The following is a 57158-nucleotide window of genomic DNA, read 5'->3' as shown; positions in this document are numbered from 1 at the left end:
CTTGTTCGATCCAGAGAGGATCAATGAGCTCAACAAAGCGCTCAAAAGAAACAGGATTGAGTTTGATGATCTCTTGAAAAGTGCTCTGAAGGGGCATGGGGCGGGCTCTGATCGACGGAGCCCGTTTTTTATTCTCGGTGGACGGACAAGTCAATTCCTTAACTGACTGGCATTAGGGCTTGCCCGCGATACATGAGACGGTGCTAGAAGACATTCCGCGTTATCGTTTATCGTCGGAATGCCGCCCAGAGCAAGCTCAGCTCCCACATGATCACTTGCCCCTGTTAATATTCACGGCTTGTTTGACCTATTTCGGGATTTTTCATGACCACCGTTCGTACCCGCATCGCGCCTTCGCCTACCGGCGACCCTCACGTTGGCACGGCCTACATAGCGCTTTTCAACTACTGCTTCGCCAAGCAGCATGGCGGTGAGTTCATCCTGCGCATCGAAGATACCGATCAACTGCGTTCGACCCGCGAGTCGGAGCAGCAGATTTTCGACGCGTTGCGCTGGTTGGGTATCGAGTGGAGCGAAGGTCCGGATGTCGGCGGTCCGCACGGTCCGTATCGGCAGAGCGAGCGGGGCGATATTTATCAGAAGTACGCTCAGCAACTGGTTGAACTGGGTCATGCTTTCCCGTGTTTCTGCACTGCAGAAGAACTGGATCAAATGCGTGCCGAGCAAACCGCTCGTGGCGAAACACCGCGCTATGACGGCCGTGCGTTGCTGCTCCCCAAGGAAGAAGTAGCGCGTCGTCTGGCGGCGGGCGAGCCTCACGTGATCCGCATGAAAGTGCCGACCGAGGGCGTTTGCGTCGTGCCGGACATGCTGCGCGGTGAAGTCGAAATCCCGTGGGACCGCATGGACATGCAAGTCCTGATGAAGACCGACGGTCTGCCGACTTACTTTCTGGCCAACGTCGTCGACGATCACCTGATGGGCATCACCCACGTACTGCGCGGCGAAGAGTGGCTGCCATCGGCGCCCAAGCTGATCCTGCTTTACGAATACTTCGGCTGGGACAAGCCCCAGCTGTGCTACATGCCGCTGCTCCGTAACCCGGACAAGAGCAAACTGTCCAAGCGCAAGAACCCGACCTCTGTCACGTTCTACGAGCGCATGGGTTTCATGCCTGAGGCGATGCTCAACTACCTGGGGCGCATGGGCTGGTCGATGCCTGACGAGCGCGAGAAGTTCTCTCTGGAAGAAATGGTTGAGCACTTTGATCTGTCGCGGGTTTCTCTGGGCGGTCCGATTTTCGATATCGAGAAGCTGTCATGGCTCAACGGCCAGTGGCTGCGTGAACTTCCGGTGGAAGAGTTCGCGTCGCGCCTGCAGCACTGGGCGCTGAACCCTGAATACATGATGAAGATCGCACCGCACGTGCAGGGCAGGGTGGAGACCTTCAGTCAGGTCGCACCACTTGCCAGTTTCTTCTTCGCCGGTGGCGTGACGCCGGACGCCAAACTGTTCGAGCACAAGAAACTGTCTGCAGATCAGGTGCGTCAGGTCATGCAGTTGATTCTGTGGAAACTGGAGTCCCTGCGTCAGTGGGAAAAAGACCGGATCATGGGCTGCATCCAGGCTGTCGTCGAGCATCTGGAGCTCAAGCTGCGTGATGCCATGCCGTTGATGTTTGCCGCGATCACCGGGCAGGCCAATTCCGTCTCGGTGACTGACGCGATGGAAATCCTGGGCCCGGATCTGACCCGCTTCCGCTTGCGTCAGGCGCTTGATCTGCTGGGTGGCGTCTCGAAGAAAGAAAACAAGGAATGGGAAAAGCTTCTGGGCGCTATTGCCTGAAGCAATGCCCGTGCCTGTCAGTCCCCCGGTTTTCCGGGGGCTGAATGGTAAGTGGTTGTATTACCGACAAAAAACTTTCGAAATTGTAAAAAATAAATTTGACAGCTCTGCGACTCACGCTTAACATGCGCCCCGTCCACTGATGTGGGGCTTTAGCTCAGCTGGGAGAGCGCCTGCATGGCATGCAGGAGGTCAGCGGTTCGATCCCGCTAAGCTCCACCAAATTTAGAGTTTCAAAGCTCGGCTACACTGCTTTGAAACGATGCAAAAATGACCGGATCCAGCGCCGATCATCAGCATCCAGAAGGTTTAGTCCCCTTCGTCTAGTGGCCTAGGACACCGCCCTTTCACGGCGGTAACAGGGGTTCGAGTCCCCTAGGGGACGCCATTTTAAAGTGCATCATTTGAAAGTGATGTGAGCCGCGAGGCGATAAATCCGGGGCTTTAGCTCAGCTGGGAGAGCGCCTGCATGGCATGCAGGAGGTCAGCGGTTCGATCCCGCTAAGCTCCACCAATTTTGCCAGGGTTTGCTAACAAGCGAATCTGCTCGAAGGTTTTGCGTCCCCTTCGTCTAGTGGCCTAGGACACCGCCCTTTCACGGCGGTAACAGGGGTTCGAGTCCCCTAGGGGACGCCACGATTTCTCGCTCTGCGAGACCAAGGGTCATTCGATTATTGAATGGCCCTTTTGTTTTTCTGGCGTTTGATAAAACGCATCCTCCCTCCTGATGCTTCCCCGTTCCCTCATTCCTCAGTATGAGCTCACGAGCACCGCGCTGTCGCGCAGCAAACGGGGCCCTGTAGGAGCGCGCTTGCCCGCGATAGCGTCAGTACAGACGCTTACCCGTCAACTGACAGATCGCTTCGCGGGCAAGCGCGCTTCTACAGGTAAAAAAGCATTCCAATCAGAGGGTTAAACGACGTCGGCCAGGCCGATACTCCGCTGTCACAGCCTCGGGGTGCTACGCGCCAGTAGCATTCGCCCACTCTCTTCGTCGCTTTGGTTACACTCACTCGCACCTACAACCAGCAACGCAGGAGCAAGCATGGTCTGGGATTTGACAACGCCTTTTGTGATCGACCTCAATGTGGCAGCAGACGATATAGACGGGCTGGGGCACGCCAATAACGCGGTGTACGTCACCTGGCTGGAGCGCTGCGCCTGGCGTCATTCGCAGCAGTTAGGGCTGGACCTGAGTGAGTATCGTCGTCTGGATCGGGCCATGGCGGTGGTTCGGCATGAGATCGATTACTTGGCCAGCGCCTATCAGGACGATGAACTGGAGTTGGCAACCTGGATTGTCGATTGGGACAAACGCTTGAAAATGACTCGACGTTTTCAGCTACGCCGCCCCCGTGATGGCATGACGTTGTTGCGCGCTCAGACCACTTTTGTCTGCATCGAACTGTCCAGCGGCAAGCCTAAACGCATGCCTTTAGAGTTTATCGAGGGGTATGGCGTCGCCATTGCAGATCCCCTGGTTTCCAATCCCGCCAGCGCGCCGTAAACTGCCGGACTTTTTTTCGAGTGTGACCCATGCAAATTGCTCTGGCGCCCATGGAGGGACTGGTTGACGACATCCTGCGCGATGCGCTGACAAAAGTCGGCGGGATCGACTGGTGCGTGACCGAATTCATCCGGGTGTCCGAGCGCTTGATGCCGGCTCATTACTTCTACAAGTACGCGTCCGAGTTTCACAAAGGCGCCAAGACCGACGCGGGTACGCCGCTGCGCTTGCAACTGCTCGGCTCTGATCCGGTTTGTCTGGCGGAGAACGCTGCGTTTGCCTGTGAGCTGGGCGCGCCGGTGCTGGACCTGAACTTCGGTTGCCCGGCAAAAACCGTCAATCGCTCCCGTGGCGGTGCGATTCTGCTCAAAGAGCCTGAGTTGCTGCATTCGATCCTGAGTCAGGTGCGCAGGGCGGTGCCGAAGCACATTCCGGTCACCGCCAAAATGCGCCTGGGTTACGAAAACACTGACGGCGCGCTGGATTGTGCCCGGGCGTTGGCGGACGGCGGGGCCGAGCAGATTGTGGTGCATGCCCGTACCAAGGTCGACGGCTACAAGCCGCCTGCCCACTGGGAGTGGATCGCGAGAATCCAGGAAGTGGTCAAGGTGCCAGTGGTCGCCAACGGAGAAATCTGGACCGTGGACGACTGGCGGCGCTGCCGTGAAATCTGCGGCGCTCGGGACATCATGATCGGTCGCGGGCTGGTAGCGCGGCCTGATCTGGCTCGACAGATTGCCGCCGCGCAGAAAGGCGAGGAAGTGGTGCCGATGACCTGGGCTGAACTGCAACCCATGCTGCGGACCTTCTGGTTGCAGTGTCTGGACAAAATGACCCTGATTCAAGCGCCTGGCCGACTCAAGCAGTGGCTGGTGCTATTGACCAAAAGCTACCCTGAAGCGACGCAGATGTTTGATGCATTACGCCGTGAAACCGACTGTCAGCGGATCAGTGTTTTGCTCGGTGTCAGTGCCGACGAACGGTCATAAAAAATCTGAAAATAAACTCTTGAAAAGCTTTTGGGCGACCCTAGTTTGGGGATTACGCGATGCCGAATTCGGGTCGCGGATTAAACCACTCGCTGTTTACAGGAGATTTATCATGACTACTGCATTTTCTCTGGCCCCTCTGTTCCGTAGCTCTGTGGGCTTTGATCGTTTCAATGACCTGTTCGAGGCTGCTGCCCGCAATGAGTCCGCTGGCGGCTATCCTCCTTACAACGTCGAGAAGCATGCGGATGACCAATATCGCATCGTGATCGCGGCCGCAGGTTTCGTTGAAGAAGACCTTGAGCTTCAGGTCGAGAAGGGCGTGCTGACTGTTTCGGGCGGCAAGCGTGAAAATACTGCTGAGGGCGTGACTTACCTGCATCAGGGTATTGCTCAGCGGGCTTTCAAATTGTCGTTCCGGCTGGCTGATCACATCGAAGTGCAGAACGCTGGTTTGTCCAACGGCTTGCTGAACATTGATTTGCTGCGTCTGGTGCCTGAAGAGGCCAAAGCCAAACGCATTCCGATCAACGCGCAGAAAGTCCTGAACAGCTGATTGTTCAGTTGCCAGCAAAAGAAGGCGCCTTTATGGCGCCTTCTTTCGTTTCTAAGGACTCAACTGACTTTCTTTAAATAACATCTCGGGCTGCTTCAAGCGTTTTTCGAATGCGCTCAAGGTCAGCGGTTCGCTGAACAGATAGCCCTGATATAAACGACATCCCAACTGCTCAAGAAACTCCAGTTGCAGGGGTTGCTCAACACCTTCGGCAATCACCGTCAGGTTCAGGCTCTGGGCCATTGCCACGATTGCTCGGATGATTTCCGCGTCATTGGGGTCAGTGGTCGCGTCGCGGATGAACGACTGGTCAATTTTCAGCGCATCCACGGGCAAGCGTTTGAGGTAGGTAAGGGATGAGTAGCCGGTGCCGAAATCATCCATGGCAAAGCTGACACCGAGCTTTTTCAGCTCATGCATCTTGGCAATGGTTTCGTCCAGATTCTGAATGACGATGCCTTCAGTGATCTCCAGCTTGAGCAAGTTGCTCGGCAGGCTGTTGATGCGAAGACAGCGTTTGACGCGATCAACGAAGTCGGTCTGCCGGAACTGGCGGGGGCTGATGTTGACGCACAGACTGAAGTGCCGGATGTCGACCAGTTTGTCACGCAGCAGTTTGCTTGCCGTCCGGCAGGCTTCCTCAAGAATCCAGGCGCCTACCTCCAGAATCATTCCGCTCTCTTCCAGTATCTGGATGAACTGGTTAGGAGGCAGGTTCCCGGTTTCGGGGTGCTCCCAGCGCAACAGGGCCTCCGCGCCAATGATGCGGTTGAGGCGAGTGTCCACTTGCGGTTGATAACACAGGCTGAACTCCCCGCGTGGCAACGCCATGCGCAGATCATTCTCCATGCGCAGGCGTTCACTGGCCGCTTTTTGCATCGAATCATGAAACAGCTGTGTGGCATTGCGGCCCGAATCCTTCGCCCGGTACAGCGCGATATCGGCGCGTTTGAGCAGGTCGGCGCTGGTCAGGCCATGGTCGGGGATCAGTGCGATACCGATACTTGGCGTGATTTGCAGGCGTTGATTGTCCAGAAACATCGGCTGGGCGAGCAGGGCGCGAAGCATGTCGGCCAGTTCCAGTACCTGGTCGGTCACATCGTCGCGACTACCTTCCAGTCCGCTGATCAGTACCACGAACTCATCGCCGCCCAGTCGCGCCACGGTGTCTTCCATGCGCACGCTCGCTTCAAGCCGGGCGGTTACAATCTTCAGCACGCTGTCACCCACTGGATGGCCCAGCGAGTCATTGATGTGCTTGAAGTGATCCAGGTCCATGAAAAGAAGAGCGCCACGCAGATTGTGGCGTTGCAGCAGGATTATTTGCTGGCTGAGACGATCCATGAGCAATGCCCGGTTGGGCAGGTTGGTCAGGGAGTCATGATAGGCCAGGTGCTGAACCTGCTCCTGGGCGCTCTTCAGCTCGCTGATATCCCGCGCATTCATGAGCAGGCATTCGACATCGTTGAGGGTAATGGTTTCGACCGACACTTCAGCGGTGACGTGGGAGCCGTTCTTGTGACAGCCGGTCATTTCCCGGTGATGAACCCGGCCATTTTCTTGCAGATCGCGAATCAACTGCTCACGTTGTTCAATGTGAGCCCAGATGCCCAGCTCGGCGACAGTACGGCCGAGCACTTCGTCAGGGGTAAACCCCATCAATCGGCAAAAGCCTCCGTTGACCTCCAGGTAACGGCCACTGAGGCGCTCGGTGATGGTGATTGCGTCAGGACTGGAGTGGAATGCTTTGGCGAACTTCTCTTCGCTGGCCTTCAAGGCGCGTTCGGCGCGCAGGTGCGCGCTGTTGTCCATGAAGGTGCTGAGCAAATAAAGCTGACGCTCCAGTTCGACTTTCAATGCGCTGAAGGTGCCTTCAATCAGTCGGCCGTCGCGTGCGCGCAATCGCACATCCAGCCTCACGGGCTCGTCCTGGGCCATGACTCGTCTGACCAGGCTGTTGCGGTGTTCGGAATCGTCCCATAATCCCAGGTCTACACCTGTCCGACCAATGCTTTCGGCTGCGGGCCAGCCGAGCATTGTTTCGAACTGGCGATTGACCTCGCAGATTACTCCGCTGTCGATGGCGGACAGGATCACCACGTTGGGGCTGAGATTGTAGAGCGTTGCAAAACGCTTTTCGGATTCGCTCAGCGCCGCGGCATGGCCGGAGGGCTGAAAGGTGTTGCTATCTGCAAGTTCTGGCATGGGATCACGCGCCTGTAAGTAATAAAGGCAGTAATACGATCTTTAGCATCAGGAGCTTTCAGCATTGGCCAGCCTGGGCATCTAGCAGCGCCATGAATGCCCGGGCCGCATTGGACAACGTACGCTCCGTGTGAAGTATGTAGCCTAGCTGACGACTGAGCTGTATGCCCGGTAATGGAATACGCGCCACCTGTTCATCGAGCATAGTCCGTGGCAGCACGCTCCATGCGAGGCCGATGGACACCATCATTTTGATGGTTTCCAGATAGTTGGTGCTCATGGCGATATCCGGCTTCAGCCCTTGTGCTTCGCACAGTCCGCTGACGATGTGATGGGTAAACGTGTTGTTGCCGGGAAATACCGCCGGATAGCCGACGACGTCCTGCAAACTCACCGGGCCGCTGTTGGCCAGTGGGTGTTCAGGAGCGGCAACGAAGTCCAGCGGGTCGTCCCAGACTGACACGGCCTTGATCAGCGTGTGAGGATCCGGGGCCAGAGTGATGACTGCCAGCTCGGCGCGGCCATGAAGGATTTCCTCATAGGCGACCTCTGAATCCAGGAACTGAATGTCCAGCGCGACTTCAGGATAACGTCGGGTGAACTCCCGGAGCAGCGGGGGCAGACGGTGCAGGCCGATGTGATGACTGGTTGCCAATGTCAGGCGGCCGGTCACTTCACCCGTCAGATTGGTCAGTGCACGCCGGGTATCGTCCAGCACATTCAGAATCTGATAAGCCCTGGGCAGCAAGGCTCTACCAGCCTCGGTCAGGCTGACTTCCCGGCCCAGCCGGTCAAACAGCCGCACGTTCAACTGCTGTTCCAGCCCCGCTATACGCTTGCTGATAGCGGGCTGGGTCAAGTGCAGGTGTTCACCTGCTCCAGAAAAGCTGCCGGTTTCGGCGATGGCGATAAAAGCATTGAGGTTAGCCAGATCCATCTCAGATTCCAGTTGGTTATCCAAAGTATAAAAATTATGAATTTGAGTTATTTAAGCATATTTCGTAGCATGTCCGTACAAGCCAAAGGGTCATCCGGTTGTTTAAGATCGCCCGGCAGGCGAGCGTGAAAACTGATTTCACGACGACCTGGAAGGCATAGAAATAACAAGCTGATGAGGATTCGCCTGATGGCCGGCAAAACGTTGTACGACAAGCTCTGGGATTCGCACGAAGTAAAAAAACGTGACGATGGCTCGTCGCTCATTTACATCGATCGTCACATCATCCATGAAGTGACTTCGCCACAGGCCTTTGAAGGTCTGCGTCTGGCGGGCCGCAAGCCATGGCGCATCGACGCCAACATTGCGACCCCGGACCACAACGTACCGACCACTCCGGAACGTAAAGGCGGTATCGAAGCCATTGCCGACCAGGTGTCGCGTCTTCAGGTGCAGACCCTCGACGACAACTGCGACGAGTACGGCATTACCGAATTCAAAATGAACGACGTGCGTCAGGGCATCGTTCACGTGATCAGCCCGGAGCAGGGCGCGACCTTGCCGGGCATGACGGTGGTGTGTGGTGACTCCCACACTTCTACTCACGGCGCATTTGGGGCGCTGGCTCACGGTATCGGCACTTCAGAGGTTGAGCATGTGCTCGCCACTCAGTGCCTGGTGGCCAAGAAAATGAAAAACATGCTGGTTTCCGTCGAGGGCAAATTGCCCGTCGGCGTGACAGCTAAAGACATTGTGCTGGCGGTGATCGGCAAGATCGGCACCGCAGGCGGCAACGGCCATGCGATGGAGTTTGCGGGCAGCGCGATCCGCGATCTGTCGGTTGAAGGCCGTATGACCATCTGCAACATGTCCATCGAGGCGGGCGCTCGCGTCGGTCTGGTGGCTACCGATGAAAAAACCATTGCCTACGTGAAGGGGCGTCCTTTCGCACCTAAAGGCGAGCAGTGGGAGTTGGCAGTAGAAGCCTGGAAAGACCTGGTTTCCGATGCCGACGCGCACTTTGATACCGTGGTCAAACTCGACGCCGCGCAGATCAAACCGCAAGTCAGCTGGGGTACTTCTCCTGAGATGGTGCTGGCCGTTGATCAGAACGTTCCGGATCCGGCTCACGAAACTGATCTGGTCAAGCGTGGTTCCATTGAGCGTGCATTGAAGTATATGGGCCTCAAAGCCAATCAGGCCATCACTGACATTCAGCTGGATCGCGTATTTATTGGTTCCTGCACCAACTCGCGTATCGAGGATTTGCGTGCTGCGGCTGAAATCGCCAAAGGTCGCAAGGTGGCTTCGACTATCAAGCAGGCGATCGTTGTGCCGGGCTCCGGGCTGGTCAAGGCGCAGGCGGAAAGCGAAGGTCTGGACAAGATCTTTCTCGAGGCCGGTTTCGAATGGCGTGAGCCAGGTTGCTCGATGTGTCTGGCGATGAACCCGGACCGGCTGGAAAGTGGCGAGCATTGCGCGTCCACCTCCAACCGCAACTTCGAAGGTCGTCAGGGTGCCGGTGGTCGTACTCACCTGGTCAGCCCGGCGATGGCTGCAGCCGCAGCGGTCAACGGTCGTTTCATTGATGTTCGCGAACTGATTCAGCACTAAGGAGCCCAGCATGAAAGCCTTTACTCAGCACACCGGCCTTGTCGCTCCTCTGGATCGTGCCAACGTCGATACCGACCAGATCATTCCCAAGCAGTTTCTCAAGTCGATCAAGCGCACCGGCTTCGGTCCAAACCTGTTCGACGAATGGCGTTACTTGGATGTCGGGCAACCGTATCAGGACAACTCCAAGCGGCCTTTGAACCCTGATTTCGTGCTCAACGATGCTCGCTATCAGGGTGCCAGCGTGTTGCTGGCCCGGGAAAACTTCGGCTGCGGCTCAAGCCGTGAGCACGCGCCGTGGGCACTGGACGAGTACGGTTTCTGCGCGATCATCGCCCCCAGTTATGCCGATATCTTCTTCAACAACAGCTTCAAGAACGGCTTGCTGCCGATCATTCTCGACGAGGCTGAAGTTGATGAGCTGTTCAAGCAGGTTGAAGCCAACGAAGGTTACCAGTTGACCGTCGACCTGGCGGCCCAGACGGTCACTCGTCCGGATGGCAAGGTATACAGCTTTGAAGTCGATGCGTTTCGCAAGCACTGCCTGCTTGAAGGCCTGGATGACATCGGTCTGACCCTGGTAGATGGCGAAGCGATTGCCAGTTTCGAAGCGAAGCACCGCGCCAGCCAGCCATGGTTGTTCCGCGGTTGAGATTGAAGGCTTGGAATGCATTCCCATGTGGGAGCTGGGCTTGCCCGCGATAAGGTCCATGCGATCTAAAGTGAACCGCGTCCAGCCTTATCGCGGGCAAGCCCGGCTCCCACAGGAGACCGCATTTTTCAGTTAGATTTTCATCAGGAAGAATCCCATGACCAACTCCGCCCACACTCAAGTCGTAAAACGTCAATTCGGTGAGCAGGCCTCCGCCTATCTGAGCAGTGCCGTGCACGCGCAAGGCACCGAATTTGCGCTGCTACAGGCCGAAGTGGCGGGGCGCAGCAGTGCGCGGGTACTGGATCTGGGGTGTGGCGCGGGGCATGTGAGCTTCAATGTCGCGTCGGCAGTCAGCGAAGTGGTGGCGTATGACCTTTCGCAGCAAATGCTCGATGTCGTGGCCGCTGCAGCGCAGGAACGTGGGCTGACGAATGTCAGTACTGTGTGCGGCGCTGCGGAAAGTCTGCCTTTTGAGGATGGCGAGTTCGATTTCGTGTTCAGTCGCTATTCGGCTCACCACTGGAGTGATCTGGCGCCAGCCCTGCGTGAAGTGCGCAGAGTACTGAAACCGGGAGGCGTTGCCGCTTTTATCGACGTTATGTCTCCAGGCAGCCCGTTACTGGATACCTACCTGCAAAGTGTGGAAGTGCTGCGTGACACCAGCCACGTGCGCGACTACTCCGCCGCCGAGTGGCTGCGGCAGGTCAGCGAGGCGGGCCTGTTCACCCGCAGTCACAGCCGTCAGCGTCTGCACCTCGAGTACAACTCCTGGGTAGAACGCATGCGCACTCCGCAAGCCTTTCGGGTCGCGATTCGTGAATTGCAGCAGGCTATGGGCGCAGAAGTGCGCGAATATTTCGAGATTACCGCTGACGGCTCGTTCAGCACCGATGTGCTGGTGTTATGGGCCGAACGCTAACTTTTTCCGTTCAGTAGACGAAGAGGCGCTGATCAACAGTGCCGTTACAAAAATTTGAGGATGTTATGAGCAAGCAGATTCTGATTCTCCCAGGCGACGGTATTGGTCCGGAAATCATGACCGAAGCGGTAAAGGTTCTTGAGCTGGCCAACGAAAAGTATCAACTGGGCTTCGAACTCAGCCACGATGTGATCGGCGGCGCGGCCATCGACAAGCATGGCGTGCCACTTGCCGACGAAACGCTCGAGCGTGCCCGCGCTGCTGACGCAGTATTGCTGGGGGCTGTGGGCGGCCCGAAATGGGACGCCATCGAGCGTGATATCCGCCCAGAGCGCGGCCTGCTGAAAATCCGTGCGCAACTGGGCCTGTTCGGCAACCTGCGTCCAGCCATCCTGTATCCGCAACTGGCTGATGCCTCCAGCCTCAAGCCTGAAATCGTTGCCGGTCTGGACATTCTCATCGTCCGCGAACTGACGGGCGGTATTTATTTTGGCGCGCCGCGTGGCAGCCAGACCCTGGAAAACGGCGAGCGTCAGGCCTACGACACGCTGCCGTATAGCGAGAGTGAGATTCGCCGCATTGCTCGCGTCGGTTTCGACATGGCACGTGTACGTGGCAAGAAGCTGTGCTCGGTAGACAAGGCTAACGTTCTGGCCTCCAGCCAACTGTGGCGTGAAGTGGTCGAGGAAGTCGCCAAGGACTATCCGGATGTCGAGCTGAGTCACATGTACGTCGACAACGCCGCCATGCAACTGGTGCGTGCGCCGAAGCAGTTTGATGTGATCGTCACCGATAATATGTTCGGCGACATTCTGTCCGACGAAGCGTCGATGCTCACCGGCTCCATCGGCATGCTGCCGTCGGCCTCGCTGGACGCCAATAACAAGGGCATGTATGAGCCTTGCCATGGCTCGGCACCTGACATCGCGGGCAAAGGCATTGCCAACCCGCTGGCGACCATCCTTTCGGTCTCGATGATGCTGCGTTACAGCTTCAATCTGACCGACGCTGCCGACGCCATTGAAAAGGCCGTAAGCCTGGTTCTGGATCAAGGCTTGCGCACTGGCGACATCTGGTCGGCGGGCAATGCGAAGGTCGGCACGCAGGAAATGGGCGACGCTGTAGTCGCCGCGCTGCGCAATCTGTAATATCTCGGGCCCGTCGCGAATTCGAACCCGAATGCGACGGCCCACTTTTTAAACAAGGTGTAGTTGCGATGAAACGTGTAGGTCTGATCGGTTGGCGTGGAATGGTCGGTTCCGTGCTCATGCAGCGGATGCTGGAAGAGCAGGATTTTGATCTGATCGAGCCGGTGTTTTTCACCACCTCCAACGTAGGCGGCCAAGGCCCCTCCGTCGGCAAGGACGTGGCTCCGCTCAAAGATGCTTACAGCATTGACGAGCTGAAAACCCTCGACGTGATTCTGACCTGCCAGGGCGGCGACTACACCAATGAGGTGTTTCCGAAGCTGCGCGAAGCCGGTTGGCAGGGTTACTGGATCGATGCCGCCTCCAGCCTGCGTATGCAGGATGATGCGGTCATCGTTCTGGATCCGGTTAACCGCAAGGTCATCGATCAGCAACTGGATGCGGGCACCAAGAACTACATTGGCGGTAATTGCACGGTCAGCTTGATGCTGATGGGCTTGGGCGGCCTGTTCGAAGCCGGTCTGGTTGAGTGGATGAATGCCATGACCTATCAGGCGGCTTCCGGTGCTGGCGCGCAGAACATGCGTGAGCTGATCAAGCAGATGGGCGCGACTCACGCGGCTGTTGCTGACGACCTGGCCAATCCTGCCAGCGCGATTCTGGACATCGACCGCAAGGTCGCTGAAGCCATGCGCAGCGATGCCTACCCGACCGAAAACTTCGGTGTGCCGTTGGCCGGCAGCCTGATCCCTTGGATCGACAAGGAACTGCCGAACGGTCAGAGCCGTGAAGAGTGGAAAGGGCAGGCCGAGACCAACAAGATTCTGGGTCGCTTCAAGAGCCCGATTCCTGTCGATGGTATCTGCGTGCGGATCGGCTCGATGCGTTGCCACAGCCAGGCATTGACTATCAAGCTCAATAAGGACGTGCCAATCGCCGACATCGAAGGTTTGATCAGCCAGCACAACCCTTGGGTGAAGCTGGTGCCAAACCATCGCGAAGCGAGCATTCAGGAGCTGAGCCCGACTTCCGTGACTGGCACCATGAGCATTCCGGTGGGCCGCCTGCGCAAGCTGAACATGGGCTCGCAGTATCTGGGCGCGTTCACCGTTGGCGATCAGTTGCTGTGGGGCGCGGCCGAACCGCTGCGTCGCATGCTGCGGATCCTGCTGGAGCGTTGATCGTCCGGTTGTAGCTGACATGAAAAACCGCCTTTCGGGGCGGTTTTTTTATGGACGAAGATTTTTGGTTGGAATGCATTCCCTTGTGGGAGCTGAGCTTGCTAGCGATAAGGACACCGCGCATTGCAGTTCGAGCTCGTCCAGGCTTATCGCGAGCAAGCTCCGCTCCCACAGGATTTCGCAGGAGTCAAAAAAATCCCATAATATGGGATTAAAATTTACATATTGAGATATTCGTCGTTTCAGGTTTATAGTCCTCCTCGCACTCACTGCTCAAAAAATAATAGGTGAAGCGATGCAAGCGCATTTGATCGCGCTCGATTGGGGGACAACCTCTCTTCGTGCTTATCGGCTCGGCGATCACGGCCGGGTTCTGGAACAGCGCTCACTGAGCGCAGGCATCATGCAATTACCGAGTACGCCGCGAATGATCGCTGGTGCACTCTGCAGCGACGGTTTCGAACTGGCCTTTGACGAGGCGTGTGGCGACTGGCTCGATGCCGAACCCAACCTGCCGGTCATTGCCTGTGGCATGGTTGGCAGCGCCCAAGGCTGGCGTGAAGCGGTTTATCGTGAAACCCCGGCCAGCGTGTCCGGCCTCAGCTCTGCCTTGCAAACCGTGCGCAGCCTGCGTGGCGTCGATGTCCACATCATCCCCGGTGTACTCCAGCGTTCGGTCCTGCCCAACGTCATGCGTGGCGAAGAAACCCAGGTGCTGGGTGTTTTGGCAGGACTTTCTGCAACCGAAGTGCTTAAACCCTTATTGATCGGTCTACCCGGCAGCCATTCCAAATGGGTTCAGGCCGCCGACGGCTGCATCCTGCATTTCGATACCTTCATGACCGGCGAAGTCTTTGCTGCGCTGAGCAACCACACGATTCTCGGCCGCACCATGCAGCGCAGCGATGTCTTCGATCAGGCGGCGTTTGATCTGGGGGTCGCGGTGGCGTTGTCGGCTGACGGCGCAGCAGGGCCGCTATCAACGATTTTCAGTTGCCGCACCTTGGGCCTGACCGGCCAACTCAGTGCTGATGCCCAACCTGATTACTTGTCCGGTCTGTTGATCGGGCATGAGCTGGCAACCCTCGCCACTCTGCAGCGTGCCCATCATTCCGAATTGCCTCCCGTCATTCTTCTGGGTGGCGAGCAGCTGTGTCTGCGTTACGGGCGAGCCTTGCACGCCTGCGGTTTTCTTCACGTGACGGTGGCAGAACAGGCCACTGAGCGCGGTCTTTGGCAAGTGGCACTCAAAGCCGGCTTGCTCGCCAACATTCCATTAGAGGTCTGACATGCTCAAGCAAGCACTGCTCGAAAACGGTTTGATCGCCATTCTGCGTGGTCTGCGTCCGGCAGAAGCGCCCGCCATTGGTGATGTGTTGTATGAGGCGGGTTTCCGGGTCATTGAAGTGCCCCTTAATTCGCCGCAGCCCTATGACAGCATTCGTCTGTTGCGCCAGAGTCTGCCTGCCGATTGCCTGATCGGTGCAGGCACCGTGATGACTCCTGAACAGGTCAACCTGGTCAAGGAGGCGGGCGGGCAGGTCATCGTCATGCCGCACAGTGATGCCAAGGTGTTGCGCGCCGCCAAAGAGGCGGGGTTGTTTCTGTCACCTGGAGTGGCGACACCGACAGAAGCCTTCGCTGCGTTGGCCGAAGGTGCTGATGTGCTGAAGCTTTTTCCCGCTGAGCAAATGAGCCCTGCCGTGGTGAAAGCCTGGCTTGCGGTGTTGCCGATAGGGACAGCACTGGTTCCGGTGGGGGGTATTACCCCGGACAACATGAAGGTCTTTCTGGAGGCAGGCGTCAAAGGTTTCGGTCTCGGCTCGGGTTTGTTCAAACCGGGCATGAGCGCAGCCGAAGTGGGCGAGCGCGCTCATGCCTATGTCGCGGCCTGGAAGCAATTGACCGAACGTTTTTGAGTCAACCAGAGCGCTTCAGGCGCCACTTCAAATAAGAGAATCGCACACATGAAAATTACCAAACTTACGACTTTTATCGTTCCGCCACGCTGGTGCTTCCTCAAGGTCGAAACCGACCAAGGCATTACGGGTTGGGGCGAACCGGTGGTTGAAGGCCGTGCTCACACGGTTGCAGCGGCTGTCGAAGAGTTGTCTGACTACCTGATCGGCAAAGACCCGCGCAATATCGAAGACATCTGGACCGTGCTCTATCGTGGCGGTTTTTATCGCGGCGGCGCGGTGCACATGAGCGCACTGGCCGGTATCGATCAGGCGTTGTGGGATATCAAGGGCAAGCATCTGGGGGTATCGGTCAGCGATTTGCTCGGCGGCCAGGTGCGCGACAAGATCCGTGTTTACTCGTGGATCGGCGGCGACCGCCCGGCTGATACCGCCCGTGCGGCCAAAGAAGCGGTGGAGCGGGGCTTCACTGCGGTGAAGATGAACGGCACCGAAGAGTTGCAGTTCCTCGATACCTTCGACAAGGTCGACCTCGCGCTGGCCAACGTTGCCGCAGTGCGTGACGCAGTCGGGCCAAACGTGGGCATCGGCGTCGATTTCCATGGCCGGGTGCACAAACCCATGGCCAAGGTACTGATGAAAGAACTGGACCCGTACAAACTGATGTTCATCGAAGAGCCAGTGCTCAGCGAGAACTACGAGGCGTTGAAAGAGCTGGCGCCCTTGACCAGTACGCCGATTGCCCTGGGCGAAAGGCTGTTCTCGCGCTGGGATTTCAAGCGCGTGTTGAGCGAAGGCTACGTCGACATTATCCAGCCTGATGCGTCCCATGCCGGTGGTATCACTGAGACTCGCAAGATCGCCAACATGGCTGAAGCCTACGACGTCGCCCTTGCGTTACATTGCCCGCTCGGTCCGATAGCCCTGGCTGCGTGCCTGCAACTGGATGCGGTCTGCTACAACGCCTTCATTCAAGAGCAGAGCCTGGGTATTCACTACAACGAGAGTAATGACCTGCTGGATTACATCAAGAATCCCGAGGTGTTCGATTACGACAAAGGCATGGTGAAAATTCCCAACGGACCCGGCCTGGGCATCGAGATCAACGAAGAGTACGTCAAGGAGCGCGCGGCTATCGGCCATCGCTGGCGCAACCCGATCTGGCGCCATGCCGATGGCAGCTTTGCGGAGTGGTGATTTCTCAGGCTGACGCCTGACCCTTGTAGGAGCTGCCGAAGGCTGCGAAAGCGATCTGCCTGAATCACCGCGATTCGCAGCCTTTGGCAGCTCCTACAGGGGGTCACCAGTTCATAGCGACCTCAATAAAGACAAAAAGAGGCACCTCACATGCAAACCCGCACTCTCGAAGGGGCGGCGTCTTTAGTCACGCCTACCCGCAAGCGTTATTTCATCATGGTCCTGTTGTTCATCACCGTCGTGATCAACTATCTGGACCGCAGCAACCTGTCCATCGCCGCGCCTGCGCTGACCAGCGAACTGGGTATCGATCCGGTGCATGTCGGATTGATTTTCTCGGCATTCGGCTGGACTTACGCGGCCATGCAATTACCCGGTGGCTGGCTCGTCGACCGTGTACCGCCACGAATCCTGTACACCGTCGCATTGGCGCTGTGGTCCATCGCGACCATCATGCTCGGCTTCGCTGCCAGCTTCATCGCGCTGTTCGTTTTGCGCATGGCAGTGGGCGCCCTGGAAGCACCGGCGTATCCCATCAACAGTCGTGTCGTCACCACCTGGTTTCCCGAGCGTGAGCGGGCCACGGCCATTGGCTTCTATACCTCAGGGCAGTTTGTCGGTCTGGCATTTCTGACACCGGTGCTGGCCTGGCTGCAAGCGCACTACGGCTGGCACATGGTGTTCGTCAGCACTGGTGCGGTGGGCGTGCTCTGGGCGGTTATCTGGTACATGGTGTATCGCGAGCCTCGTGATTTCAAAGGCGTCAACGAGGCAGAAATCGAGTTGATTCGCGAGGGCGGCGGGCTGGTGGATATCCAGGCTGACACGGCAAAGGAAAAACGTCCGTTCAGTTGGGCGGATCTGGGCATCGTGCTCACCAAACGCAAGCTATGGGGGATCTACCTGGGTCAGTTTTGCCTGAACTCGACGCTGTGGTTCTTTCTGACCTGGTTCCCGACCTATCTCGTGAAATACCGCGGCATGGATTTCATCAAATCTGGCCTGTTGGCGTCGCTGCCATTTCTCGCGGCATTCATCGGTGTGCTGTGTTCGGGATTTTTCTCTGACTGGCTGATCCGTCGCGGTCATGCCGTCGGTTTTGCGCGTAAATTGCCGATCATTGCCGGTCTGCTGATTTCCACCTCTATCATTGGCGCCAACTTCGTTGATTCGACGCCGCTGGTCATCGCATTTCTGGCGCTGGCGTTCTTCGGTAATGGCCTGGCGTCCATCACCTGGTCGCTGGTATCGACCCTGGCCCCGGCGCGTCTGCTGGGCCTGACGGGCGGGACCTTCAACTTCATCGGCAACCTGTCGGCCATTGCCACGCCTATCGTGATTGGCTTCTTGGTGTCCGGCGATTCCTTTGCGCCTGCTATTACCTACATCTCAGTGCTGGCGCTGCTGGGCGCGCTGTCCTACATCCTGCTGGTGGGCAAGGTCGAGCGTATCGAGCTTTAACCGCGGATATCGGAAGTAGCATGGAGATGAGCTGGCGGCGATAATGCCGCCAGTTTTTTGAGGGGATAAGCCTGATATGTCGCAAGCGCTCGACGACACAGCAAGCAGCACTTCCAAAGATTCGGCGCCGACGGGTACGCAGACCCTGTTGCGCGGGCTGGGCGTGGTTCAGGCCGTCGCCGACGGTGCACGGGACCTCAAGGAAATTGCCCGGCGCATTGGCACCACGCGCAGCACTACGCACCGGTTGGTCAGTTGCCTGGTGGAGGAGCGTTATCTGCGGGTATTGCCTCAGGTCGGCTACCTGCTGGGGCCCAAGTTGATCGAGCTGGGTTTTCAGGCGCGGGAAGAGGTGCCTTTGGCGATATTGGCCCGGCCTTATCTGGATGAGCTTTCACAGTTGACCGGCGACACTGTCCACCTCGCGATTCGTGACGGCGACGAGGTGCTTTATCTGCACAAGAATCCTGGGCGTAACGGTCCGGAAATGCGTTCACGAGTTGGCCATCGTATGCCGCTGGCGCGTACCGGGATCGGCAAGGCGCTGCTGCTGGACAGCGTGGAAAGCGAGTGGCTGCGGCTGTACCAGGTCAGTTTGCCGGAAGTGGCGCGCAACCCGTTGTGGCCCGCTCATGAGGAGCAGTCCTGGGAGCAGGTGCGTCAGCGTATGCATGAGTACGTGGAAGGCGGTTACGCGTTTGATCTTGAGGATAACGAGCCGTCGATCCGCTGCGTGGCAGCGCCGATTCGTGATGCGGGCAAGCACATTGTTGCCGGCATCAGCATCGCCAGTACCGTGCCTTACATGCCGTTGGAGAAAATGGCCGAGCTGGTGCCGTTGATCAAGGAGACGGCGGCCAGGTTGTCGGCGGAGTTGGGTGGATGAGCCGGGCCCCTGTAGGAGCTGCCGAAGGCTGCGAATGACGGTGCGTCAGACATAGCGTCTTCGCAGCCTTCGGCAGCTCCTACAGGAAGAGCGATCAATCGATCAGGCTTTCAACGTCGCCATATCAATCACAAAGCGATACTTCACATCGCCTTTTACGACACGCTCGAACGCTTCGTTGATGTTGCGGATGTCGAGCATTTCGATGTCGCAGGTGATGTCGTGTTCGGCACAGAAATCCAGCACTTCCTGGGTTTCGGCCATGCCACCAATCATCGAGCCAGCCAGTACCTTGCGGGACATGACCAGGTTCACTGCGTTCACCGGCGGATCTACAGGCTCGATCAGCCCGACCAGAATGTGCACGCCATCGAAGCGTAGTGTCTGCAGGTAGGGATTGAGATCGTGCTGCACCGGGATGGTGTCCAGCAGGAAGTTGAATGTCCCTGCAACCGCTTGCATCTGGGCTTCGTCGGTTGAGATAACCACGTGATCAGCACCCTGGCGACGACCTTCTTCTGCCTTGCTGGCGGAGCGAGTAAACAGGGTGACTTCAGCGCCCATCGCCTTGGCGAATTTGATGCCCATGTGGCCCAGACCACCCATGCCCAATACGCCAACCTTGTCACCAGCTTTCACACCGTAGTGCTTGAGCGGCGAGTAGGTGGTAATACCTGCGCACAGAATCGGTGCTGCACTGGCGAGGTTCAGTTTTTCAGGGATGCTCACCACGAAACGCTCGCTGACCACGATGCTGTCGGAGTAGCCGCCCATGGTCAGGCTGCCGTCAATGCGGTCCTGCCCGGCATAGGTTGGGGTCATGCCGTTCTGGCAGTAGTTTTCCAGATCCGCTTTACAGGCGTCGCAGGTACGGCAGGAGTCAACCATGCAGCCAACACCCACGAGATCGCCGACTTTGTACTTGCTGACATCTGCACCGACTGCCGTCACCTTGCCGACAATCTCGTGGCCGGGCATCAGTGGGTAAGCAGCGAAGCCCCACTCGTCGCGGGCCTGGTGGATGTCGGAGTGGCAGACGCCGCAGAACATGATTTCGATGGCCACATCATCCGGGCGCGGGCTGCGGCGTTCGAAGGACATGGGGGCGAGGGGCGCGGTCGATGATTGAGCGGCATAACCGATAGCTGTGTACATGGTGAACCTCGCAAGGCAATGAATAATTGAGGCTGACCAGTTTGCGGGAAGGCAGGGTTCAGGGCCATGACCATTCCTCCGCGACTCATGCCTGATCCTCCGGAGGTTTTGGGTTTGATGTTGCTACATGTGGCATTTCTGCGATCATGCAGCTGTCTAATCCTCCGCCCGGTGCCCCATGTCGTTGCCTCATCAAACCGATGCCAATGCCACCCTTGTTTCTCTTATCAAGCCACTGGCGACGCGTCCAGGTTTCGTGCCGACGTTGCTGCCCGAAGTCAACGTAGTGTCGCTCTCTACCTATGTTGCAAGCAGCCCGCAGATCTACGAGCCGAGCCTTATGATCATCGCCCAGGGCGGCAAGCTGGCGAGCCTGGGTACACGAACCTTCGATTATGGTGCCGGGCATTATCTGGTTCAGGCGCTTTCGGTGCCGTTCATGTGCGAAACCTTTGCCACGCCTGAGGCGCCATTGTTTGGCGTTTCTGTGGCGATTGACCGGGTGATGCTGGGTGAGCTGGTGCAGGCCATGGGGCCAATGCCGGATCAGATTGTGGAAGCGCAGACTCCGGAGTCCATGACGTCGGTGTTGCTGGATGCGCCGATGCGGGAAAGTGTCGAGCGATTGTTGCGCTGCCTGCACGATCCGCTGGATTGTCAGGTACTGGGTCCGTCGCGGTTGCGCGAGGTGCTGTATGCCGCGTTGCGCGGTCCTCAAGCCGGGGTGTTACGTGCGCTGGTCGCCCAGCAGAGCCATTTCTCGCGTGTTGCAGCATCGCTGGCGTATCTGCATAGCCATTACGCCGAGCCGTTGAATGTGGAAACCCTGGCACGGCAGGCCAACATGAGTGCCTCAACCTTCCATGAGCATTTCAAGCGCAGCACCTTGCTGTCGCCGGTGCAGTATCTGAAACGTCTGCGTCTGCTCAAGGCCCAGCAAATGCTGATTGCCGAAGGGATGGGAGTGGCGCAGGTTGCGCATTGCGTCGGGTATCAAAGCACGTCGCAGTTCAGTCGTGAGTACAAACGCTACTTTGACCGGAACCCGGGCGAAGAGGGGCTGCAGCTGCGAATTCCGGCTTGATTTGCGATACAAAAAAAGCCCCGTAAGGGGGCTTTTCTCTTTTAGCTTGCAGCTAAAAACCTGCAGCTGCTCTGTTACATATTAGGATACGTCGGGCCGCCGCTGCCTTCCGGTGTCACCCACGTGATGTTCTGCGAAGGGTCCTTGATGTCACAGGTCTTGCAGTGCACGCAGTTCTGGGCATTGATCTGGAAGCGCTTCTCGCCGTCTTCCTGTGTCACCACTTCATAGACGCCAGCCGGGCAGTAACGTTGAGCGGGCTCGTCATACAGCGGCAGGTTTTTGCCAATCGGGATGCTTGGGTCGGTCAGCTTCAGGTGGCACGGCTGTTCTTCTTCGTGGTTAGTACCGGAGATGAATACCGAGCTGAGCTTGTCAAAGCTGAGTTTGCCGTCGGGTTTCGGGTAGTCGATCTTCGCCGAGTCTGCTGCAAGCTTCATGCAGGCATAATCCGGCTTGGTGTCGTGCAGCGTGAACGGCAGCTTGCCACCGAAGATGTTCTGATCAACAAAGTTGAACGCGCCGCCCATGATTGCGCCGTACTTGTGCAGGGCCGGGCCGAAGTTGCGGCTGGCGAACAGCTCTTCGTGCAGCCAGCTGTTTTTGAAGGCTGAGACATAAGTGTTCAGCTCATCACCGCCTTCCTTGCCCGCCAACAACGCCTCTGCTACCGATTCAGCGGCCAGCATGCCGGACTTCATGGCTGTGTGGCTGCCTTTGATCTTGGCAAAGTTCAGTGTGCCCAGATCGCAACCGATCAGTGCGCCGCCCGGGAAGACCATCTTCGGCAGCGAATTGAGACCGCCTTTGCAGATGGCTCGTGCGCCGTAGCTGATGCGCTTGCCACCTTCGAGATACTGCGAAACTACCGGGTGGTGCTTGTAGCGCTGGAATTCGTCGAACGGAGACAGGTAAGGGTTGCTGTACGACAGGTCGACGATCAGGCCCACGACCACCTGATTGTTTTCCAGGTGATAAAGGAAAGAACCTCCCATGTTTTCGTCGTCCAGCGGCCAGCCTGCGGTATGCACCACCAGACCTTGTTCATGTCTGGCCGGGTCAACTTCCCAGATTTCTTTCAGGCCGATGCCGTAGTGCTGGGCGTCAGCGTCGGTATCAAGGTTGAAGCGTTTGATCAGTTGCTTGCCGATGTGGCCACGGCAGCCTTCGGCGAACAGCGTGTACTTGCCGCGCAATTCCATGCCAGGGGTGTACAGGCCGTCTTTTGGCTGACCTTCGCGGTCGACACCCAGATCACCGGTGATGATGCCGCGTACTACGCCGCTTTCATCGATCAGCGCTTCCTGGGCAGCAAAGCCCGGGTAGATTTCAACGCCCAGGTTCTCGGCCTGCTGGGCCAGCCAGCGGCACAGATTGCCCAGAGAGATAATATAGTTGCCCTCGTTGTGCATGGTCTTGGGCACAAAGAGGTCCGGGACTTTCACTGATTTTTCGGCACTGCGCAGGACGTAGATGTCGTCACGCTTGACTGGAGTGTTCAGCGGCGCGCCGAGGTCTTTCCAGTCCGGGAACAATTCGTTTAGCGCGCGGGGTTCGAACACTGCGCCAGAGAGGATGTGTGCGCCAACTTCGGAGCCTTTTTCCACCACGCAGACGCTGATTTCCTGACCGGCTTCAGCAGCCTTTTGTTTTAGACGGCACGCGGCAGAAAGCCCGGCGGGGCCGGCACCGACGATGACGACGTCGAATTCCATAAATTCGCGTTCCACAGGCTATCTCCTACTCAAGGCTCACAGTATTTTTTATATGCAGCGGTGCGGGGCATCAGTAACCCACATCTTTTAATGCTGCGCAGTATATCTACACCACCCGGCAGGGCCAATACAAACGTTTGTTTGAAATGGCCGCAGGCCAGATAAAACGCAGACGCGCGGCTCATGACTGGCGGTTTTGTCGTATTGACCGCATAACGGCTTGCGGTCAAGATACGGACGGTTTTGCGCTCGCCGTAGGCTGAACATCGCCTGAACTGCACCTCTGAGGCGTTACGAGCGCGTTGCAGACAATCCAGGTCACGATTATTGCGGGTGCAAAGTTTACACGCCTGCATTACCCAGATGTGCGGCATCTGGCGTTTATCCCTGTTTAGGTGGCTTGTTTATTAAGGTCACCGTTCGTTCTGTACGAATACGGCTGTTTCCAGAGGTTGCTTCACGGGTACATATGCATCGCCGGGTGCTGCACCGGGCGACTTTCTTTTCACCGGAGAGAAACGAGGAATCCATGAAGGTTCTAGTAGCTGTCAAACGAGTGGTCGACTATAACGTCAAGGTTCGCGTCAAGGCGGACAACTCCGGCGTCGATCTCGCTAACGTCAAGATGTCGATGAATCCCTTCTGCGAAATCGCTGTGGAAGAAGCCGTACGCCTTAAAGAGAAAGGCGTTGCGACTGAAATCGTCGTTGTTTCCATTGGTCCGACCAACGCTCAGGAGCAATTGCGTACCGCGCTGGCTCTGGGTGCCGACCGTGCCATCCTCGTTGAGTGCGCCGATGAGCTGAATTCTCTGGCCGTTGCCAAGCTGCTCAACGCGGTCGTTGCCAAGGAACAGCCACAGCTGGTCATCCTCGGCAAACAGGCGATCGACAGCGACAACAATCAGACTGGTCAGATGCTGGCCGCTTTGAGCGGTTTTGCTCAGGGCACTTTCGCGTCGAAAGTTGAAGTCAGCGGCGACAAGGTTGCCGTGACCCGCGAAATCGACGGTGGCCTGCAGACCGTTTCGTTGAGCCTTCCAGCAGTGGTGACCACTGACCTGCGTCTGAATGAGCCGCGCTACGCGTCGCTGCCAAACATCATGAAAGCCAAGAAGAAGCCACTTGAAGTGCTGACCCCGGATGCTCTGGGTGTTTCCACTGCATCCACCACCAAGACCATCAAAGTCGAAGCGCCTGCTGCACGTAGCGCAGGTATCAAGGTCAAGTCGGTGGCTGAACTGGTCGAGAAACTGAAAAACGAAGCGAAGGTGATCTAACCATGACTATCCTGGTAATCGCTGAACACGACAACGCTACACTGGCTCCAGCCACGCTTAATACTGTGGCGGCTGCTGTCAACATTGGCGGCGACATTCACGTACTCGTTGCCGGTGCTGGCGCTTCGGGTGTTGCCGACGCCGCTGGCAAGGTATCGGGCGTATCGAAGGTCCTGGTCGCTGATAACGCCGCCTACGCCCATCAGTTGCCGGAAAACATCGCTCCGCTGGTCGTTGAGCTGGCCGGTAGCTACAGCCACATTCTGGCCGCTGCTACTTCCAATGGTAAAAACATCCTGCCGCGCGTTGCTGCCTTGCTGGACGTCGACCAGATCTCCGAGATCATTTCGGTTGAGTCGGCGGACACCTTCAAGCGTCCAATCTACGCCGGTAACGCCATCGCTACCGTGCAGTCTTCGGCTTCGATCAAAGTGATCACCGTACGCGCTACCGGTTTCGATCCTGTTGCTGCTGAAGGCGGCTCGGCTGCGGTTGAAGCGGTTTCTGCCGCTCACGACGCGGGTAAATCGAGCTTTGTCGGCGAAGAGCTGGCCCAGTCTGATCGTCCGGAACTGACCGCTGCCAAGATCGTCGTTTCTGGTGGTCGTGGCATGCAGAATGGCGACAACTTCAAGCACTTGTACACGCTGGCTGACAAGCTGGGCGCCGCTGTTGGTGCTTCCCGTGCTGCAGTGGACGCAGGCTTTGTGCCGAACGATATGCAGGTCGGTCAGACCGGCAAGATCGTAGCGCCTCAGCTTTACATCGCGGTGGGTATCTCCGGCGCGATCCAGCATCTGGCGGGCATGAAAGACTCGAAAGTCATCGTGGCGATCAACAAGGACGAAGAGGCGCCTATTTTCCAGGTCGCTGATTACGGCCTAGTAGCTGATTTGTTCGAAGCCATTCCTGAGCTGGAGAAGCTGGTCTAATCCAGATGCTTCGCTTATAAGTGCTTCTATAAAGTCCCGTTCGTTTCGGCCGGTGAGCATCGCAGTCAGTGCGAGTTCATAGGGTCCGGGCGAGCGGGTTTTTTATTGGCTGTTTTAAAGCCTTGAAAAAGTCCTGAAGCAAAAAAGGTTTTCCCATGGTTCAGTCAAACAGGCTGCTTGCTGCGCTTGTCATCGGTTTGCTTGCAGGGCCCGGCGTCGCAATGGCGGCGGGTAAGTGTGAACGCCTGATCGTGACCGGCAGCCCGGATGCGCCGCCTTACCTGTGGCGTGATCCTCAAGACCCCAAACACTTGATGGGCGCCAGTGCTGATCTGTTCAAGCAGGCGGCGCATGAGCTTGGGATCAAGGTCGAAGTGCTCTACGCCGGTAAGCGCAGTCAGGCGCTTGAAGAAGTGCGTAGCGGACGCATGGACATGTTGGTCGACGCGCCACTGAGTCAGGCCGAACTTGACGCGCTGGATTACATCCATCCGCCGCTGATCCAGAATGAAATCATGGTCTGGACGCGTCAGGATCAATCGCTGCCACTGGATACGCTGGCTGATCTGCATGGGCACACAGGTGCGGCATCCGAACGAATCCGGATGACCCAGGCGTTCGATGCAGCCGTCAAGGCGCAACTGACCCTTGAGCGCCTCCCTAATCTGACTGAAGCCTTTCAAAAATTGATGCTGGGGCAGGTGGACTACGTTCTCGCCAGTCGCTATCCGGGGATGGCGATGGTGCAGACGTTGGGCCTGACCAAGGATCTGGTGGCGCGTCCACAACCGGTTGACCAGCCGGGTCTGTATCTTGCCTTGTCGTTCAACTCGGCCTGCAACGATCCCTGGCTTCGCGGACAATTGGCGAAAAAGATGACAGAATCGGCCGCCTCAGGCCTGTCGGGCGAAGCAATCAAACGCAATCTGGAAACCTGGAAGGCTCAACTACTGCAGCCGGCCAGCGCCCCAAACAAGTAGGAATGTTTTTTTGTGATTTCTTTTGTGACCTGTCTAGCGACTTCTTTTGTAAAAAGACGCCCCTTATTGGCCGCCATGGCACTCGTTACTCTGGCTGGCTGCGCCAATGATCCAGCCCCCATCGAGCAGATGAAACTGACCGAAAAGGCCGTGGCCCAGGCCAAGGCCGTCGGTGCTGTCGACGAGGAGCCAGAGATGCAAATGGCGGAATCGAAACTGGCTCAGGCTAGATCCGACATGACCAACGAGTCGTACAAGGCTGCACGCATGCAGGCCGAGCAGGCTGAGCTGGATGCGCGTCTGGCGGAAGCACGGGTTCTGACTGAAAAGAGCGAGGCGCAGGTCACCCAACTTAATACCCGCCTCAATCGTCTGCGCAAGCAGTTGGGGGAGGGCCAATGAACCTTGTTCCCCGTGCATTGAGCGTTTGCCTGCTGCTGGGCTCGGCCGGACTCTACGGCTGCGCAGGTCATCAGGGCAGCGAACAGGCTTTGCAACAGGCCAATGCTGACTTTCAGAAGGTCAAGGAAGACAGCGATGTTCTGCGCAGTGCCCCGAAGGACGTAGTGCGGGCGGGTGAATTGCTGGGCAAGGCAGAGCGCCTGTCGAGTTATCTGGGCAGCGGCAGTGATGTGGCCCATTACGCTTATCTCAGCAGCCGATACAGTGAAATCGCCCGGGAGCACGCCAATTTGCTGCTCAACACCGAGCGTCTGGAAAAGCAGGAGATGGAGCGCCAGCGTCTTCAATTGGCGCTGCGTGAAGCCAAGCTGGCCAGTGCCCAGCAACACGGTCAGTGGCTGGAAGACCAGATTGTCAGCCTTGCTACCACACAGACCGAGCGTGGTCTGGTCATGACATTGGGCGACGTATTGTTCGACACCGGTCATGCTGAACTCAAAAGCTCGGCTAACCGGACGGTGCTCAAGGTCGTGCAATTTTTGCAGCTCAACCCCAAGCGCGTGGTTCGGATTGAAGGCTACACCGACAACGTCGGCGACAAGCAGGAAAACCTGCGTTTGTCTCAGGAGCGTGCGCAGGCAGTGGCCGACGTGCTAACGGATCTGGGCATTGATGAGAAACGCATCCATGTCCAAGGCTACGGTGATGAATATCCTGTGGAGGCCAACGCGTCTGAACGTGGGCGCGCGAAAAACCGCCGGGTCGAGATCGTTTTTTCTGATTCGAAAGGGCTGCTCGGCCCTAATCGCTGAGAAAATTTGAAAAAAATCGACGCCTGTTTTCGGGTGTCGATTTTTTTTGGCCTGAAAACCTGATGATTTGGCGTTTTTGCCTGATAAGTTTTTTAATCAGCGCGCACCGGGGCTAGCCCTGCGGGAAACTGTCCCAGTACACTTCACAACTGTTCTGGTGACAAATCGACTATCTTCCTACAAAAGCAAGTCGCCAGCGGTACCGAGGCTGCGTCATGACCAACCTTCTGCTCTACCAGAAAATCGCTCAGCAACTGGCTGAAGACATTCGTCGTGGCGTTTATCAGCCCGGCGAGCGTGTGCCATCAGTGCGCAAGATGAGTTCGCAGTTGAATGTGAGTCATGCGACCGTCTTGCAGGCCTATGCGAATCTGGAGGATCAGGGGTTGATTCGCGCCCGGCCACAGTCTGGCTATTACGTGCACCAGACTCCGGCATTGACCGCGCCGACACCCGATATCGCCCGTGTCGAAAGGCCGGGATTGGTGACGCGCAGCAGCATCATCCAGCAGGTTTTGATGGAGTCGCGCCGGGAAGGGGTATTTCCTCTGGGCGCTGCGGTGCCTCATGTCGACTACTTGCCGGTGCGGGCCCTGCATCAGCAGATAGCAAAAGTGACGCGTTTTCAAAGTCCGCGAGCCTTCAGCTACATGTTCAGCCCGGGTTTCGAACCCCTGCGTCGTCAGGTTGCCATTCGTATGCGTGATGCAGGCGTAGTGGTTGATCCAGCTGACGTGGTGATCACCCATGGTTGTGTGGATGCCTTGCAGATGGCCTTAAGGGTAGTAACGCGGCCTGGTGATCTCATCGCAGCGGAATCGCCAAGTTATTACGGGCTTCTGCAACTGGCTGATCTTCTGGGGCTCAAGGTTATTGAGATTCCCAGTGACCCCCAAACGGGCATTAGTCTTGAAGCGCTGCAACTGGCCGCCAATCAGTGGTCGATCAAGGCATTGGTACTGACTTCGCGCCTGAGTAATCCTTTGGGCAGTACTATGCCCGAAGAGCGTCAGAAGCACTTGCTGCGGCTGGCCTCGGACTTCGATATTCAAGTAGTTGAAGACGATATTTATGGCGAGTTGATGTTTGAGCAGGGGCGAGCCAAGGCGTTGAAGGCTTTTGATCGTCTGGGGCGCGTTATCTATTGTTCCAGCTTCTCCAAAACCCTATCCCCCGGCGTGCGTATCGGCTGGATGATTGCGGGCAAATATCAGGCTGAAATTCAGCGCTTGCAGATATTCAGTACTCATTCGGCGTGTAGCGTCACGCAAATGGGCGTTGCCGCCTATCTGGAAAATGGCGGCTATGACCGGCATTTGCGTTTCATTCGCGTGGAATACCGGAAGAACCTAAGCGCTTTTCAGCTCGCGGTGCAGCAGTACTTCCCCGAGGGCACGCAGATGAGCCGACCGCTGGGCGGATTTATCCTGTGGGTCAGCTTGCCAGGGCGAGTCAACACTCAGGAATTGCACATCCGGGCGCTTGAGCAAGGGATCAGCATTGCGCCGGGCCTTATCTTCAGCAATACAGAACAGTTCAACCATTGCATTCGATTGAACTGTGGCATTCCGTGGAATCGTGAAGCAGAAAGAGCGCTCATGACGCTCGGAATGCTGGCCAAACAGTTATGCCAGGAAACGGTTGAGCTCTACTGAGGTCATCTATGTAGGTCCTGCAGACATAGTGTTGTCGTCTGTGGGTTGAATCTCCGTCTTGTTATTGGACGTGCAACAGGCCAGCATGTTGTTTTCTGCCTTTGCCATTTCTGCCCTATGAATGTTTTTCGTTGCATTGCATTGTCGGTTGTCGTTCTTCTGAGTGCCTGTGATGCTCAGAAGGACGCTGCACCCAAGCCCAAGGTGACCGCCGAGGTTCAGGCGCCAGCGAAACCCGCTGTCAGCCCGCCAGTGGTTGAGGCCCCAAAGTCAGCCTCCGAGCCCGCCAAATCACAGTTGCATGAGTTGGCGCCGAATGTGCCGGTGGTTCCGGTTGCGACCAACGGTGATGCTGCGCCTGCCAGTAAGCAGAACAAGACTGAAGTAGCCAAAGCGCCTGCTGCAAAGACTGCGAAGGAAAAAAAGAGCGATGCGGCGAAACGCAAGTCGGTGGCAGAAAGTAAGAAAACACTCAAGGACACCAGTCTGAACAACGCAAAGCTTGATTTGAGTCTGCCTCCTGAGCTGGCTGAAGAGCTGCAACCTGCCGGAACGGCCAAAGCCAAGCCACGCAAGCCCATATTGCCGCCGATGTTCGGCGATAAGCGTGCGTCTGGTAATGATCCTTTCGAGCTCAATGGGCGCATCTTGAGCAATGAAATGGATTTGCAAATGCGTAACGACAGTCGCCGGGATGTGGAAGGTGCTGCTCTGGATTTCAAATTCAGGCAGTAGCACCTTGCAGTAGTACCGGGCATTTCAAACGCGCGTTTCAGCGGTTACTATCCTCACTTCAATTTTTTCTGTCAGGGTGCTGGTCATGGACTGCCGCTCAGGCTGTGGTGCTTGCTGCATCGCGCCTTCTATCACATCTCCCATTCCAGGCATGCCGGACGGCAAGCCTGCAGGCGAACGCTGTCTGCATCTCTCGCTCGACATGCTGTGCGCTATCTTTGGTCAGCCGGACCGCCCTGCGGTGTGTAGCCAGTTCAAGGCGGCTCAGGATGTCTGTGGCGTTGACCAGGCTGATGCGATCCGTCTGATTACCTGGTGGGAGGAAGCCACAGCAGTTGCTTGAGTTGATTGATCTGTGCCGTAAAACAGAATTGATTCGCTGGAACTTCAACAATAAGGAATACAACAATGAGTTCGCTGCATCGAATGGCTGTTGTCTGTGGGTTGACTGTTCTCGTGGCCGCTGGTGCTCAGGCTGATGACTGGAAAGTTGCGAAGGACGAGGCCGGGATCAAGGTTTCGCTGAGCGAAGTGCCTGGTTCTCAGTACAAGGCTTATCGCGGAGAGACGGTCATCAACGCGAGCGTCGCGAAGTTGCGCAGTCTTCAGGAAGATGTTGCAGGTGCCTGCGCCTGGATTCACGAATGCAAGTCGCAGAAGGTACTCAAGCATGAGGGTAATCAGGCCTGGACATACACTCAGATCAATACACCCTGGCCGGTGACGCCTCGTGATTCTGTATTACTGGTGACGACGGAAGAGGGCGCTGACGGCAGTCTGACCCGTAAACTTCAGGAAGTACCCACCTACATTCCCGAAGAAAAAGGCTTTGTAAGGGTGTCGCAAGTCGACGGCTTCTGGAAGTTCGTGCCGCAAGGGCCGAACAAGACGCAGGTGACCTATCAGGTGCACACCGAGCCAGGCGGCAGCGTGCCTTCATGGCTGGCCAACAAGTTCGTGGTGGAGGCGCCGTTCAATACATTGAAGGCGTTGCGGGAAAGGGCTGAGAAGTAGGCTTCCCTCTCTTTTTTGTAGGGGCGCACGAGCATCAAAAAACATAACTTACTGAATTTAAATGCTTTTTCCCTGTAGGAGCGCGCTTGCCCGCGATCGCGTTAGTACAGGCAATATATGCATCGACAGACAGACTGAATCGCGGGCAAGCGCGCTCCTACAGGTCTCCGTTTTCTACGCGACAGCGTGGTGTCAAGGACACCGGGTCAACTCCTGCTGGGACGGCGGAACAAAAAAGGGCTGCCATTGGCAGCCCTTTTCAGTTGCAGCATGAAGCTTACTTGCGATCTTCCAGTGGCACGATATCGCGAGACACGTAGCCGGTGTACAGCTGGCGTGGACGGCCAATCTTGTACGGGCTGGAGAGCATTTCCTTCCAGTGGGAGATCCAGCCGACAGTCCGCGCCAGAGCGAAGATTACGGTGAACATACTGGTCGGAATGCCAATTGCCTTGAGGATGATGCCCGAATAGAAGTCGACGTTCGGGTATAGCGAGCGCTCGATGAAGTAAGGATCGGTCAGGGCGATCTCTTCCAGGCGCATGGCGAGCTCAAGTTGCGGATCATTGGTAATGCCCAGCTCCTTGAGAACTTCGTCGCAGGTCTGCTTCATCACGGTCGCGCGCGGGTCACGGTTCTTGTAAACCCGGTGACCGAAGCCCATCAGCTTGAACGGATCGTTCTTGTCCTTGGCCTTGGCGATGAACTTGTCGATGTTCGACACATCACCAATTTCATCGAGCATGGACAACACGGCTTCGTTTGCGCCGCCATGTGCCGGGCCCCAGAGCGCGGCAATGCCGGCTGCTATGCAAGCGAACGGGTTGGCGCCCGAAGAGCCCGCCATACGTACTGTGGACGTCGAGGCGTTCTGTTCGTGGTCGGCGTGCAGGATGAAAATCTTGTCCATGGCCTTGGCCAGCACCGGGCTGATCGGTTTGATCTCGCACGGTGTGTTGAACATCATGTGCAGGAAGTTCTCGGCGTAGCTCAGGTCGTTGCGTGGGTACATCATGGGTTGGCCCATGGAGTACTTGTAAACCATTGCTGCCAGCGTCGGCATCTTGGCGACCAGACGGATGGCCGAGATTTCACGGTGCTGTGGATTATTGATGTCCAGAGAGTCGTGATAGAACGCTGAGAGGGCACCCACCACACCACACATCACCGCCATCGGGTGAGCGTCGCGGCGGAAGCCGTTGAAAAAGGTCTTGAGCTGTTCGTGAACCATGGTGTGGTTTTTCACGACAACAACGAACTGGGCTTTCTGCTCGGCGGTTGGCAGCTCGCCGTTCAGTAGCAGATAGCACGTTTCCAGGTAGTCCGATTGCTCGGCCAGTTGTTCGATCGGATAGCCGCGGTGCAGCAGGATCCCGTTGTCACCATCAATATAGGTGATCTTCGACTCGCAAGAGGCGGTCGACATGAAGCCTGGGTCGAATGTGAAGCGGCCGGTGGCTGTGAGACCACGTACGTCGATCACGTCGGGGCCTACGGTGCCGGTGAGAATGGGCAGCTCGACGGGGGCTGCGCCCTCGATGATCAACTGCGCTTTATTATCAGCCATGTGGCCTCCTGTTTATGCTTCAAATCATCAGACGGCCCCCCACGCAGGGCCCGCACCACTATAGTTAGATAAAATCTAAAGTCAATTTGCCTAAAGTCGTGTTCCAGAAGGCTTTCAGGCTTGATTTACCCTGCGACATTCTGTCACTTACGCTTTTTATCCGGCCAGCGCAATCACCTATTTGAGGGCCCTCTCTGCGTTGTCATTAGTAACCTAACTGTCTATACTCGGCGTCCGACCGCCAGGGGCTTTAGGGCCTGTATACCGGAGGTCGTCACTCCCTGGGTGGTGGGTACCTGACCAGTGCACTTCCCAATAATTTGCCCTGATAGTTAGGGGCTCTTCAAGTGTGAAATAAAGCCGTGAAAAGCCAACGACCTGTAAACCTAGACCTAAGGACCATCAAACTCCCAGTCACTGCTTACACGTCCATTCTTCACCGTGTCTCCGGAGTCATTCTCTTTGTCGGCCTCGTCATCATGCTGTATGCATTGGACAAGTCGCTGAGTTCCGAAGAAGGTTTCGGTGAAGTTAAAGCGTATCTGACCAGTCCGCTGGCCAAGCTTGTGATCTGGGCTCTGCTGTCCGCCCTGCTTTATCACCTGGTAGCGGGCATCCGCCACCTGATCATGGATGCGGGCATTGGCGAGACGCTGGAAGGCGGCAAGCTGGGCTCCAAAATCGTTATCGCCGTATCCGTGGTGGTAATCGTTCTGGCGGGAGTATGGATATGGTAACCAACGTCACTAACCTGTCGCGTTCGGGCCTCTATGACTGGATGGCGCAGCGCGTATCTGCGGTCGTGCTCGCGGCTTATTTCATCTTCCTGATCGGATACCTGGTCGCGCATCCGGGCATCGACTATGCCCAGTGGCACGGTCTGTTCTCCCACACTGCAATGCGCATCTTCAGCCTGTTGGCCCTCGTTGCTCTGGGCGCTCACGCCTGGGTCGGCATGTGGACCATCGCAACTGACTACCTGACGCCGATGGCGCTGGGCAAGTCGGCGACGGTTGTGCGTTTCCTTTTCCAGGCAGTCTGCGGCGTTGCGATGTTCGCTTACTTCGTCTGGGGTGTGCAGATTCTTTGGGGTATCTGATCCATGGCTAACATAAATACACTTTCATTCGACGCCATCATTATTGGTGGCGGCGGTGCAGGCATGCGTGCTGCCTTGCAGCTGGCTCAGGGCGGCCACAAGACCGCCGTAGTCACCAAGGTTTTCCCGACTCGTTCGCATACTGTTTCTGCTCAGGGTGGCATCACCTGCGCGATCGCTTCTGCCGATCCAAACGATGACTGGCGCTGGCACATGTACGATACCGTTAAGGGTTCCGACTACATCGGTGACCAGGACGCTATCGAATATATGTGTCAGGAAGGCCCGGCTGCAGTTTATGAGCTGGACCACATGGGCATGCCGTTCTCGCGCACCGAGCAGGGCCGTATCTACCAGCGTCCGTTTGGTGGTCAGTCGAAGGATTTCGGCAAGGGCGGTCAGGCTGCGCGTACGTGCGCGGCGTCCGACCGTACAGGTCACGCCCTGCTGCACACCCTCTATCAGGGCAACCTGAAAGCAGGTACCACCTTTCTGAACGAGTATTACGCAGTTGATCTGGTGAAGAACCAGGACGGCGCGTTCGTGGGTGTGATTGCGATCTGCATCGAAACCGGCGAAACCATGTACATCCGCGCCAAGGCGACTGTATTGGCCACCGGCGGCGCTGGCCGTATCTATTCCTCTACCACCAATGCCCTCATCAATACCGGTGACGGCGTCGGCATGGCACTGCGTGCCGGTGTTCCTGTTCAGGACATCGAAATGTGGCAGTTCCACCCAACCGGCATTGCTGGCGCAGGTGTACTGGTCACAGAAGGTTGCCGCGGTGAAGGCGGATACCTGATCAACAAGCATGGTGAGCGTTTCATGGAGCGCTATGCGCCGAACGCGAAAGACCTTGCTGGTCGTGACGTTGTTGCGCGTTCCATGGTCAAGGAAATCATCGCGGGTAATGGCTGTGGTCCTGATGGCGATCACGTGATGTTGAAGCTAGATCACCTGGGCGAAGAAGTGCTGCACAGCCGTCTGCCAGGCATCTGTGAGCTGTCGAAGACATTTGCGCACGTGGATCCGGTCGTTGCTCCTGTACCTGTTGTGCCTACCTGCCACTACATGATGGGTGGTGTTGCCACCAACATTCATGGTCAGGCCATGACCCAGGATGCTGACGGCAACGATCAGATCCTTCCCGGGTTGTTCGCTGTAGGTGAAGTAGCATGCGTATCTGTGCACGGTGCCAACCGTCTGGGTGGTAACTCGCTGCTCGACCTCGTGGTATTTGGTCGTGCTGCCGGCCTGCACCTTGAGAAAGTGCTGACCGAAGGCATTGAATATGCGGACGCTAGCGAAACCGATATCGATGCCGCGCTGAGCCGTCTCAATGGCCTCAACGAGCGTACCGAAGGTGAGGACGTCGCTACTCTGCGCCGCGAGCTGCAAAGCTGCATGCAGAACTACTTCGGCGTGTTCCGTACCGGCGAATATATGCAGAAAGGTATCGCTCAGCTGGCTGATCTGCGCGTTCGTATTGGCAATGTCAAGATCAACGACAAGTCCCAGGGCTTCAACACGGCGCGTATCGAAGCGCTCGAGTTGCAGAACCTGCTGGAAGTTGCCGAAGCTACTGCAGTTGCTGCAGAAGTGCGTAAAGAGTCCCGCGGTGCTCATGCTCGCGAAGACTATGAAGATCGTGACGATGAAAACTGGCTGTGCCACACCCTGTACTTCCCTGGCGAGAAGCGGGTTGCCAAACGTGCAGTCAACTTTGCGCCGAAGACAGTACCGGCGTTTGAACCGAAAATTCGGACTTACTAAAGGTGGCCGCTATGTTGAAAGTCGAAGTTTATCGCTACAACCCCGACAGCGACTCTGCGCCTAAAACCCAGGTGTTCGACGTTGATACCGGTGGTAAAGACTTGATGGTGCTGGATGTATTGGCCCTGATCAAGGAACAGGATGAAGGGTTCTCTTACCGTCGTTCGTGCCGTGAAGGTGTTTGCGGCTCCGACGGTATGAACATCAACGGCAAGAACGGCCTGGCGTGCATCACGCCGCTGTCCGCCGTGGTCAAGGGCAACAAGCTGGTGGTGCGTCCACTGCCTGGTTTGCCTGTGATACGTGACCTGGTTGTTGATATGAGCATCTTCTACAAGCAGTACGAGAAGGTTAAGCCATATCTGTTGAACGATACCCCGGCTCCGGCCATCGAACGTCTTCAGACTCCTGAAGAGCGTGAGAAGCTGGATGGTCTGTACGAGTGCATTCTATGCGCTTGCTGCTCGACTTCCTGCCCGTCCTTCTGGTGGAACCCGGACAAGTTCCTCGGTCCAGCTGCACTGCTGCAAGCCTATCGTTTCCTGGCTGACAGCCGTGACAACAAGACCGCCGAGCGTCTGGCTTCGCTGGATGACCCGTTCAGCGTATTCCGCTGCCGCGGGATCATGAATTGCGTCAACGTTTGTCCGAAGGGTCTTAACCCAACCAAGGCTATCGGTCACGTGCGCAACATGCTTCTGCAAAACGGCGTCTGATTTGACTGTTACATCGTAATGCCGTAATACCCGTAACCGCTGCGGCGCAGGCTTCAACCGGCGCCGTAGTTTTAACCTGAGCAGCAGCGAGTAACGCTGCGGCTCTTATTTTGAAGAAATAAGACCAGCAGGGGCATCCGGGCTGGTACCCGGACTATCTGCGTGATCCTAAGTGGCTTGATACAGTCGCTGCACATGACTATCTCAGGTTTGCTGTGGTGTCTTCGCCGGTGGTGTCCCCTTACCGAGGGTGACCAAGCATGCAAGAAAGCGTGATGCAGCGCATGTGGAACAGTGCCCACCTTTCCGGTGGTAACGCTGCCTATGTGGAAGAGCTCTATGAGCTCTACCTGCACGACCCTAACGCTGTGCCAGAGGAATGGCGCACCTACTTTCAGAAGTTGCCCGCTGACGGCAACTCTGCCACCGATGTATCGCACTCGACGATTCGCGATCATTTCGTGTTGCTGGCGAAAAACCAGCGCCGCGCCCAACCGGTATCCGCCGGCAGCGTGAGCAGCGAGCATGAAAAGAAGCAGGTCGAAGTACTGCGGCTCATCCAGGCTTACCGTATGCGCGGCCATCAGGCTGCCCAGCTCGACCCGCTGGGGCTGTGGCAACGTACGGCGCCAGCTGACCTGTCGATCAATCACTATGGGTTGACCAACGCTGACCTGGATACCACTTTCCGTGCCGGTGACTTGTTCATTGGCAAAGAGGAAGCGAGCCTACGTGAAATCCAGGACGCCCTACATAAGACATATTGCCGCACCATCGGCGCCGAATTCACTCACATCGTGGATTCCGAGCAGCGCAACTGGTTCATGCAGCGTCTTGAGAGTGTCCGTGGCCGTCCTGCTTTCTCTGCCGAAATTCAGAGCCATCTGCTCGAGCGCGTCACCGCGGCAGAGGGTCTTGAGAAGTATCTGGGCACCAAGTATCCGGGCACCAAGCGCTTCGGTCTGGAAGGTGGCGAGAGCCTGATCCCGATGCTGGACGAGTTGATCCAGCGTTCTGGTTCTTATGGCACCAAGGAAATCGTTATCGGTATGGCCCACCGTGGCCGTCTGAACGTGCTGGTCAATACCTTCGGCAAAAACCCGCGCGAGTTGTTCGACGAGTTCGAAGGCAAGAAGAAAGTCGAGCTGGGTTCCGGTGACGTTAAATACCACCAGGGCTTCTCCTCGAACGTAATGACCACTGGCGGCGAAGTTCACCTCGCCATGGCGTTCAACCCGTCTCACCTGGAGATCGTCTCTCCGGTGGTTGAAGGTTCGGTTCGCGCCCGTCAGGATCGTCGTAACGATCCGAACGGTGACAAGGTTCTGCCAATTTCCCTCCACGGTGATGCTGCTTTTGCAGGGCAGGGCGTGGTCATGGAAACCTTCCAGATGTCGCAGACTCGCGGCTTCAAGACGGGTGGCACGATCCACATTGTCATCAACAACCAGGTGGGTTTCACCATCAGCAACCCGCTGGACTCGCGTTCCACCGAGTACGCCACCGACGTTGCCAAGATGATTCAGGCGCCGATTCTCCATGTGAATGGTGATGACCCTGAAGCCGTCGTTTTCGTGACCCAACTGGCTATCGACTACCGCATGCAGTTCAAGCGTGACGTGGTTATCGATCTGGTCTGCTACCGTCGTCGCGGTCACAACGAAGCGGATGAGCCGAGCGGCACTCAGCCTCTGATGTACCAGCAAATCACCAAGCAGCGCACCACGCGTGAGCTGTATGCCGAAAGCCTGATCAAGGCCGGCGTTCTGGACGAGGCTCGCGTACAGGCCAAGATCGACGACTACCGCAACGCGCTGGACAACGGTCTGCATGTTGTGAAAAGTCTGGTCAAAGAGCCAAACAAAGAGCTGTTCGTGGACTGGCGTCCGTATCTGGGTCACGCCTGGACTGCACGTCACGACACCCGCTTTGACCTCAAGACTCTGCAGGAACTGTCAGCCAAGCTGATGGAGCTGCCAGAAGGTTTTGTGGTTCAGCGTCAGGTTCAGAAAATCTACGAAGACCGTCAGAAGATGCAAGCTGGCGGCCTGCCGATCAACTGGGGTTACGCCGAAACCATGGCGTACGCAACCCTGGCGTTCGAAGGTCACCCGATCCGCATGACGGGTCAGGACATCGGCCGCGGTACGTTCTCGCACCGTCACGCTGTGTTGCACAATCAGAAAGACGCCGGGACTTACATCCCGCTGCAGAATCTGTATGCCGGTCAGCCACGTTTCGATCTGTATGACTCCTTCCTCTCGGAAGAAGCCGTGCTGGCATTCGAATACGGCTACTCGACGACTCAGCCAGATGCGCTGGTTATCTGGGAAGCCCAGTTCGGCGATTTCGCCAACGGTGCGCAAGTGGTTATCGACCAGTTCATCACCAGCGGCGAGCACAAGTGGGGCCGTCTGTGCGGTCTGACCATGTTGCTGCCTCACGGTTATGAAGGGCAGGGGCCAGAGCACTCGTCGGCACGTCTTGAGCGTTACCTGCAGGGTTGTGCCGAGCACAACATTCAGGTGTGCGTACCGACTACACCGGCGCAGATCTACCACTTGCTGCGCCGTCAGGTCATCCGTCCGCTGCGTAAGCCGCTGATCGTCCTGACGCCAAAGTCGTTGCTGCGTCACAAGCTGGCCGTTTCTACCCTGGAAGATCTCGCCGAAGGTTCGTTCCAGACCGTGATCCCGGAAATCGACACCCTCGATGCCGCCAAGGTGACCCGTCTGGTGCTGTGCGGCGGTAAGGTTTACTACGACCTGCTGGAAAAACGCCGTGCCGAAGGCCGCGAAGATATCGCCATCGTGCGTATCGAGCAGCTGTACCCGTTCCCGGAAGACGACCTGATGGAGGCGATTGCGCCTTACACCAACCTGCAGAATGTAGTGTGGTGCCAGGAAGAACCGATGAACCAGGGTGCGTGGTATAGCAGCCAGCACCACTTGCGTCGCAGCGTTGGCAATCACAACCGCAACCTCGTCCTCGAGTATGCCGGTCGTGACGCCTCTGCAGCGCCTGCATGTGGTTACGCTTCGATGCACGCCGAGCAGCAGGAAAAACTGCTGCAAGATGCCTTCACTGTTTAACGCCTTCGCGCATTAGAAACCGAATTAAGGAATTACAGATAATGGCTATCGAGATCAAAGCCCCCTCTTTCCCGGAATCAGTTGCCGACGGCACCATTTCCAAGTGGCACAAACAGCCGGGCGAAGCGGTAAAACGTGACGAGCTGCTGGTTGACATCGAGACTGACAAAGTTGTCCTCGAAGTACTGGCTGAAGCTGACGGCGTGCTGGCATCGATCGTGAAAGGCGAGGGCGAAATCGTCCTCTCCAACGAGCTGATCGCAACTCTGGACGGTGGCGCTACTGCATCTGCTGCTCCGGCTGCCGCTGCTGCACCTGCTGCTGCTCCGGCTCAAGCAGCTGCCCCGGCCGCTGCTCCAGCTGCTGGCGACGAAGATTCGGTTGCTGCTCCTGCTGCTCGCAAACTGGCTGAAGAAAACGGCATCAACCTCGCCAGCGTCAAAGGCACTGGTAAAGACGGCCGTGTGACCAAGGAAGACGTGGTTGCTGCTGTTGAAGCCAAGAAGTCCGCGCCTGCTGCTGCACCTGCCGCCAAGCCAGCCGCTGCCGCTGCTCCAGTCGTCGCTGCTGGCGACCGCACCGAGAAGCGCGTACCGATGACTCGCGTACGTGCCACCGTTGCCAAGCGTCTGGTTGAAGCTCAATCGAACATGGCGATGCTGACCACTTTCAACGAAGTCGACATGACTGAAGTCATGGCGCTGCGCTCGAAGTACAAGGACCTGTTCGAGAAGTCCAACAATGGCGTACGCCTGGGCTTCATGTCGTTCTTCGTCAAGGCTACTACCGAAGCGCTGAAACGCTTCCCGGCAGTCAACGCATCGATCGACGGTTCCGACATCGTTTATCACGGCTATGCCGACGTCGGTGTTGCGGTTTCCAGCGACCGTGGTCTGGTGGTTCCGGTTCTGCGTAACGCAGAGCAGATGAGCCTGGCTGAAATCGAAGGCGGCATCGCTACCTTCGGCAAGAAAGCCCGTGACGGTAAGCTGTCCATCGACGAAATGACCGGTGGTACCTTCACCATCACTAACGGTGGTACTTTTGGTTCGATGATGTCGACGCCAATCGTCAACCCGCCACAAGCGGCCATTCTGGGCATGCACAACATCATTCAGCGCCCGATGGCGGTCAATGGTCAGGTTGTGATTCGTCCAATGATGTACCTGGCTCTGTCCTACGATCACCGTTTGATCGATGGTAAAGAAGCTGTGACGTTCCTGGTGACCATCAAGAACCTGCTGGAAGATCCAGCTCGTCTGCTGCTGGATATCTGATTCACGACAGCTGCAAGCCGCAAGCGTCAAGCTGCAAGTAAAAGCAGTTTGGCGCTGAAGCTTTGGCCGTCGCTACATCCTAATGAACAGGTTGCAACGCTCGTCTGTAATACATCACAGGCCAGCTTGCAGCCTGTAGCTTAAAGCTCGCAGCTAAAGAGGAACTCTTTGTTATGTCCCAGAAATTCGACGTGGTAGTGATTGGCGCAGGCCCTGGCGGTTATGTTGCCGCCATCAAGGCTGCGCAACTTGGTCTCAAGACTGCCTGCATCGAGAAGTATCAGGACAAGGAGGGCAAGCTGGCCCTTGGCGGTACTTGCCTGAACGTGGGTTGCATTCCGTCCAAGGCGCTGCTGGACAGCTCCTGGAAGTTCTACGAAGCCAAAAATGGCTTCTCGATCCATGGTATTTCGACTTCCGAAGTCAGCATGGACGTACCGGCCATGGTCGGCCGCAAAGCCAACATCGTCAAAGGCCTGACCGGCGGCGTTGCCAGCCTGTTCAAAGCCAATGGCGTGACCACTCTGCAAGGCCACGGCAAACTGCTGGCCGGCAAGAAAGTCGAGCTGACCGCTGCTGATGGCACTGTTGAAATCATCGAAGCGGATCACGTGATCCTGGCTTCCGGTTCGCGTCCGATTGACATTCCACCGGCTCCGGTCGATCAGAAAGTCATCGTTGATTCGACTGGCGCTCTGGAATTCCAACAGGTTCCACAACGTCTGGGCGTGATCGGCGCTGGCGTTATCGGCCTGGAACTGGGTTCCGTATGGGCTCGTCTGGGGGCTCAGGTTACTGTTCTGGAAGCGCTGGAGAAATTCATCCCTGCCGCTGACGAAGCTGTTTCCAAAGAAGCCCTGAAGACCTTCACCAAGCAAGGCCTGGACATCAAGCTGGGCGCTCGCGTCACCGGTTCGAAAGTCGAAGGCGAAGAAGTTGTGGTCAGCTACACCGACGCAGCGGGCGAGCAGTCGATCACTTTCGACCGCCTGATCGTGGCCGTTGGTCGTCGTCCTGTGACGACTGATCTGCTCGCTTCCGACAGCGGCGTGGACCTGGATGAGCGTGGTTTCATCTACGTTGATGACTACTGCACCACCAGCGTTCCTGGCGTTTACGCCATCGGCGACGTGGTTCGTGGTCTGATGCTGGCCCACAAGGCTTCTGAAGAGGGCATCATGGTTGTCGAGCGCATCAAGGGCCATAAGGCTCAGATGAACTACAATCTGATTCCTTCGGTCATCTATACGCACCCGGAAATCGCATGGGTGGGTAAAACCGAACAGACCTTGAAGAGCGAAGGCGTTGAAGTTAACGTCGGCACCTTCCCGTTCGCAGCCAGCGGCCGTGCCATGGCAGCCAACGACACGGGCGGCTTCGTCAAGATCATTGCCGACGCCAAGACTGACCGTGTTCTGGGCGTTCACGTTATTGGTCCTAGCGCTGCCGAGCTGGTACAGCAGGGCGCGATCGCGATGGAATTCGGCAGCAGTGCCGAAGACATCGGCATGATGGTCTTCTCCCATCCGACGCTTTCCGAAGCATTGCATGAAGCTGCTCTGGCCGTGAATGGCGGTGCCATCCACATCCAGAACCGCAAAAAGCGTTAAGACAACAAGAGAAACCACGACGGACTGCCCGTCGTGAGCCTTGCGAGCAAGACTCACCGCGGAATGTCCGCCGGACTCGACCTCCGGACTCTCCCTGAAGGGATTGCCCGGGGTATCGGTCACAGGTGGTGCGGCACGCCAGACGTGCAGCACCGAATGCGCAGTACCTAACGAAGACGGTAATAAGCATGAATCTTCACGAGTATCAGGGTAAGCAGCTGTTCGCTGAGTACGGTCTGCCAGTATCCAAAGGCTACGCAGTAGACACCCCGGAAGCAGCAGCAGAAGCTTGCGATAAAATTGGCGGGACCGAGTGGGTTGTCAAAGCCCAGGTTCACGCGGGTGGTCGCGGTAAAGCGGGCGGCGTAAAGCTGGTTCGCAGCAAAGAAGACGCTGCAGCGTTCGCCCAGCAATGGTTGGGCAAGCGTCTGGTAACTTACCAGACTGACGCCAACGGTCAGCCAGTGACCAAGATCCTGGTTGAATCCTGCACCGACATCGCTAAAGAGCTGTATCTCGGCGCTGTAGTGGATCGTTCCAGCCGTCGTATCGTGTTCATGGCTTCCACCGAAGGTGGCGTGGACATCGAGAAGATTGCTCACGACACTCCTGAGAAAATCCTCAAGGCCACGATCGATCCACTGGTTGGCGCTCAGCCATTCCAGGGTCGCGATCTGGCATTCCAGCTGGGTCTGGAAGGCAAGCAGGTTTCCCAGTTCGCCAAGATCTTCACCGGTCTGGCCAAGCTGTTCCAGGACCACGACCTGGCCCTGCTGGAAGTGAACCCGCTGGTCATCAAGGCTGACGGCGATCTGCACTGCCTCGACGCCAAGATCAACATCGACGCCAACGCTATGTACCGTCAGCCAAAGCTGAAGGCTTTCCACGATCCATCGCAAGATGATCCGCGCGAAGCCCACGCTGCCAAGTTCGAACTGAACTACGTGGCACTGGAAGGTAACATCGGCTGCATGGTCAACGGTGCTGGCCTGGCCATGGGTACCATGGACATCGTCAACCTGCATGGCGGCAAGCCAGCCAACTTCCTCGACGTAGGCGGTGGTGCAACCAAGGAACGCGTTACCGAAGCGTTCAAGATCATTCTGTCCGACACCAACGTCGCTGCAGTTCTGGTCAACATCTTCGGCGGCATCGTTCGTTGCGACATGATTGCCGAAGGCATCATCGGTGCAGTGAAAGAAGTCGGCGTGAAAATCCCGGTTGTTGTTCGCCTTGAAGGTAACAACGCTGAACTGGGCGCTAAAGTACTGGCAGAAAGCGGTTTGAACATCATCGCGGCTACCAGCCTGACCGACGCTGCTCAACAAGTTGTCAAAGCTGCGGAGGGCAAGTAATGAGCGTCCTGATCAATAAAGACACCAAAGTAATCTGCCAGGGCTTCACTGGTTCGCAGGGTACTTTCCACTCCGAGCAAGCCATTGCCTACGGCACCAAAATGGTTGGCGGCGTGACTCCAGGCAAAGGTGGCACCACTCACCTGAACCTGCCAGTGTTCAACACTGTGCAAGAAGCAGTAGACAAAACCGGCGCAACTGCTTCGGTGATCTACGTTCCAGCACCGTTCTGCAAAGACTCCATCCTTGAAGCAGCGTTCGGCGGCATCAAGCTGATCGTCTGCATCACCGAAGGCATTCCGACCATCGACATGCTGGAAGCCAAGGTCAAGTGTGACGAGCTGGGTGTGGTCCTGATCGGTCCTAACTGCCCAGGCGTTATCACTCCGGGCGAGTGCAAGATCGGCATCATGCCAGGTCACATTCACTTGCCAGGCAAAGTAGGCATCGTGTCGCGTTCCGGCACCCTGACTTACGAAGCTGTTAAGCAGACCACTGACGCCGGTTTCGGTCAGTCGACCTGTGTTGGTATCGGTGGTGACCCGATCCCTGGCTCCAACTTCATCGACATCCTGAAGCTGTTCCAGGAAGACCCGAAGACCGAAGCGATCGTGATGATCGGTGAGATCGGCGGTTCAGCTGAAGAAGAAGCGGCTGCCTACATCAAGGCACACGTGACCAAGCCGGTTGTTTCCTACATCGCTGGTGTGACTGCTCCTCCGGGCAAGCGCATGGGCCATGCTGGCGCAATCATTTCTGGCGGCAAAGGCACTGCAGACGAGAAATTCGCTGCGCTGCAAGACGCAGGTGTTAAAACCGTGCGTTCGCTGGCAGATATCGGCAAGGCTTTGGCTGAGCTGACTGGTTGGGAAGTCAAAAAATAAGCATCTGCTTATTTGATTGACCGACTACACAAAGGCCACCTTCGGGTGGCCTTTGTGCGTTGTGGAGTGGGCGAATATCATCCCGGGAGGTTGCGTACATATCCGTTATTGTGGTCACGGCTGATATTGGTTCCGCCCTTACGGCGGGTCACTTTTGGCAAACGCCCCAAAAGTAACCAAAAGGTCTGTGCCCCACCACTTGGTCCCTCGCTGTCGCTCGGCATACCCGTAATCCGACATTTCGGCGTGGGGCCGCCGCCACCGGCCATCCATGGCCTGAGGCGGCTAAACCGGCATCCCTGCCGGTTTGCCCCACGCCGCAATGTCGAATTCCGGCCAGCTTGGTTTAACGGGGCGCTTAAGATCAAAAGCAGATCAAAAGCAAAGCGAAAACAGCGATAGCATCCCGGACCGGTACAGACTGTGTGAAAACGTAGCGAGCGACGGCAAGACAAGGCAAAAACAGGCGAAAAAGCGGAGTCTAGGTGTTCTAAATGAGCATTTTTCGCCTGTTTTTAACGCAGTATTGCCGAGCGCAGTAGTTTTCACACAGTCTGGGTAGGAGCGAACTTGTTCGCGAGACGTCATCACAGCCAACGCATTCCTTGCCAGACACTCCGCTTCGCAGCCTTCGGCAGCTCCTACAGAAGATCGGTAAGTTCATACCTCCAGGTCGGCTGTCAGGCCGCCGCGCTTTTGATGTTGATCTGAGGCGCCCCTTTAAACCACGCTGGCCGAACGCAGATTCTGAACCGTGGGCAACCCGGCAGGACGCCGGGTTAGCCGCATTGGGCCATGGATGGCCCGTTGCGGCGGCCCACGGTTCAGGATCTGCGGGCGGGTACACCGAGCGACAGCGAGGTGCCAAGTGGTGGGGTAAAAGCCTTTTGGTTACTTTTGGGCCCCAAAAGTGACGCGCCGTAAGGGCGCAACCAATATCAGCCGTCAAAGCGGTAACGGATATGTACACAAAAATCCCGACACAGAAATTGATGTCGACACTTCGACCCCCAACCGTGCGTTCATCGGCCGCTTCGCCCTCTATTAGTGCAATAAACACGCAAATTGGTTAGGCTAGCCGCCATTTTGTGCATCGCGGGTCTCACAAGGAGCCGCCGCACAGCGGCTCGTCCTAAAAGGACCGGCATGAATTTCCCCCACTCAACGGGAAGTCGCCCTCCAATTCCGATTCTGAAGTGTGGTTTTCTCAATGAAAGTGTTGAAAGGTCAGGACATCCTGGCACTGGGTTTCATGACGTTTGCCCTGTTCGTAGGGGCTGGCAACATCATCTTCCCACCCATCGTAGGCCTGCAGGCCGGGCCGAATGTGTGGATGGCCGCGTTAGGCTTTCTGGTCACGGCAGTCGGTCTGCCCGTCGTCACCGTCATCGCGCTGGCCAAGGTCGGTGGCGCAATGGATGCGCTCAGCAGCCCTATCGGCAAAGTCGCTGGCAGTATCCTCGCTGCAGTTTGCTATCTGTCAGTAGGGCCACTGTTCGCAACACCGCGCACCGCGACTGTATCGTTCGAAGTCGGGCTCGCGCCGCTGACTGGAGACAGTGCCACAGCGTTGTTTCTCTACAGCCTCGTGTATTTCCTGATTGTGCTGTGGGTGTCGTTTTACCCAGGTCGATTGCTGGACACAGTAGGGCGCTTCCTTGCACCGCTCAAAATAATCGCGTTGGCGGTGCTTGGGATTGCAGCTTTCGCACTGCCCGCAGGAGACATCGGTGTCGCTGAGCCCGCCTATGTCGCAGCACCGTTTTCCCAAGGCTTTATCAATGGCTACCTGACCATGGATACCCTGGGTGCACTGGTGTTCGGCATTGTCATCGTCAACGCCATTCGCTCAAGAGGCGTCGAGTCGCCACGTCTGATTACCCGTTACGCGATCATTGCCGGTTTGATTGCCGGGGTAGGGCTGGCACTGGTTTACATCAGTCTGTTCCGTCTGGGTTCTGGCAGCCATGCCGTTGCAGCAGGAGCGAGTAACGGCGCGGCGGTGTTGCATGCCTACGTGCAGCATACCTTCGGTTCGCTGGGGAGCGGTTTCCTTGCGGTGCTTATCTCGCTGGCCTGTCTGGTCACCGCCGTGGGCCTGACGTGCGCCTGTGCCGAGTATTTCGCCAAGGTACTGCCATTGTCGTACAAAACCCTGGTGATAATTCTGGCAGCGTTCTCGTTGCTGGTTTCCAATCTGGGTCTGACCAAACTGATTCTGTTCTCGATTCCGGTACTGACGGCGATCTATCCGCCCTGCATCGTTCTGGTCGCGCTGAGTTTCTGCAAAAACTTCTGGTATTCCCAGGCTCGTATCGTCGCGCCGGTGATGCTGGTGGCGTTTGTGTTCGGTCTGATTGATGCGATCAAAGGCGCCGGTTTCAAAGATTACCTGCCTCATGCCTTGAGCAACTTGCCCCTTAGCGATCAGGGGTTGGCCTGGCTGATCCCGGCCGTAATTGTTCTGTGCGTAGCATTTGTCTGTGACCGGATTATCGGCAAGCGCAACGACGCGTTGGCCTGATGTTTAATGGCGTGTGATAAACGTTCAGAAAAATATCGACCGGCGAGTGTATTAAACTCGTAACTAATAAAGCCCGCTCATGGCGGGCTTTATTATATGAAAAGTCGGGGAAACTTTTCGGCTTACTTGGTAGTCGCTGGATCTTGAGTCGTCTTGCCAGCTTCCTGGGCGCGCTGTGCGTCCGCCTCGGCATTCTTCTGAGCGGCTTCCTGACTTTCTTTGGCCGCGTCGTTCACTTTGTCCTGAGCCTTTTGCATGGACTCTTGAGATTCTTGAGCGGCTTTGTTCGCATCTTGTTGAGTGTTCTCGGATTTCTTGTCGCAAGCGGCAAGGCCCAAGGTGGCAGAGAGCATCAAGGCATAAGCTAAAGTATTGCGCATGGGGTGTTTCTCCTTATTGAATATCTACGAGCCTAAGAGCCTTGCGGATTAAGTTAAGTTCCAACTCTTTTTTCGCGAGTTGGATGTGTATGCCAGGCGCACAATCACGCGGGCTGCGGGATATCACATTAACTTTTGATGAAAATATGAAAGAGGTTGTGAGCCTGATGGGTGAAAGCCCCGTGTTTGAGCGTGTCAGCGTTTTTTCTTTCTGGATTGGCCACTGTCAGGCGTCTGTATTGCTGTTAATCGGTGTGTACACAAATGGCATCACGCGGGCGCTGGCTTATTCCGAGAAAATCATAGGTGGGCCGATGCTGGGGTTATGCGCGCCTGTCTCAAGTGCAATTGTCTTCCCTGTGCGCGCGCTCCCCATTGATGCGGATGACGAATGTCGCGGTCACTGCGCGCCCTTGCTGTAGAGCTGGTTGTCACGGTGCGAGCGCATTTGAAAATTGACGACTTGTCGATCGAATCGGGTAAGCCCTTGAAATCCGAGACCCAGCCCCCACTTTGATGACAACCCGCCGCCAGACACCGGTTCCGGCTTGTGTCTGGCGGCTTATGCCATCTGATTGGAGTTTGATGACCATGAGTGTGGAAACTCAAAAGGAAACCCTGGGCTTCCAGACCGAGGTAAAGCAGCTGCTGCACCTCATGATCCACTCGCTGTATTCCAACAAGGAAATCTTCCTTCGCGAGTTGATCTCTAACGCCTCTGACGCCGTCGATAAACTGCGCTTCGAAGCACTGTCCAAACCGGACCTGCTCGAAGGCGGCGCTGAGCTGAAAATTCGCGTGAGCTTCGACAAGGAAGCGAAAACCGTCACGCTGGAAGACAACGGTATCGGTATGAACCGTGACGATGTGATCACCCACCTGGGGACCATCGCCAAGTCCGGCACCGCCGATTTCATGAAAAACCTGTCTGGCGATCAGAAAAAAGATTCGCACTTGATCGGTCAGTTCGGTGTGGGCTTCTATTCGGCCTTCATCGTTGCCGATCAGGTTGAAGTATTCAGCCGTCGCGCTGGCACACCTGCCAGCGAAGGCGTGCACTGGTCTTCCAAAGGCGAAGGCGAGTTTGAAGTTGCCAACGTCGAGAAGGCCGAGCGCGGTACTCGTATCGTTCTGCACCTGAAGAGCGGTGAAGACGAGTTTGCGGACGGCTACCGTCTGCGCAACATCATCAAGAAATACTCCGACCACATCGCGTTGCCAATCGAGCTGCCGAAAGAATCCGCTGCTGCCGAAGGCGAAGAAGCTCCGGCTCTCGAGTGGGAAACCGTCAACCGCGCCAGCGCGCTCTGGACCCGTCCTCGCACCGAGGTGAAGGACGAGGAGTATCAGGAGTTCTACAAGCACGTCGCCCACGACTTCGAGAACCCGCTGAGCTGGAGCCATAACAAGGTTGAAGGCAAGCTGGAATACACCTCGCTGTTGTACGTGCCTGCTCGTGCGCCGTTCGACCTGTATCAGCGTGAAGCGCCGCGTGGCCTGAAGCTGTACGTCCAGCGCGTGTTCGTCATGGATCAGGCTGAGTCGTTCCTGCCGCTTTACATGCGCTTCGTCAAAGGCGTGGTCGATTCCAATGACCTGTCCCTGAACGTTTCCCGTGAAATTCTGCAGAAAGACCCGATCATCGATTCAATGAAATCGGCGTTGACCAAGCGTGTCCTGGACATGCTGGAAAAACTGGCGAAAAACGAGCCTGAGCAATACAAAGGCTTCTGGAAAAACTTCGGTCAGGTCATGAAAGAAGGACCGGCAGAAGACTTCGCCAACAAAGAGAAAATTGCAGGTCTGCTGCGTTTCGCTTCGACTCACGAAGAGGGCGGCGAGCAAGTCGTTTCTCTGGCCGAATACCTGGCTCGCGCCAAGGAAGGTCAGGACAAGATTTACTACCTCACCGGTGAAACCTACGCACAGGTCAAGAACAGCCCGCACCTTGAAGTCTTCCGCAAGAAAGGCATCGAAGTGTTGCTGCTTACCGACCGTATCGATGAGTGGCTGATGAGCTACCTCAGCGATTTCGATGGCAAAGGTTTTGTTGATGTGGCACGCGGTGATCTGGATCTGGGCAAGCTTGATTCCGAAGAGGACAAGAAAGCCCAGGAAGAAATCGCCAAGGATAAAGAAGGCCTGATCGAGCGTTTGAAAGCGGCGCTGGGCGAATCTGTCAGCGAAGTTCGGGTTTCTCATCGTCTGACCGACTCTCCGGCGATCCTGGCCATTGGCGAGGCCGACCTTGGCTTGCAGATGCGTCAGATTCTCGAAGCCAGCGGGCAGAAGGTTCCGGACTCCAAGCCAATCTTCGAATTCAACCCGGCGCATCCGCTGATCGGCAAGCTGGATGCCGAGCAGAGTGAAGAGCGCTTTGGTGACCTGTCGCACATCCTGTTCGATCAGGCTGCGCTGGCGGCCGGTGATAGCTTGAAGGACCCGGCGGCTTACGTGCGCCGTCTGAACAAGTTATTGGTCGAGTTGTCGGTTTAATATTCCGAGTCAAAGAAAACCCGCTTCGGCGGGTTTTCTGATTGTGCTCCACCCATTTGTCTTTCATTACTTGAGGAGTCAACGATGAGCAGCAACGTTTCCGTGAGTTCAGTGGTGTACCAGATCGACGGTCAACCTTTCGAGAGCCGTTTGGTATTCGACTCGGGTGACGCTTCGTCACGTCCCGGTCTGTTGATGGCCCCAAACTGGATGGGTGTAACCGAAGGCGCCGAGAAAATTGCACAGGCGGTAGCAGAGCAGGGTTATGTAGTGTTCCTGGCCGACCTTTACGGTCAAGGTACGCGCCCGCAGAACAACGATGAGGCTGGCGCCGCGATGATGCCGCTCAAGGATGACCGTGCACTGCTGCGCAAGCGTATGCAGGCTGCACTGGATCAATTGCTGGCCCAGACGGACGCACCGGTTGACGCTGATAAAGTCGCTACTTTCGGTTTCTGCTTCGGCGGTTGCTGCTCCCTTGAGCTGGCGCGTACCGGCGCTAACCTGAAAGCAGCTGTGTCGTTCCACGGCACGCTGGATACGCCGAACCCGGCTGATGCGAAAAACATCAAGGGTGCGGTGCTGGTACTGCACGGTGCGTCGGATCCATTGGTGCCGAAAGAGCAATTGCCAGCTTTCGAAGCCGAAATGAATGCTGCGGGTGTGGACTGGCAGTTGCTGAGCTACGGCGGGGCCGTGCATTCGTTCACCGACCCTCACGCACAAACGCCGGGCATGATGCAGTACGACGAAAAGACCGCCAAGCGCGCCTTTGTGTCGATGCATAACTTGCTGGATGAAGTGTTCAAAGGCTGACACGGTCTTGCGGACTTGATTGATCCCTGTGGGAGCCGAGCTTGCTCGCGATGAACGATGACGCGGTTTGCCTGAAACTGCGCGTCGACTGCATTGCGGGCAAGCGCGCTCTTGGCAAACAAAATGCAGTTACCTGGCTTGCAATGCTTTTCTGTAGGCGCTGACGAGCACCGCTGGGCCGCGATAGCGTCCTTTCTGATACATCGCCATCGCGGCCTCGCGGTGCTCGTGCGCTCCTACAGTTTCTGTGTTTGCTGCGAGACAGCGCGGCGTCTTGCCAGCGACGGCGCTCCTACCGATCACTTAGCCTGCGGCAACTCAATCCTGCCAATCTCCCCAGGCACTGTCGGCCAGTCTCCGGCTGCCCAGCGGGTTCTTGCCTGTTCGATCAGTTCCTGATCACTGGCGACGAAATTCCAGTTCATGCGCCGTGGCCCATCCAGTGGTGCGCCGCCAATCAGCACCGCGTGACACTCACTCTCCGCACACAGATTCACTTCTTTGCCTGGCTCCAGAACCACCAATGTTCTGGCTTCCACTGCTTCGCCGTCCACTGACGCTTCACCGCTGAGCACATACAGCGCACGTTCTTCATGTTCATCAGGGATGAGCAAAGTCGTCGCGTTTTGCATGTGCAGCTCGGCATAGAGCGTCGGCGACAGCACCGGCACCGGGGAGGTCAGGCAGAAACCGGTCCCCGCAATCATCCTTATCTGAATACCAGGGGTGTCAGTCACCGGCAGACTGATGGCCGGGTGAAGGCTGTAATGACCTTCGCCCTGCTCATGTGGCTTGGGCGAAGCCAGCCACACCTGTAGACCGTGCATGCGCGAGCCGCTGGACATAAGGTCGGCGGGCGTGCGCTCGATGTGTGCGATGGCTGCGCCGGAGGTCATCCAGCTGACGTCACCTGGTGTCACTTGCTGATCGCTGCCGAGGCTGTCCTTGTGCAGGAGGCGGCCCTCGAACAGATACGTCAGCGTCGACAGGCCAATATGCGGGTGTTGGCGAATATCAATGCCTTTGCCCGGCGCATATTCCGTTTCCAGCATGTGATCGAAAAATACAAACGGGCCGACACTGCGGCACCTGGCTGAGGGCAGGGGGCGCAGGATGGGCTGGCCTTCCACTTCTTCGGCGCGGGGTTTGATGGTAAGCATCAGGCGGTTCTCGGCAGTCAGACCAGTTGGGTGTTGATAGTGATCTCGGCGGTGGTCATCAGCTTATGGACGGGGCAGCGATCCGCGATGCGGTGCAATACCGTGCGCTGTTGTTCGCTGAGAGCCCCTTCCAGGGAGAGTTCTACGTTCAGGCGGTACTTTGCCTGTCTTTCCTCACTGTCGTCGTGAGCGACCTTGACGGTGACGCCAGTCAACGGGATGTCATGCTGCTTCGCGTACAGCTTTACGGTCAGTGTCTTGCACGAGGCCAGTGCTGCATCGAAGTAATCGTGAGGGGAGGGCGCGGAGTTTTCGCCACCCAGCTCAACAGGCAGGTCAGTGAATATTTCGTGCTGCCGGTTGATGTCGATCTTGTGGCGAAATCCGTCAGGGCTAACGGTGCTGACGATGACAGACATGGCGGCCTCGGCTGTAGGTAAAAGAAAATATCCTACCCGCATAGTGTTTACTCAGCCTATAAAATCGGTGCTCATAAAAAAGGCGCCTCGAAAGGCGCCTTTTTACACAGCTGAAGCTGTATCTACAGCAAGGGCGGAATTACTTGCCCTGCCAGCGCTTCATGACCAGGGTAGCGTTGGTGCCACCGAAGCCGAAGCTGTTGCTCATGACCTGGTCGATCTTTGCATCTTCCTGGGTCTTGAGCAGGATCGGCATGTCAGCGACAACCGGGTCCAGTTCGTCGATGTTGGCCGAACCCGCGATGAAGTTGCCTTCCATCATCAGCATGCAGTAGATCGCTTCGTGAACGCCTGCGGCGCCCAAGGAGTGACCCGACAAGCTCTTGGTGGAGCTGATGGCCGGAGCCTTGCCAGCGAACACTTCACGAACGCCTTCCATCTCTTTGGCGTCGCCGACCGGAGTCGAAGTGCCGTGAGTGTTCAGGTAGTCGATAGGGCCTTCAACGGTGGACAGGGCCATCTGCATGCAGCGGATTGCACCTTCGCCGCTCGGCGCGACCATGTCGTAGCCGTCGGAAGTAGCGCCGTAGCCCACGATTTCAGCATAGATCTTGGCACCGCGAGCCAGAGCATGTTCCAGCTCTTCTACAACGACCATGCCGCCACCGCCAGCGATGACGAAGCCATCACGGTCTGCGTCGTAAGCGCGGGAAGCCTGTTCCGGGGTATCGTTGCGCTTGCTGGACAGTGCGCCCATGGCGTCGAACAGGAACGACTGGCTCCAGTGCTCCTCTTCACCACCACCGGCAAACACGATGTCCTGCTTGCCCATCTGAATCTGTTCCATGGCGGTACCAATGCAGTGAGCACTGGTGGCGCAGGCAGAGGCGATGGAGTAGTTCAGGCCCTTGATCTTGAATGGCGTAGCCAGACAAGCGGAAACCGTGCTGCTCATGGTCCGAGTAACGCGATACGGGCCAACGCGCTTGACGCCTTTTTCGCGCAGGATATCCAGCGCTTCCATCTGGTTCAGGGTCGATGCACCACCGCTGCCAGCGATCAGGCCGGTACGCGGATTGGAGACTTGCTCCTCGGTGAGGCCCGAATCAGTGATGGCGTCTTTCATGGCCAGGTAGGCATAAGCTGCCGCGTGACCCACGAAGCGAAAGATCTTGCGATCGATCAGCTCTTCAAGGTTGAGGTCAATGGAGCCGGAAACCTGGCTACGCAGACCCATTTCGGCATATTCCGGATTGAAACGGATGCCAGGGCGGCTTGCACGCAGGTTGGCGGAGACGGTCTCTTTGTCATTGCCCAGGCACGAAACGATGCCCAGACCAGTGATAACGACGCGGCGCATGCGGATAACCCTTAGAAGTTGTCAGTGGAGGTGAATACGCCGACGCGAAGGCCTTCGGCGGTGTAGATTTCGCGACCGTCGACAGTGACCGAACCATCAGCGATGGCCAGGTTCAGCTTGCCCTTGAGGACGCGTTTGATCTGGATGTTATAGGTGACTTTTTTGGCGGTCGGCAAGACCTGGCCGAAGAACTTTACTTCTCCTGAACCCAGTGCGCGACCACGGCCTGGCAGACCCTGCCAGCCGAGGAAAAAGCCAACCAGCTGCCACATGGCATCAAGGCCAAGGCAGCCCGGCATTACCGGGTCACCTTCGAAGTGACAGGCGAAGAACCACAGGTCCGGATTGATATCCAGCTCAGCGACCAATTCACCTTTGCCGTACTTGCCACCCTCTTCGCTGATATGAGTGATCCGATCGACCATCAGCATGTTAGGGGCGGGCAGTTGCGCGTTACCTGGGCCGAATAGCTCACCGCGACTGCAGCGCAGCAAGTCTTCCCGGGTAAAGGCGTTTTGTTTGGTCATGCGAGCTCCTCAATAATCTCGTGCGGCAGGGCGGGGTATCGTGTGACCCGGAAGCCAGTCCTGGCCGGCTGACTCGCCAGGGGTCTGCCGGCAGCCTACTCATAGACTATTGCGTTGTAGTGAAAGTCACAGCACAAGGGAAATGAAAGTACACTTGTGCACTGAAATTTGCCATCCAGCCGACCACGAAGGTCGATTTAGCGGACAAGACTGCCGCAATTTAACAATTATCGCCAGTCACAGTTGCCCGAAAGGGAATCCATTTCTGCAAAACCTGCTGTAAATCAGTACGTTTGAAGGGTTTCGCCAGGTAGTCGCTCATCCCCGCCTGTAAACAGGCGTCGCGGTCACCCTGCAACGCATTGGCGGTCAGAGCGATGATCGGTACCTGACTCAGGCCGGGTAATTGTCGAATGTGGCGCGTGGCTTCGTAGCCGTCCATGACCGGCAGTCGGCAATCCATGAAAATCGCTGCATATTGTCCGCTGCCAGCCATGCTGACTGCCTGTGCGCCGTCTCTGGCGACGGCCACCTGATAACCGAGGTTGTGCAGCATGGCGCGAATCACCGCGCAGTTGACCTCGTTGTCTTCGACCAGCAACACGTTACGTTGCTCACCATCGGTGTCCACTGCGGATTCAGTGCTGTCTGGCGCGTCGACGGTTTCGCGCACGAGGGCCATCGGGATTTCCAGGCTGAACAGCGAACCTGACCCCTCTGTGCTTTGCGCGCGCAGCGTTCCGCCCATACGTTCGGCCAATGTGCGAGCGATGGGCAGGCCTAGTCCCGTGCCTCCGTAACGTCTGGAGATCGAGCTGTCAGCTTGCTGAAAAGCGTCGAACATCGATTCCAGACGGTCGTGATGAATACCGATCCCGCTGTCACGCACGTGGCATGCGAACAAAATGCGCCCCTCATCCAGCGATTCGTATTCAGCCTCAATATCAACGCTGCCTCGCTCGGTAAATTTAAGCGCGTTGCCGATCAGATTGACCAGAATCTGCCGGATACGGGTCGGGTCGCCTTGCACCCGCAACTGATCAAGCCCGGGCTGGATATGCAATTGCAGTAACAGATTGCGTTGCTGCGCATCGTGGCTGAAGGCCTGACTCGAGGTGCTGACCAGATCCGCGACATTGAAAGCTATGTTTTCCATTTCCAGCGATTGCCGCTCGAAACGGGAAAAGTCCAGGATGTCGTTGATCACTCGTAACAGATGCTCTGTGGATTCGGTGGCGAGCGCCGCGTATTCGGTCTGCTCTTCAGTCATCTGCGTTGTTTCCATCAACTGCAACATGCCCAGTACACCGTTCATGGGCGTGCGCAGTTCGTGGCTCATCATCGCCAGAAAGTCCGACTTTGCGCCGTTGGCGCGTTCCGCTTCTTCGCGGGCCTGAATCAATTGATCAATGAAGCGCTGCTGTTCACGGCTGGCCTTGTCCAGGTTCGCCGCAAGATTGTTGATGTGGCGCGCCAGATCACCCAGCTCCGCGTCGTCAGGTACGGGCAACGGTGTCCGGTAATCGCCTTGCTGGATCGCTTTTACCGCCTCGCCCATTGCACTGATGGGTTGCGAAAGGCTTGAGGCCAGGCGTCTTGCGAGAATGAACGTGAACAGCAATGCGAACAGCGCAAGAATGCCGGCCTTGAGCAGGATTTCCTGCTGGCGCTCGCTGAAGGCTTCGTTGGACATACCGACCAGCACCCGGCCCAAATAATCCTGAGCGGCGCTGACGGTGTCATCATGGTTGCCGAGGAAATCCTTGCCCAGCTTGATCTGCTGCGAGCGAATTGGCGCCTGAAATATCTCTACCTGCTTGGGGTGCGTTCCAGGACCACCGGGTTGCTCGACATACACCAATACCTTGTTAAGGCTGTCCTGAACTTCGATAAAGCGCACGTGAGGCGTCGATAGCGTCGCGCGCATCAGGCTTTTGAGGACTTCATCGTTACCGACAATCACGCCATATTCCGATGCGGGTGCCAACTGGTTGGCGATCAACTGCCCCGTGTGATTGAGTTCCTGGCGCAGATCCTGAATGCGCACGAAGGTAAAGAAGCAGATCAGCAACAGCGTCAGCAGTAGCGCGGGACCGAGACTGATCATCTGTGTGCGGGTGTTGATGTCCCAGTGACGACGAACCTTCATGGGCGCCGCTCCGCCTGACTCAGGCTGATGGTCACTGCTGCATCGTCGATGGCGATAATGCCAAGGGACTGGGCCACGCGTGGATTACTCATGACTTTGAAGTGTCGCGGATACTGCGCCCGGGGCCATTGCTCGGGCGTTTTGTCGAGCAGCGCGTCAAGGGTGTCCAGCCAATCTATTTCATCGCTGTAAGTACTCGCCAGGCTGCCCGCTTTGACAAATGATGCATTGGGGCCAAGCAGTGCCTGTTGATGAGCATAGCTGCTGAGCAACAGGTTCTTGGCGGTTTTGGCGTTGTACAGGTCCGGGTCATCAAGTCCCAGCAATACGTCGCTGCGGATCAGCAGGTTCTGCAGTGACTGGTTTTCTGCACTGGGTGTCCACGGCTGGGATATCACCCGTAATCCCATGGCCAGTGCCGCATGACGCAATTCTTTTAGCAGGAACTGGCTTCGATTATTGAACAGTACGCCGATCTGTCTGGCTTCGGGCAGCAGGTGCCGGATCAGCAGCAGTTGGCGTGTCACCGGCGGATCGCTCCACAGCAGGCTTAACGTAGGAGGGCGCTTTTCACCCAGTCGTTCATGGGCCTGGATTCGACTGACGCGCAGTACCAGCGTCCTCGGGCCTTCGCTGTCGCTCAGTCGCCAGTCCAGGCTCGGGGTGTCCAGCAGCACCAGTCGGGTGTGTTCGCTGACTTTGCCGGGGGACGGCATTTTGTCGGTTTCGATAAATCGTATCTGGTCGTTCGGGCGACGCTGGCTCAGCTCGGTCAAAAAGTTCTGGATGCCCGGGCTGGTTCTGGCGGCGGTCAGCAAAATATCGGCAGCGGACGCCGTGGCGCAGTTCACCCACATGAGTGCCGCGATTGCAGTGCAGCGCAGAAGTCTGCTCGAGAAAGCCACAGGCGTGTCCATACGTGTTCGTCCGGTTACCGCTCTATTCATGCCCGGCATGTTAACCGAGACACGGGTTATTGCCACGCGGGGTGTGGTTGGGTGGTTTTTGGTGTAGTAGTTTTTGTGTGTATATCCGTTATTGCGGTAACGGCTGATATTGGTTGCGCTTTTACAGCGCGTCACTTTCGAAGAGCGCGAAAGTAACCAAAGCGCTCTTGCCCCACCACTGGGTGCCTCGCTGTCGCTCGGCATGCCCGTAATCCGACATTGCTGCGTGGGGCCGCCGCCACCGGCCATCCATGGCCTGAG

The 57158-nt window shown here is 56.9% G+C and carries 49 protein-coding genes, 4 tRNA genes and 1 pseudogene; 41 read left to right on the top strand and 13 right to left on the bottom strand.

Annotated elements, in window-relative coordinates:
• The first annotated feature begins 324 nt into the window (after positions 1–324).
• The 8 genes from gltX (at position 325) to KDX30_RS19650 (ending at position 4858) form a co-directional block, all read left to right on the top strand.
• Complete coding sequence (gene gltX, locus KDX30_RS19685) at positions 325–1806, top strand: glutamate--tRNA ligase (RefSeq protein ID WP_231677257.1); 1482 nt, start codon at positions 325–327, stop codon at positions 1804–1806.
• Positions 1807–1952: 146 nt separating this feature from the next.
• A tRNA-Ala gene (locus tag KDX30_RS19680) sits at positions 1953–2028 on the top strand.
• Between the two features lie 90 nt (positions 2029–2118).
• Positions 2119–2194, top strand: a tRNA-Glu gene (locus tag KDX30_RS19675).
• Positions 2195–2244: 50 nt separating this feature from the next.
• Positions 2245–2320: transfer RNA gene (locus KDX30_RS19670), tRNA-Ala, on the top strand.
• Positions 2321–2366: 46 nt separating this feature from the next.
• Positions 2367–2442: transfer RNA gene (locus KDX30_RS19665), tRNA-Glu, on the top strand.
• Positions 2443–2851: 409 nt separating this feature from the next.
• Entirely contained in the window at positions 2852–3313 is a 462-nt protein-coding gene (locus tag KDX30_RS19660) for an acyl-CoA thioesterase (RefSeq protein ID WP_027900864.1), read from the top strand.
• A 29-nt stretch (positions 3314–3342) separates the two neighbouring features.
• On the top strand, positions 3343–4302 hold the full coding sequence (locus KDX30_RS19655; RefSeq protein ID WP_099270793.1) for a tRNA dihydrouridine synthase: 960 nt from the start codon (positions 3343–3345) through the stop codon (positions 4300–4302).
• Positions 4303–4414: 112 nt separating this feature from the next.
• Positions 4415–4858: an Hsp20 family protein gene (locus KDX30_RS19650; RefSeq protein WP_027900866.1), complete on the top strand. Its 444-nt coding sequence runs from the start codon at positions 4415–4417 to the stop codon at positions 4856–4858.
• Between the two features lie 51 nt (positions 4859–4909).
• On the opposite strand, the pseudogene KDX30_RS19645 reads toward KDX30_RS19650, so the two are convergent.
• Both KDX30_RS19645 and KDX30_RS19640 read right to left on the bottom strand, forming a co-directional pair.
• Positions 4910–7009: pseudogene (locus tag KDX30_RS19645) on the bottom strand (putative bifunctional diguanylate cyclase/phosphodiesterase); the annotation flags it as partial.
• A 112-nt stretch (positions 7010–7121) separates the two neighbouring features.
• Complete coding sequence (locus KDX30_RS19640; protein ID WP_122708798.1) at positions 7122–8000, bottom strand: LysR family transcriptional regulator; 879 nt, start codon at positions 7998–8000, stop codon at positions 7122–7124.
• 189 nt (positions 8001–8189) lie between these two features.
• On the opposite strand from KDX30_RS19640, the gene leuC reads away from it, so the two are divergent.
• From leuC to KDX30_RS19590, 10 genes are all read left to right on the top strand, one after another.
• Complete coding sequence (leuC, locus tag KDX30_RS19635) at positions 8190–9614, top strand: 3-isopropylmalate dehydratase large subunit (RefSeq protein WP_231677256.1); 1425 nt, start codon at positions 8190–8192, stop codon at positions 9612–9614.
• A 10-nt stretch (positions 9615–9624) separates the two neighbouring features.
• Complete coding sequence (leuD, locus tag KDX30_RS19630) at positions 9625–10266, top strand: 3-isopropylmalate dehydratase small subunit (RefSeq protein WP_027900869.1); 642 nt, start codon at positions 9625–9627, stop codon at positions 10264–10266.
• Between the two features lie 157 nt (positions 10267–10423).
• The gene (locus tag KDX30_RS19625) at positions 10424–11188 is read left to right on the top strand and encodes a class I SAM-dependent methyltransferase (RefSeq protein WP_231677255.1); all 765 of its coding nucleotides are present in this window, start codon (positions 10424–10426) and stop codon (positions 11186–11188) included.
• 65 nt (positions 11189–11253) lie between these two features.
• Positions 11254–12336 carry a 3-isopropylmalate dehydrogenase gene (leuB, locus tag KDX30_RS19620; protein WP_122396969.1) on the top strand — a complete coding sequence of 361 codons (1083 nt, stop codon included), beginning with the start codon at positions 11254–11256 and terminating at the stop codon, positions 12334–12336.
• A 68-nt stretch (positions 12337–12404) separates the two neighbouring features.
• Positions 12405–13517, top strand: a complete 1113-nt coding sequence (gene asd / locus KDX30_RS19615; protein WP_027900872.1) for an aspartate-semialdehyde dehydrogenase — start codon at positions 12405–12407, stop codon at positions 13515–13517.
• Positions 13518–13812: 295 nt separating this feature from the next.
• On the top strand, positions 13813–14805 hold the full coding sequence (locus KDX30_RS19610; RefSeq protein WP_231677254.1) for a 2-dehydro-3-deoxygalactonokinase: 993 nt from the start codon (positions 13813–13815) through the stop codon (positions 14803–14805).
• Between the two features lies 1 nt (position 14806).
• On the top strand, positions 14807–15436 hold the full coding sequence (locus tag KDX30_RS19605; RefSeq protein WP_231677253.1) for a 2-dehydro-3-deoxy-6-phosphogalactonate aldolase: 630 nt from the start codon (positions 14807–14809) through the stop codon (positions 15434–15436).
• A 48-nt stretch (positions 15437–15484) separates the two neighbouring features.
• On the top strand, positions 15485–16633 hold the full coding sequence (gene dgoD, locus KDX30_RS19600; RefSeq protein WP_027900875.1) for a galactonate dehydratase: 1149 nt from the start codon (positions 15485–15487) through the stop codon (positions 16631–16633).
• A gap of 150 nt (positions 16634–16783) precedes the next feature.
• On the top strand, positions 16784–18094 hold the full coding sequence (locus tag KDX30_RS19595) for an MFS transporter (protein ID WP_231677252.1): 1311 nt from the start codon (positions 16784–16786) through the stop codon (positions 18092–18094).
• 76 nt (positions 18095–18170) lie between these two features.
• A complete protein-coding gene (locus KDX30_RS19590; RefSeq protein ID WP_099270801.1) occupies positions 18171–18980 on the top strand; it encodes an IclR family transcriptional regulator in 810 nt (269 codons plus the stop codon).
• Positions 18981–19082: 102 nt separating this feature from the next.
• Here KDX30_RS19590 and KDX30_RS19585 read toward each other — a convergent pair whose 3' ends face one another.
• Positions 19083–20135, bottom strand: a complete 1053-nt coding sequence (locus KDX30_RS19585) for an NAD(P)-dependent alcohol dehydrogenase (RefSeq protein ID WP_095097008.1) — start codon at positions 20133–20135, stop codon at positions 19083–19085.
• A gap of 178 nt (positions 20136–20313) precedes the next feature.
• On the opposite strand from KDX30_RS19585, the gene KDX30_RS19580 reads away from it, so the two are divergent.
• Positions 20314–21219 (top strand): AraC family transcriptional regulator, encoded by a 906-nt coding sequence (locus KDX30_RS19580; RefSeq protein WP_027900879.1) that lies wholly within the window; start codon positions 20314–20316, stop codon positions 21217–21219.
• Between the two features lie 74 nt (positions 21220–21293).
• On the opposite strand, the gene KDX30_RS19575 is transcribed toward KDX30_RS19580, so the two are convergent.
• Together KDX30_RS19575 and KDX30_RS19570 are read right to left on the bottom strand one after the other, a co-directional pair.
• A complete protein-coding gene (locus KDX30_RS19575; protein WP_231677251.1) occupies positions 21294–22949 on the bottom strand; it encodes an electron transfer flavoprotein-ubiquinone oxidoreductase in 1656 nt (551 codons plus the stop codon).
• Between the two features lie 14 nt (positions 22950–22963).
• The gene (locus tag KDX30_RS19570) at positions 22964–23308 is read right to left on the bottom strand and encodes a hypothetical protein (RefSeq protein ID WP_231677250.1); all 345 of its coding nucleotides are present in this window, start codon (positions 23306–23308) and stop codon (positions 22964–22966) included.
• Between the two features lie 155 nt (positions 23309–23463).
• On the opposite strand from KDX30_RS19570, the gene KDX30_RS19565 reads away from it, so the two are divergent.
• The 9 genes from KDX30_RS19565 to KDX30_RS19525 all read left to right on the top strand — a co-directional run bounded on the left by KDX30_RS19565 (position 23464) and on the right by KDX30_RS19525 (position 30743).
• On the top strand, positions 23464–24213 hold the full coding sequence (locus KDX30_RS19565; protein WP_027900882.1) for an electron transfer flavoprotein subunit beta/FixA family protein: 750 nt from the start codon (positions 23464–23466) through the stop codon (positions 24211–24213).
• Positions 24214–24215: 2 nt separating this feature from the next.
• Positions 24216–25145, top strand: a complete 930-nt coding sequence (locus KDX30_RS19560; protein ID WP_231677249.1) for an electron transfer flavoprotein subunit alpha/FixB family protein — start codon at positions 24216–24218, stop codon at positions 25143–25145.
• Between the two features lie 155 nt (positions 25146–25300).
• A complete protein-coding gene (locus KDX30_RS19555) occupies positions 25301–26125 on the top strand; it encodes a substrate-binding periplasmic protein (RefSeq protein ID WP_231677248.1) in 825 nt (274 codons plus the stop codon).
• Between the two features lie 75 nt (positions 26126–26200).
• Positions 26201–26527 carry a DUF4398 domain-containing protein gene (locus KDX30_RS19550; protein ID WP_231677247.1) on the top strand — a complete coding sequence of 109 codons (327 nt, stop codon included), beginning with the start codon at positions 26201–26203 and terminating at the stop codon, positions 26525–26527.
• The gene (locus tag KDX30_RS19545) at positions 26524–27339 is read left to right on the top strand and encodes an OmpA family protein (protein WP_122708789.1); all 816 of its coding nucleotides are present in this window, start codon (positions 26524–26526) and stop codon (positions 27337–27339) included. The genes KDX30_RS19550 and KDX30_RS19545 overlap by 4 nt, the downstream gene beginning before the upstream one ends.
• 215 nt (positions 27340–27554) lie before the next feature.
• A complete protein-coding gene (locus tag KDX30_RS19540; protein ID WP_122397135.1) occupies positions 27555–28994 on the top strand; it encodes an aminotransferase-like domain-containing protein in 1440 nt (479 codons plus the stop codon).
• 117 nt (positions 28995–29111) lie between these two features.
• Positions 29112–29729 (top strand): translation initiation factor 2, encoded by a 618-nt coding sequence (locus KDX30_RS19535; RefSeq protein WP_231677246.1) that lies wholly within the window; start codon positions 29112–29114, stop codon positions 29727–29729.
• An 85-nt stretch (positions 29730–29814) separates the two neighbouring features.
• The gene (locus KDX30_RS19530) at positions 29815–30072 is read left to right on the top strand and encodes a YkgJ family cysteine cluster protein (protein ID WP_122708787.1); all 258 of its coding nucleotides are present in this window, start codon (positions 29815–29817) and stop codon (positions 30070–30072) included.
• 65 nt (positions 30073–30137) lie between these two features.
• A complete protein-coding gene (locus KDX30_RS19525; protein ID WP_122708786.1) occupies positions 30138–30743 on the top strand; it encodes an START domain-containing protein in 606 nt (201 codons plus the stop codon).
• 277 nt (positions 30744–31020) lie between these two features.
• Here the strand turns inward: KDX30_RS19525 and gltA are convergent, their stop codons facing one another.
• Complete coding sequence (gene gltA / locus KDX30_RS19520; RefSeq protein ID WP_027900891.1) at positions 31021–32310, bottom strand: citrate synthase; 1290 nt, start codon at positions 32308–32310, stop codon at positions 31021–31023.
• Between the two features lie 362 nt (positions 32311–32672).
• Here gltA and sdhC point away from each other — a divergent pair, with 362 nt between their 5' ends.
• From sdhC to brnQ, 10 genes are all read left to right on the top strand, one after another.
• On the top strand, positions 32673–33047 hold the full coding sequence (gene sdhC, locus KDX30_RS19515; protein WP_080238188.1) for a succinate dehydrogenase, cytochrome b556 subunit: 375 nt from the start codon (positions 32673–32675) through the stop codon (positions 33045–33047).
• The gene (gene sdhD, locus KDX30_RS19510) at positions 33041–33409 is read left to right on the top strand and encodes a succinate dehydrogenase, hydrophobic membrane anchor protein (protein WP_027900893.1); all 369 of its coding nucleotides are present in this window, start codon (positions 33041–33043) and stop codon (positions 33407–33409) included. The genes sdhC and sdhD overlap by 7 nt, the downstream gene beginning before the upstream one ends.
• A 3-nt stretch (positions 33410–33412) precedes the next feature.
• A complete protein-coding gene (sdhA, locus tag KDX30_RS19505) occupies positions 33413–35185 on the top strand; it encodes a succinate dehydrogenase flavoprotein subunit (protein ID WP_027900894.1) in 1773 nt (590 codons plus the stop codon).
• Positions 35186–35196: 11 nt separating this feature from the next.
• The gene (locus KDX30_RS19500; RefSeq protein ID WP_027900895.1) at positions 35197–35901 is read left to right on the top strand and encodes a succinate dehydrogenase iron-sulfur subunit; all 705 of its coding nucleotides are present in this window, start codon (positions 35197–35199) and stop codon (positions 35899–35901) included.
• A gap of 260 nt (positions 35902–36161) precedes the next feature.
• Positions 36162–38993 (top strand): 2-oxoglutarate dehydrogenase E1 component, encoded by a 2832-nt coding sequence (locus KDX30_RS19495; RefSeq protein ID WP_095096968.1) that lies wholly within the window; start codon positions 36162–36164, stop codon positions 38991–38993.
• Between the two features lie 41 nt (positions 38994–39034).
• On the top strand, positions 39035–40270 hold the full coding sequence (odhB, locus tag KDX30_RS19490; protein WP_027900897.1) for a 2-oxoglutarate dehydrogenase complex dihydrolipoyllysine-residue succinyltransferase: 1236 nt from the start codon (positions 39035–39037) through the stop codon (positions 40268–40270).
• A 173-nt stretch (positions 40271–40443) separates the two neighbouring features.
• A complete protein-coding gene (lpdA, locus tag KDX30_RS19485; RefSeq protein ID WP_027900898.1) occupies positions 40444–41880 on the top strand; it encodes a dihydrolipoyl dehydrogenase in 1437 nt (478 codons plus the stop codon).
• Positions 41881–42068: 188 nt separating this feature from the next.
• Complete coding sequence (gene sucC / locus KDX30_RS19480; protein WP_032629164.1) at positions 42069–43235, top strand: ADP-forming succinate--CoA ligase subunit beta; 1167 nt, start codon at positions 42069–42071, stop codon at positions 43233–43235.
• Entirely contained in the window at positions 43235–44119 is an 885-nt protein-coding gene (gene sucD / locus KDX30_RS19475) for a succinate--CoA ligase subunit alpha (RefSeq protein WP_027900900.1), read from the top strand. The genes sucC and sucD overlap by 1 nt, the downstream gene beginning before the upstream one ends.
• A gap of 1210 nt (positions 44120–45329) precedes the next feature.
• Positions 45330–46643 (top strand): branched-chain amino acid transport system II carrier protein, encoded by a 1314-nt coding sequence (brnQ, locus tag KDX30_RS19470; protein WP_231677245.1) that lies wholly within the window; start codon positions 45330–45332, stop codon positions 46641–46643.
• Between the two features lie 122 nt (positions 46644–46765).
• Here the strand turns inward: brnQ and KDX30_RS19465 are convergent, their stop codons facing one another.
• Positions 46766–47023, bottom strand: a complete 258-nt coding sequence (locus KDX30_RS19465; protein ID WP_087267897.1) for a hypothetical protein — start codon at positions 47021–47023, stop codon at positions 46766–46768.
• 89 nt (positions 47024–47112) lie between these two features.
• Between KDX30_RS19465 and KDX30_RS19460 the strand changes: the two genes are divergently transcribed.
• The 3 genes from KDX30_RS19460 to KDX30_RS19450 all read left to right on the top strand — a co-directional run bounded on the left by KDX30_RS19460 (position 47113) and on the right by KDX30_RS19450 (position 50335).
• Positions 47113–47445 carry a hypothetical protein gene (locus tag KDX30_RS19460; RefSeq protein WP_231677244.1) on the top strand — a complete coding sequence of 111 codons (333 nt, stop codon included), beginning with the start codon at positions 47113–47115 and terminating at the stop codon, positions 47443–47445.
• Between the two features lie 169 nt (positions 47446–47614).
• Positions 47615–49519 (top strand): molecular chaperone HtpG, encoded by a 1905-nt coding sequence (gene htpG / locus KDX30_RS19455; protein ID WP_027898650.1) that lies wholly within the window; start codon positions 47615–47617, stop codon positions 49517–49519.
• Between the two features lie 84 nt (positions 49520–49603).
• Positions 49604–50335 (top strand): dienelactone hydrolase family protein, encoded by a 732-nt coding sequence (locus KDX30_RS19450; protein WP_099270814.1) that lies wholly within the window; start codon positions 49604–49606, stop codon positions 50333–50335.
• 299 nt (positions 50336–50634) lie between these two features.
• Here KDX30_RS19450 and KDX30_RS19445 read toward each other — a convergent pair whose 3' ends face one another.
• The 6 genes from KDX30_RS19445 to KDX30_RS19420 form a co-directional block, all read right to left on the bottom strand.
• Entirely contained in the window at positions 50635–51495 is an 861-nt protein-coding gene (locus KDX30_RS19445) for a pirin family protein (protein ID WP_231677243.1), read from the bottom strand.
• Positions 51496–51512: 17 nt separating this feature from the next.
• Positions 51513–51914 (bottom strand): OsmC family protein, encoded by a 402-nt coding sequence (locus KDX30_RS19440; protein WP_231677242.1) that lies wholly within the window; start codon positions 51912–51914, stop codon positions 51513–51515.
• A 139-nt stretch (positions 51915–52053) separates the two neighbouring features.
• Positions 52054–53274, bottom strand: a complete 1221-nt coding sequence (gene fabB / locus KDX30_RS19435; RefSeq protein ID WP_027898654.1) for a beta-ketoacyl-ACP synthase I — start codon at positions 53272–53274, stop codon at positions 52054–52056.
• An 11-nt stretch (positions 53275–53285) separates the two neighbouring features.
• Complete coding sequence (gene fabA / locus KDX30_RS19430; RefSeq protein WP_027898655.1) at positions 53286–53801, bottom strand: 3-hydroxyacyl-[acyl-carrier-protein] dehydratase FabA; 516 nt, start codon at positions 53799–53801, stop codon at positions 53286–53288.
• A gap of 220 nt (positions 53802–54021) precedes the next feature.
• Entirely contained in the window at positions 54022–55950 is a 1929-nt protein-coding gene (locus tag KDX30_RS19425; protein ID WP_231677241.1) for a response regulator, read from the bottom strand.
• The gene (locus KDX30_RS19420) at positions 55947–56807 is read right to left on the bottom strand and encodes an ABC transporter substrate-binding protein (RefSeq protein WP_231677240.1); all 861 of its coding nucleotides are present in this window, start codon (positions 56805–56807) and stop codon (positions 55947–55949) included. The genes KDX30_RS19425 and KDX30_RS19420 overlap by 4 nt, the downstream gene beginning before the upstream one ends.
• Positions 56808–57158: the final 351 nt, after the last annotated feature.

It is taken from the genome of Pseudomonas quasicaspiana (assembly GCF_021147825.1).
GTDB lineage: Bacteria > Pseudomonadota > Gammaproteobacteria > Pseudomonadales > Pseudomonadaceae > Aquipseudomonas > Aquipseudomonas quasicaspiana.
This window is presented reverse-complemented; position numbering and strand designations above follow the sequence as displayed.

What these genes read in the sequence shown, in the direction of transcription:
- gltX (WP_231677257.1), top strand. Translation starts at nt 325, where the DNA reads ATGACCACCGTTCGTACCCGCATCGCGCCTTCGCCTACCGGCGACCCT.
- KDX30_RS19660 (WP_027900864.1), top strand. Translation starts at nt 2,852, where the DNA reads ATGGTCTGGGATTTGACAACGCCTTTTGTGATCGACCTCAATGTGGCA.
- KDX30_RS19655 (WP_099270793.1), top strand. Translation starts at nt 3,343, where the DNA reads ATGCAAATTGCTCTGGCGCCCATGGAGGGACTGGTTGACGACATCCTG.
- KDX30_RS19650 (WP_027900866.1), top strand. Translation starts at nt 4,415, where the DNA reads ATGACTACTGCATTTTCTCTGGCCCCTCTGTTCCGTAGCTCTGTGGGC.
- KDX30_RS19640 (WP_122708798.1), bottom strand. Translation starts at nt 8,000, where the DNA reads ATGGATCTGGCTAACCTCAATGCTTTTATCGCCATCGCCGAAACCGGC.
- leuC (WP_231677256.1), top strand. Translation starts at nt 8,190, where the DNA reads ATGGCCGGCAAAACGTTGTACGACAAGCTCTGGGATTCGCACGAAGTA.
- leuD (WP_027900869.1), top strand. Translation starts at nt 9,625, where the DNA reads ATGAAAGCCTTTACTCAGCACACCGGCCTTGTCGCTCCTCTGGATCGT.
- KDX30_RS19625 (WP_231677255.1), top strand. Translation starts at nt 10,424, where the DNA reads ATGACCAACTCCGCCCACACTCAAGTCGTAAAACGTCAATTCGGTGAG.
- leuB (WP_122396969.1), top strand. Translation starts at nt 11,254, where the DNA reads ATGAGCAAGCAGATTCTGATTCTCCCAGGCGACGGTATTGGTCCGGAA.
- asd (WP_027900872.1), top strand. Translation starts at nt 12,405, where the DNA reads ATGAAACGTGTAGGTCTGATCGGTTGGCGTGGAATGGTCGGTTCCGTG.
- KDX30_RS19610 (WP_231677254.1), top strand. Translation starts at nt 13,813, where the DNA reads ATGCAAGCGCATTTGATCGCGCTCGATTGGGGGACAACCTCTCTTCGT.
- KDX30_RS19605 (WP_231677253.1), top strand. Translation starts at nt 14,807, where the DNA reads ATGCTCAAGCAAGCACTGCTCGAAAACGGTTTGATCGCCATTCTGCGT.
- dgoD (WP_027900875.1), top strand. Translation starts at nt 15,485, where the DNA reads ATGAAAATTACCAAACTTACGACTTTTATCGTTCCGCCACGCTGGTGC.
- KDX30_RS19595 (WP_231677252.1), top strand. Translation starts at nt 16,784, where the DNA reads ATGCAAACCCGCACTCTCGAAGGGGCGGCGTCTTTAGTCACGCCTACC.
- KDX30_RS19590 (WP_099270801.1), top strand. Translation starts at nt 18,171, where the DNA reads ATGTCGCAAGCGCTCGACGACACAGCAAGCAGCACTTCCAAAGATTCG.
- KDX30_RS19585 (WP_095097008.1), bottom strand. Translation starts at nt 20,135, where the DNA reads ATGTACACAGCTATCGGTTATGCCGCTCAATCATCGACCGCGCCCCTC.
- KDX30_RS19580 (WP_027900879.1), top strand. Translation starts at nt 20,314, where the DNA reads ATGTCGTTGCCTCATCAAACCGATGCCAATGCCACCCTTGTTTCTCTT.
- KDX30_RS19570 (WP_231677250.1), bottom strand. Translation starts at nt 23,308, where the DNA reads ATGCCGCACATCTGGGTAATGCAGGCGTGTAAACTTTGCACCCGCAAT.
- KDX30_RS19565 (WP_027900882.1), top strand. Translation starts at nt 23,464, where the DNA reads ATGAAGGTTCTAGTAGCTGTCAAACGAGTGGTCGACTATAACGTCAAG.
- KDX30_RS19560 (WP_231677249.1), top strand. Translation starts at nt 24,216, where the DNA reads ATGACTATCCTGGTAATCGCTGAACACGACAACGCTACACTGGCTCCA.
- KDX30_RS19555 (WP_231677248.1), top strand. Translation starts at nt 25,301, where the DNA reads ATGGTTCAGTCAAACAGGCTGCTTGCTGCGCTTGTCATCGGTTTGCTT.
- KDX30_RS19550 (WP_231677247.1), top strand. Translation starts at nt 26,201, where the DNA reads ATGGCACTCGTTACTCTGGCTGGCTGCGCCAATGATCCAGCCCCCATC.
- KDX30_RS19545 (WP_122708789.1), top strand. Translation starts at nt 26,524, where the DNA reads ATGAACCTTGTTCCCCGTGCATTGAGCGTTTGCCTGCTGCTGGGCTCG.
- KDX30_RS19540 (WP_122397135.1), top strand. Translation starts at nt 27,555, where the DNA reads ATGACCAACCTTCTGCTCTACCAGAAAATCGCTCAGCAACTGGCTGAA.
- KDX30_RS19535 (WP_231677246.1), top strand. Translation starts at nt 29,112, where the DNA reads ATGAATGTTTTTCGTTGCATTGCATTGTCGGTTGTCGTTCTTCTGAGT.
- KDX30_RS19530 (WP_122708787.1), top strand. Translation starts at nt 29,815, where the DNA reads ATGGACTGCCGCTCAGGCTGTGGTGCTTGCTGCATCGCGCCTTCTATC.
- KDX30_RS19525 (WP_122708786.1), top strand. Translation starts at nt 30,138, where the DNA reads ATGAGTTCGCTGCATCGAATGGCTGTTGTCTGTGGGTTGACTGTTCTC.
- gltA (WP_027900891.1), bottom strand. Translation starts at nt 32,310, where the DNA reads ATGGCTGATAATAAAGCGCAGTTGATCATCGAGGGCGCAGCCCCCGTC.
- sdhD (WP_027900893.1), top strand. Translation starts at nt 33,041, where the DNA reads ATGGTAACCAACGTCACTAACCTGTCGCGTTCGGGCCTCTATGACTGG.
- sdhA (WP_027900894.1), top strand. Translation starts at nt 33,413, where the DNA reads ATGGCTAACATAAATACACTTTCATTCGACGCCATCATTATTGGTGGC.
- KDX30_RS19500 (WP_027900895.1), top strand. Translation starts at nt 35,197, where the DNA reads ATGTTGAAAGTCGAAGTTTATCGCTACAACCCCGACAGCGACTCTGCG.
- KDX30_RS19495 (WP_095096968.1), top strand. Translation starts at nt 36,162, where the DNA reads ATGCAAGAAAGCGTGATGCAGCGCATGTGGAACAGTGCCCACCTTTCC.
- odhB (WP_027900897.1), top strand. Translation starts at nt 39,035, where the DNA reads ATGGCTATCGAGATCAAAGCCCCCTCTTTCCCGGAATCAGTTGCCGAC.
- lpdA (WP_027900898.1), top strand. Translation starts at nt 40,444, where the DNA reads ATGTCCCAGAAATTCGACGTGGTAGTGATTGGCGCAGGCCCTGGCGGT.
- sucC (WP_032629164.1), top strand. Translation starts at nt 42,069, where the DNA reads ATGAATCTTCACGAGTATCAGGGTAAGCAGCTGTTCGCTGAGTACGGT.
- sucD (WP_027900900.1), top strand. Translation starts at nt 43,235, where the DNA reads ATGAGCGTCCTGATCAATAAAGACACCAAAGTAATCTGCCAGGGCTTC.
- brnQ (WP_231677245.1), top strand. Translation starts at nt 45,330, where the DNA reads ATGAAAGTGTTGAAAGGTCAGGACATCCTGGCACTGGGTTTCATGACG.
- KDX30_RS19465 (WP_087267897.1), bottom strand. Translation starts at nt 47,023, where the DNA reads ATGCGCAATACTTTAGCTTATGCCTTGATGCTCTCTGCCACCTTGGGC.
- KDX30_RS19460 (WP_231677244.1), top strand. Translation starts at nt 47,113, where the DNA reads ATGCCAGGCGCACAATCACGCGGGCTGCGGGATATCACATTAACTTTT.
- htpG (WP_027898650.1), top strand. Translation starts at nt 47,615, where the DNA reads ATGAGTGTGGAAACTCAAAAGGAAACCCTGGGCTTCCAGACCGAGGTA.
- KDX30_RS19450 (WP_099270814.1), top strand. Translation starts at nt 49,604, where the DNA reads ATGAGCAGCAACGTTTCCGTGAGTTCAGTGGTGTACCAGATCGACGGT.
- KDX30_RS19445 (WP_231677243.1), bottom strand. Translation starts at nt 51,495, where the DNA reads ATGCTTACCATCAAACCCCGCGCCGAAGAAGTGGAAGGCCAGCCCATC.
- KDX30_RS19440 (WP_231677242.1), bottom strand. Translation starts at nt 51,914, where the DNA reads ATGTCTGTCATCGTCAGCACCGTTAGCCCTGACGGATTTCGCCACAAG.
- fabB (WP_027898654.1), bottom strand. Translation starts at nt 53,274, where the DNA reads ATGCGCCGCGTCGTTATCACTGGTCTGGGCATCGTTTCGTGCCTGGGC.
- fabA (WP_027898655.1), bottom strand. Translation starts at nt 53,801, where the DNA reads ATGACCAAACAAAACGCCTTTACCCGGGAAGACTTGCTGCGCTGCAGT.
- KDX30_RS19425 (WP_231677241.1), bottom strand. Translation starts at nt 55,950, where the DNA reads ATGAAGGTTCGTCGTCACTGGGACATCAACACCCGCACACAGATGATC.
- KDX30_RS19420 (WP_231677240.1), bottom strand. Translation starts at nt 56,807, where the DNA reads ATGTGGGTGAACTGCGCCACGGCGTCCGCTGCCGATATTTTGCTGACC.